Genomic DNA, 57,671 nt, shown 5'->3' on the forward strand with positions numbered 1-57,671 from the left:
ATCCAAAATCAAATTGTAAGAGTTTTAGATAAATTTTCAGAGTTAGCTGAAGATACTAAAGGGCTTTTGCCAAAAGAAATTGAACAAAGACAAAAGCAATATGAATATTATCGTGAAAAACTACTTTCATTTGCCAATGAAAATAATATAGGAAGAGAGAGAGAGAGAGAGAGAGAGAGAGAGATAAGTAATGGCTTTTTCTTGATTCTTCAAGAAGCAATGCGTATCCTTGGTCTAAATCTTTCTTCTGGATTAGAATATAAAAAACTTGAAGAAATATGTGAAATCAAAAGAGGCAGAGTAATATCTAAAAAATACCTTGAAAAAAATAAAGGAAATTATCCAGTATATTCTTCACAAACATTGAATAAAGGTGAAATTGGTAGAATTAAAACTTATGATTTTGATGGTGAATATATTACTTGAACAACTGATGGAGCCTATGCTGGAACCATTTTTTATCGTAATGAAAAGTTTTCAGCAACCAATATTTGTGGAATCCTAAAACCTTTAGATAATCAACAAATTGTTCCTAAATTCTTAAGTTATTTCCTAGAAATAGAGACCAAAAAACATGTTACAGGGGGGTCAGGTAATCCTAAATTAATGAGTAATGTAATAAGTAAAATTAAAGTGCCAATTCCTTCTTTAAAAATTCAACAAAATATTGTAAAAATCCTTGATCAATTTCAAGAATTAATTGAAAATACTAATGGACTACTAACAAAAGAAATTAAAGCTCGTCAAAAGCAATATAATTATTATCGTAAACTACTTTTAGAATTCAAAAAGAGGTAAAGAATGATTGACAAGACCAAAGACTCAAATAATAACCAAGTTTCAGCTATTGCTGAAATGAATAATGGAATTATTTTAACTAAATTTAAAAAAGAAAATATGGTTAATAATGGTTATCAAAGTGAAGCCGATTTAGAAGCTCAATTAATTGAGCAGTTACAAAAACAAGGTTATCAAAAATTAGAAGTTTCTTCTTTAGAACAATTACAAACAAATTTAAGAATTCAAATTGAAAGGTTAAATCAAATTCATTTTAGTGATGATGAATGAAATAGATTTAATTTAGAATATTTAAATACTCCTAATGATGGAGTTATTGAAAAAACAAGAAAAGTTCAAGAAGATTATGTTTATAACTTTGTGTTTGATGACAATACAATGAAAAATATCAAGATTATTGATAAAACCGATATCAATAATAATTTTCTTCAAGTAGCCAATCAAATCCAACAACAGGGTTTACATTTAAATCGCTATGATGTAACTATTTTAGTTAATGGTCTGCCTTTAGTCCACATTGAATTAAAAAAACGTGGTATCAATATTAAAGAAGCTTTTAACCAAATCCAAAGATATAGTAAAGAAAGCTTTAATATCAATAATTCCTTATATAAATATGTACAAATTTTTGTTATTTCCAATGGAACTTCAACTCGTTATTTTGCCAATACTACTGCTAAAAACAAAAATAGTTATGAATTTACAAGCGAATGAGCTGATGCTAGAAATGAAGCAATTAATGATTTAGATGACTTTACTAAAACATTTTTTGAAAAAAGAGTTTTATTAGAAATCCTAACTAAATATTGTGTTTTTGATACTCAAAATAATTTATTAATAATGCGACCTTATCAAATTGCTGCAACTGAAAGAATTTTATGAAAAATAAATTCAAGTTATGCAAATAATATGTATGGCAAAAGAGAAGCTGGTGGTTTTATTTGACATGCTACTGGTTCAGGAAAAACACTTACTTCTTTTAAAACAGCAAAATTGGCTTCATCATTAAGTTTTATTGATAAAGTGTTTTTCATTGTCGATCGTAAAGACCTTGATTATCAAACAATGAAGGAATATCAAAAATTTGATCCAGATAGTGTTACTTCAACTAAAAATACTTCAGCATTAAAAAAGAGTATTGAGGAAAATGATAATCGAATCATAGTAACTACTATTCAAAAACTAAACAAATTTGTTAGTCATAATCCAACTCATCCAATTTATAACAAACATTGTGTGTTAATTTATGATGAATGTCATCGTTCTCAATTTGGAGTGGCACAAAGAAATATTCAACGAAAATTTAAAAAATACTACCAATTTGGTTTTACTGGAACTCCTATTTTTGTTGAGAATTCTTTGGGTGGAGAAACTACTTCAGGTATTTTTGGTGCCCAATTACATTCATATGTAATTACAAATGCTATTAAAGATAAAAAAGTTTTGAAATTTAAAGTTGATTACATTAATTTAAACCCTGAATTTAAAGATAGTGAGCAAGAATTAGATATTGAAAAACTAATCAAATTAGATAAAGACATTTTAATTCATCCCAAACGGATTGAAGAAATTTGTAAGCACATTTTAAAGGTTTTTGATACTAAAACTCACCGTAATGTTTATTACGATTTAAACAAAAGAAGAATTAATGGGTTTAATGCAATGTTTGCTGTTGAAAATATTAAGGCAGCCAAAATTTATTATGAAACTTTAGAAAAATTGCAATCAGAACTACCAGAAGAACAAAGATTAAGAATTGCCACTATCTTTACTTTTAACCCTAATGAAAACCAAATTTTTAGTGGTGAAATTGGTGAAGAAAATTTTGATCCCGAAACTTTGGATATTACTTCAAGAGAGTTTTTAGAAAATGTGATTGCTAACTATAATCATAATTTCAACACCAATTTTTCAACTGATGAAAAAAAATTTGAAAACTATTACAAAGACATTTCTTTAAAAATGAAAAACAAAGAAATTGATTTGCTAATTGTTGTTGGCATGTTTTTAACTGGTTTTGATGCGCCGATGCTAAATACTTTGTTTGTGGACAAAAACCTAAGATATCATGGCTTAATCCAAGCTTTTTCAAGAACTAACCGGATTTTAAATGCAATTAAAGCCTTTGGTAATGTCGTTTGTTTTAGAGATTTAGAAACTGCTACTAAAGATGCTATTAAAACTTTTGGCGATAAAAATAGTTTAAATGTTATCTTAGAAAAAAGTTACCAAGATTACATGAATGGATTCAAAGATGAAGCTACTGGTGAATTTAACGAAGGCTATAAAAGTGTATGTAATAAATTATTAACTAACTTCCCCGATCCAACTCAAATTCAATTAGATACTGATAAAAAAATATTTATTAAAACCTTTGGAGATTTTTTAAAATTGGAAAATATTTTAAGAAACTTTGATGACTTTAAAGAATCAAATTTATCAGAAAGACAAATTCAAGATTATCGAAGTATTTATTTACAAATAAAAGAAGAAGTTAATAAAAAAAGAGAATCTGATAATTTTGAAAAGAAACACTTGGATTTTGCCAATTTAGAATTTCATTTAGAATTGATGAAAACAGATGAAATTAATCTAGATTTCATCTTACAATTAATTTTAGAAAAAACACAAGGCAAGAATTTTTGCAATAATAAAAACTTATTAAAAGAAGAGATTAGAAGAATTTTGAAATCGAGTTTAGGAACAAGAGCGAAAGAAGAGATTGTCATTGAATTTATCGAAATAACTGATTTTAGTGAGATTAAAACTAAGGACGAAATTCTTGAGAGATTCTATTTATTTGCAAAAAATAAAAAAGAAGATAAAATTGCTGAAGTTGTAAAAGAAGAAAGATTAAAAAATGATCTATCTCAAGCGACGGATTTTATTAAAAAATCTATTAATAAGGGTTATGTTGTTCAAAATGGTGAAGATTTTGATAAGATTCTTCCACCTATTTCAAGAATTAAGGGTGAAAGAGAACGAAAAAAAGAAGCTATTTTTAAGAAATTACAAAAAATTGTTGAAGAATTTTTTGAAATATAATTTTAAGTATCAATTAATTTGATACTTTTTTTATTAAACAAAAAAAGACCAATATTGGTCTTTGGCAAATTTATATATGGTGCTCCAGACTGGACTTGAACCAGCACGGGATTAACCGGTTGATTTTGAGTCAACTGCGTCTGCCATTCCGCCACTGGAGCAAAAATACACTATTAATTATAACAATTTTATTTTTGTTTTATAATAATGTAATGAATTTATCAGATATATTTAAAACTCAAATTGACTTAGATCGAGCAATTTGAGAAAATGTTGTTGAAGAAGAAAAAGAAAATCATCATATTAAAGCAACTATTGCTTTAATTGTTGAACTAAGTGAATTTGCAAATGAAGTAAAAGCTTTTAAATATTGAAAAAAAGATAAGCACATTAATCGAACTTTAATGCTTGAAGAATTTGCTGATGGCATTCATTTTCTAACTAGTTTTGCAAATGATTTTCAAATTGATCCAGAAATCCAATTAATCTTCCAAGATCATAATTTTTGTTTGCAATTAGCATACACTTATATTTGTTTTACTAAGTTATTAAATGATTATACCAAACAAAATGTTATTGAAGCTTATGGGGCATATTTAGCTTTAGGAGCATTGGTTGATATAACATATGATGATATTTTAAAAGCTTATCGAAATAAAAATCAAATCAATTATCAAAGAATAAAAGATAATTATTAGTAATTTAAAATTGAATTAGAGATTTGAAAATAATTACTTACTTTTATAGTAATGATTTTTTGTCCAAATTTCAATAAGTGAGATTATATAAATGAAAAATGACATAAAAAATACCATTAGTTTCCTTAATTTTAAACTTATTTATATTATTAATGTTTTTTTGTTTGTTTCCTCTTATATTTAATTTCAATAACCGCAAATCAAGAAATTCCATTGTCAAAATTCATATTGCTTTGTGTATAGTCATTTTACTTTGAATTATTATAGACGTTTTTAAACATTTATTAGCAATCAAAATGCATAAAATAGACGCACAATCCTTATTAATTCTTGGAATATTTTTTTATAATACCTTCATTAATTATCTTATCAAGAATTATGAATAATTATGAATTAATAAAGCCTTCAGCCTTAAAAGCTAATGAAGATCTAAAAACACTTTTAAGAGATGAATTAAAAAATAAAAATGAAACAAAAGCAAATGATCAAATCATAAATGAATTATTGAATAATAATAATAATATCAACAGCTATTTTGATTCAAATGCAAATGAAAAAAACAAATTTAAAAATTAAAGTTTAAAAAAATAGAAGAAATTAATACTTCTATTTTTTGTTATTTTTTTTATTTATCATTTGAGCTATTTAAAAATAAATTTTGATTAGATGTAATCTTTGGTTGTTGTTTATTATTATCTTTATTAAATGAACTAGTATTATCTTTATTTATATCCTTATTAAAAACAATAATCATAATCAAACCAACAAAAGCTAAGATTGGTAATATGAATACACCAACAATAGTTAGAGTCTTTGCGGTGGTGTTTTCTGTTTTAACTGCAGCAATAATTGATAGCACAAAATAGGCGATAAAAACAATAGAAATTAAAATTACTAATGCTAATGAAACTAATCCATTAAATAATAGTGCCACAAATTGTTCTTCAGGTTTATCCACATATTTTAAGCCAACAAAATAAAAAGATACACCTATCCCAATTGTAAGTATTATTGCAATAATTAACATTACCAAACCAGAAATAGCTAATTTTCTTGAAATACTTTGTTTTTTCATTCTCCTCCAAATTAATATTTTATTATTAAATTTTAGTATTATTTTTTATTTTTTTCATAAGCTAATCTTGCAATCATCATAGCATTATCGGTCGTATATTTTAGATCTGGTAAATAAACATTCTCATGTAATTTTAAAAACATTTCTCGAATTCCTAAATTAGCACTAACTCCACCAACTAAACATATGCTTTTTGGTTTATATAATTCAATGGCTTTTTGCATATGTTCTTTTAAATATAAAATAATAGTGTTTTGAAATTCAGTTGCAAATTTTTGATAATTAATTTCTTCATGACGATTAATTCGATTATTAATTAAATTAATTACATGAGTTTTTATACCACTAAATGAAAAATTAAGTTCTTTTTCAGTCTGAGGAATTGTAAAATGTTGTTGATAAGTTTCTTTATAATCAGCTCAAAGTTGATCAATGATTGGGCCTCCAGGAAAACCTAGATTTAATTTCCTTGCAACTTTATCATAAACTTCACCAACAGCATCATCTTGAGTTTCTCCCAAAATTTCATAATGATTTGCATCTTGATAATACATTAATTGTGAATGTCCCCCAGATACTAGTAATCCTAAAACAGGATATTCGACATCTTTAGCAATAAAAGCTGAAAGAAAATGACCTTCTAAATGATTAAAACCTTGAATTGGTTTATTAAGAATTTGACTCATTGCATTAGCAACAACATAACCGACATGTAAAGAGCCAATTAAGCCTGGTTCCTTAGTGTAAGCAATAAAATCGATAGAATTAGGATCAATAACAGTTTTTAATTCTTCAATTAATAAACCAATATTTCTTACATGTAAACGTGAAGCAATTTCAGGCACTGTACCACCATATTGTTTATGAACTTCAATTTGACTAATAGTTTTCATTCAAATAGGTTGGTTATCTTTTAATAAAGCAAAAGAAGTATCGTCATGTGAAGATTCAATAGCAAATATTAACATTAAAGACCTCCAATTTGTGGATCATGTAAATAACATAATTCAATTCCCATTAAATCACTTATTTCTTGAAAACAAGTTTCAAATTTTTCAAAATTTGTTTCTAAAAAGTCGTAATCTAATTCATGATATTGGTTTTGTTCATCAATAATTTCACTACTTAAAAATTTGTTTGTTAATTTATCAAAATGAATTAAATAAGTATTATAACGATTGGCTTTGATTTTGATGTATCCTTCAAATTGATTTTTTAGTTCCAATTGTTTTTTAATTAATTCATAAGTTGTAGTTATTGCTAGTTTAATATTACTTAGTTGGCAAATACTACGAGCATATAATAAAGCAATTCTTGCTCCAGAAAAACTACCCGGACCAATTGTGATTTTAATTTTTTTAATATCATTAATTGACACATTATTTCTAACAAACAGCAAATTAATTTGTTCAAATAAAGCATCAGTTTTCTTAACTAAGGCTTTGAGTTCAATTTTATCAATTATTTTTTGATTATTAATTAAAGCTAAATATAAAGAAGATAAACTTGTTTCTAAAAATAATTCCATTTAAACCTCCTTTATTATTTCAAATACATGATTTTGATTTTCATCAAAATATACTTCAATTTCAATATATTTTCGAAAATTATGTGCAATATTTCTTGCTCATTCAATAATTACTAATTTGTCTTCAAAATAATCTTCATAAGCAAATAAATCTCCTTTTAGTTTATAAGCATCAATATGAACTAAATGATCATAAACTAAAATTGTATTAAAAGTAGGTGAAATAATTGTTTTAGTTTCACCTAAGGATTTGGCTAGTTGGCTTGTAAAGGTTGTTTTACCAGCTCCTAATTCACCATTTAATAAAATTGCTTCAAGTTCCATTGATTTAGCTAAAACATAATCAATTAATGGTTTTAAAGATTCATTTTTCTTAAAGATTCATTTCTTATTCATAATTTAAAATATTATAATACAAAAATCAAGCAATATTTTAATCAATATCGCCTGATTCTCTTAACATTTTTTCTAATCCATCAACTAATTTTTTAGAAAAAACACCATTTTTAGTTTTATGTTGTTCATATAAGAAATCTAATTCATCATACATGCGATAAATTAGTTCTAAGGGGTATTTATATAAATTAATAGAATTTTTAAAATCTGGTCAATCAATTACATTGAATTCTTTATCTAAATAACTTTTAATATCAATATCAAAATCAATATATTTGATGATACCTTTATCAATATAAAAAGGGCTTGCTAGATTAATATAAATATAATTATCTTTTTCTTTATTTAAAGTAATGCTTGCATTATAAAATTTGTTTTTAGCAAAGAAAAATAAAATTGGATCAGATACTACTCAATTAATACTTCTTTCCATAACTTTAGTCTTAACTAATAATAGAACAACAAAATCATCTAAATTAGCAATGATTTTAGCACCTTCGTATTGACGATATAATGTCCCATCGTATTTAAAAGCCTGAATAGTAGTGATTTGTCCCATATCAAATAAATGTCGGGGTGTTTTTTTTGATTGCGCTTCCTTTAATTCTTCTGGCATTAAAAGATCATTAAAAGAAGAAATTGAATTTTCTAATTGTTCTTCTTTTTTCATAAAATTCCTTTAAGAGAATGCTTTTTTTAAAAAAATGAAATAAATAAACGTGAAAAAACGCATTTTTTTATTGTTTTATTAATAAAAATATTTTCTTATTTCATTTTAGAATTATAATATATATGTGAAATTAAAAATGATAAAATTGAAAATTAATTTAGCAAGTTAAAGCAGCACTTTTTTTGTGTTGCTTTTTTTATTGAAAGGAAACCAATGAAAAAATTTGTAAAACTATTATTAGGTGGTGCTAGTTTAAGTGCTGCTGTTGCTGCACCTTTAGCAATGATTAGCTGTCAAAATTTAGGAGATTGTGAAGTTTCATTATCAGAAAAATCAAATGCTTCTTTTGAAGACATTAGTCAAAATGATTTAAAATTCACATTTACTGTTAAAACAAACTATGTTGACGTTTCAACAATCGTTATAACAAAAGATGCTAAGGAAAGAAAAGTTACTGTTAAATTTGATATTAAAGATGAACGTGGAAATGTTAAAACATTGACAAAATCATTTATTGTTCCTAAACCTGCTGCATCAGAAAAATTAACTCAATATGAAGAATGAGCAAACAATGCTTCAAACTTTACATTAACAGTTGTTGAAGAACAAAAACAAGCATTTATTGATGCAATTAATGCAAATAATGATTTCTATTATGACAGAAATAACTTTGGATTAATTACAGTTGCAAAAGGTAAACACCCAGATTGAAAATCTAAACCTGCAATTATTGTTAAATTAGCAACAACCCCTTCAAACAAAGACTTCCAATTAGCAAATGGCACTGAACCAACATATCCTGGAACCGATAAATCAGGTAAACCAATTAAGAAAATTTCAGGGATTATTGGTTGAAGAAAAGATAATAATAACATTATATTTACTTTAAAACCTGTTGTGTTTAACCATGATGGAAAATATTCACTAGGTGGTCTAGATCATGCAAACCATGAAATCACTGTAGCAATGCCAACTGCTTCAACTTCTGCTACTGGAACTACAACTGAAAACACAGGAACTGCTGCTTAATTAAATTAAAAATGACTGGTTAAAAACCAGCATTTTTTGTGCTTTTAATTTTGATTTATTTTGATTAAAAATAAATCAGGTAAAATTGTATCTATGAGACTAAGACATAATAAAGAAGCAATTCATATTTTAAAAGAATCAAAATACACCATCAACCATTTTCCTTTTAAATTAGATCATAACACTATTTTAGAAATTGGAATGGGGAAGGGTAAAATGATTAATGAGTTGGCTAAAAACCATCCTGAATTAACTTACATTGGTTTAGAAAAATATTCAACACCCGCTTTAAGCAGTTTAAAAAAACTAAATCAAAATAATTTGGAAAATTTATTTTTATTAATTGGCGATGCTAAAGATTTATTAACTTATTTTGAAGGAAAATGCCAAAATATTTGATTAACATTTTCTGATCCTTGACCGAAAAAAAGACATTTTAAAAGAAGACTGGTTTATCGTGATTTTTTAAAACTGTATGAAGAAATTTTAGAAGAAGACGGAATAATTTATTTTAAGTCAGATAATGATGGTCTATATCAATTTGCTTTAGAAGAATTAACCAATTACAAAGCCAACATTATTTATCACACTTCAAATTTACATCATTGTAATTATCCGATTGAAAATTATTTCACCGATTATGAACAAAAATTCTATGAATTAAATAAAAATATTAATTTTATTGCCTTCAATTTTAAAAAATAATACCGACTTTTACATCGGTATTTTTTTCTTAACGTCTATTGTAGTATTCAACGATTAATGATTCGTTAATATCTTTAGCGAATTCATGTCTTTCTGGAAGGCGAGTAAATGTAACTTTGAAGTTTTCTTTTGTTAATCATGAACTTGTAGTCATTACTTCTAAAGCATCTTTAACTTGAGCATTGTTTTGGAATGCTGGTTTCATTTCAATAACTGATCCAACTTTAATTCTCATTGAAGGAATATCAGCTTTATGACCATCAACAGTAAAATGACCATGATTTACAAATTGTCTTGCTTGTGCTCTAGTTCTTGCAAATCCTGCTCTAAATACTAAGTTATCTAATCTTGATTCAATCATTTGTAATAAATTAACCCCAGTAACTCCTTCAGTTTTAGCAGCTAATGTATATAAATGTTTGAATTGTCTTTCATTTAGACCATACATATATCTAACTTTTTGTTTTTCATATAAGTGTAATTGGTAATCTGATGGTTTAGCTCTTTTAGCGCCATGTTGACCTGGAGCTGTAGTTCTTTTTTTACCTTTTGTGAATTCTTTATTGTTTTCTAAAAGTGAAACGCCATAACGTCTACTTCTTTTAAACATTGATTTTAAATATCTTGACATGTTGTTCCTTTCTTGCAAAGGACAAATAACTCTAATGTATGTTTTTTGTTCTAATGATTTCAGTGATACAGCTTACTTACTTTCAAATCTATATCCAAAACAAAAAATTTTTACAATATGTTATCGTGCTGAGCCTTTTGCGTATTCTATTTTATCAAAATTATGAAAAAATTCTTGATTTTAATAAAAAACCCAAGCCAAAGGCTTGAGATTTTTTTGATAAATAATTAATTTAAAGTAACTTTTGTTCCAGTTTCTTCATTGATAATTGCTTCTAAATCTTTTAAATCACCAATGAATGCTGCTTTTCCGCCTTCTTCAACGAATTTAATTGCAGCTTGAACTTTAGGAAGCATACTTCCTGGAGCAAATTGGTTTTCTTTAATGTATTGTTCTAATTCTGCTTTTGTAGCGTGTTTTAAAGCTTTTTGGTTAGGTTGTTTGTAGTTAACCATAACATTATCAATAGCAGTTAAAACAACAAAGTAGTCGGCTTTTGCTAATGATGCCATTTTTGCTAAAGCAAAGTCTTTGTCAATAACACCATCAACACCTGAAATATAACCTTTTTCATCAGTTACAGTTGGAATTCCTCCACCACCACCGACAATAACAGTTGCTCCTGCTTCGATAGCGTTTTTGATTTGGTTAATTCCAACAAAGTTAATTGGCTTTGGAGATGCAACAACTTTTCTGTATCCACGTCCAGCATCTTCAACAATAACGCTATTTGGGTTAGATGCTTCTGCATCTTCTCTTGTTGCAAAAAATGGGCCAATTGGTTTAGTTGGGTTTTGGAATGCTGGATCTTTAGCATCAACTAAAGTTTGGGTTAAAATGTACAATACTTCTTGTTCTTTTAAGCCTTCTTCAAGAAATGCGTTTGTAATTGCGTTTACCATGTGGTATCCAATGTATCCTTGGCTCATTCCACCAGCTTCTGGTAAAGGAACTAAAGGACTTTTTGGGTTGGTTTCATGTGCACTTACAAATCCATTAAAAATCATTCCAACTTGTGGTCCATTACCATGGCCAACAATAACTTGGTGTCCAGCTTTAACTAATTCAGCGATTTTTTTGGCAGGTAATTTAACTAATTCTTTTTGTTCTTCAGGATTATTTCCTAAAGCGTTTCCACCTAATGCGATAACGATTCTACTCATAATTAGTATCCTAATGTAGCTAGAATAACTGCTTTAATTGAGTGCATACGGTTTCCAGCTTGTTCAATTGATTTGTTGTATTTTGATTGGAATACTTCGTCAGTTACTTCCATTGCACCAGTTGCAACAACTGGGTATTTTTCACCAAATTGTTTTTTGATTTCACTTGAGAATAAAGTGTGGTCGTCGTGGAATGCTGGTAAGCAGTGTAAGAAGATAACATCTTCATTAGCAGCTTTGATCATATCCATGTCAACTTGGAATGCACCTAATTCTTGAATACGAGGTTCAAATAGTGAGAAGTCTTCTCCTAATGATACTCATACGTCGGTGTAGATAACACTTGCGCCTTTAGCTGCTTCTAATTTGTTATCTGAGAATGAAACTGATCCACCATTTCTTTCAAATAGTTTTAAACATGCATCGTAAACTGGTTTGTGGCTTGGAGCATTTTTAACAATTTCGTGTTGTGCTTTAGGTCCACATAATACAACATGCATTCCTGTAAATGCTGCACCAATCATGATTGAACGAGCAACGTTGTTTTTAATGTCACCAGCAAAAACAACTTTTTTACCTTTAACATCTCCTAAGAATTCAATCATTGTCATGTAGTCGGCTAACATTTGTGTTGGGTGTTCTGCATCTGTTAAACCGTTTCATACAGGAACTCCTGAATATTTAACTAATGCATCAACATCAGCTTGTGCAAATCCACGGAATTCAATTCCATCATAGAATTGTCCTAAAACCATAGCGGTGTCTTCGATTGATTCTTTTTTACCGAAGTTTGATCCGGCTGGTCCGATGTATGTACAGCTTGCACCTAAGTCAGCTGCAGCAACTTCGAATGCACAACGTGTTCTAGTTGAGTCTTTTTGGAACATAATAGCAATGTTTTTTCCAACTAGAGGACGGTTATTTGTGTGTAGACCTTGGTATTTAGCTTTTTTAAGGTTAATTGATAGGTCTAATAAGTATTTAATTTCATCGGTTGTAAAGTTTAAAGCTGAGTCTAAACTACGACCTTTTAAATTCATTGGCATTTAAGCTCTCCTTTTTTTTACATATATAATATCGATATTTTCAGTGTATTAAAACACGTTTTAATTATACCCCAAAAAAATAATGTGAAGAAAAAAACTAAACCAGATTTTAAATCCTGGTTTAGCCTTATTTTTTTATTTTCCTTCCACCATATGTGATGAGTTTTTAGCCAATTGTTCATTCATTTTTTTCAATTCAGCTAAAATCAATTCTTCGTTAGTTGGTACTGGAGTAGGTTCTGGTGTAATAGGATCGTTTTTATGTTTTCTATAGTCATGAATATTTTTGATTGCATAAATTAAGAATAAAGTTACAAATACGAAAATTGCTACAACAAGGAAATTAATTAAAGCAGCTAGAAATTTTCCGATTTTCATATTATGAACAATTCATTTATCTAAATCAGCATTACCTCCATATATTGATGATATAGCTTGCATAATAACGTCATTTGCTAAAGAGTTAACAACTGCACCAAATGCCCCACCTAATAAAATACCAATAGCAAGCATGAACATATTTCCTCTAGAAATAACTTTCTTTGCATCGCTAGCAGCATTTTTAAAATAATGTTTTTTGTGTTCTAATTCTTTTTTAGTCATGTTGAATATTATATATAATTTTTTTCTAAAAAATGAAAGAATTTATGAATAATAATGTAAAATAAAAAAGCCAAATTAAATACTTGAATTTCACATTAATAATAAAAAGGAGGAAATAATGAAACCAACCAAAATTTTTGGGTTAGGCGGAATGCAAGAAATTGGAAAAAGTACTTTAGTAATTGAACATGACAAACATATTTTTATCATTGATACAGGAATTAAATTTTGTGATACTTTCACAACCGGAGTAAATGGAAGTATTCCTGATTATACTTATTTAAAAGAAAACCAAAAAAGAATTGAAGGACTATTTATAACACATGGTCATGAAGATCACATTGGTGGTGTTCCTTATTTAGTAAAAGAAGTTAATATTAAAAGAATTTATGCTCCAAGAATTGCTATTCAATATTTGAAATTAAAATTTGATAACATGAAAATTAAAACTCATGTAGAATTCATTGAAATAGAAAAGGATTTAGTAGCGGATTTTGGTGATTGTAAAGTTGATTTTTGAACAGCGCAACACTCAATTCCTGATGCTTTTGGAATTCGTGTTTCAACCCCAAATGGAAAATTAATGATGACTGGGGATTTCCGTTTCGATTACACACCTATTGGTAACTTAACTGATTTTAGCCGTTTAAAACAAATTGGTGATGAAGGTTTAGATGTTTTATTTTCTGATTCAACAAATGCCATGCGTCCAAACCACTCACCTTCTGAAAAAGATATTTTAACTGATATTCATAAATACATGCAAGAAGCTAAAAATAAAATTATTATCACTGTTTTTGCTTCAAATTTAACAAGAATTAAAGCAATTATTGAATTAGCTGAAAAAATGAATAAGAAGGTGGTTGCCTTCGGTCGATCAATGGTGGATGGAATTGAAATCGGAACTAAATTAGGCTATATCAATATCGCTCCAGACACTTTGATTGATAAAAAATCACTAAGTAAATATGGTGAAAATGAAGTAGTTATTTTAACAACCGGATCACAAGGTGAAGAATTAGCTGGGCTTGCTAAAATGTCTTTTGGTAAACATCCTTATGTAACAATTAAAAATAATGATACTATTATCTTTTCTTCTTCGCCAATTCCTGGTAACCGTTCTAAAATTGAATTACTAGTTAATCGTTTATACAAATTAGGAGCAATTATTAAGGAAAATGGAGTTGATGGTTATCTCCACACTTCAGGGCATGCTTATAAAGAAGAACATAAGAAAATTTTTGAATTAACAAAACCAAAATATTTCATGCCTTATCATGGTGAATACCGGATGAGTGTTGTTCATGGATATACTGCTTCTGAAAGTGGAGTGAATCCAAAAAACATTGTAATTGCTAAATTAGGAGAAGTTTATTATTTAGAAAATCATGAACTAAGATTATCTGATGAAAAAGTATATTTTGGTCCAGTTTTCATTGATGGAAATGTTCTTTCTAAAACTAATGCTAATATCATTAAAGAAAGAATGGAATTAGCCCAAAATGGTTTTTTACATGTTATTATTGCCATTAACAAGGAAAAAAACATTATTTTAGGTAAACCAAGAATTGTTTCAAGAGGAGCTTTTTATGTAAAGAATTCTTTACATTTAATTGAAGAAGCAAAACGAATTGTTCATGGTGCAATTTTATATGTAATTAAAAATACCTGTGATTGAACAGTCCCGCAATTAAAACAATTAATGATTGATAGATTAGCTCCTTTCTTTTATAAACATAAAAGAAGAAATGTGGTTATTTTACCAACTATATTATTCACTGATCATCATAAAGCTAAAATTGAGGATAATCCTGAATTAGATGAGTTTGGTGATTTAATGCTTGAATACAATTTAGAACAAGAGTTAAAAAATCATCCTGAAAAGAAAAAAGAAATTCTTGTGAAATTAAAAGAAATGAAAAGCAAAAAAAGTAAAAAAGCTTCTTCAAAAAAATCTGTTAAAAAAGAAAGAAAATCATCTGACAAAGAAGATTCAGTTACATTAGAAAATGAACCAGAAGTAAAAAAAGAAAAAGAAGAAAACTCATAAAACATTTAATGTAAATGAAGATAAATAATACAAATTCTGCATAAGTATTTATTCATGTTTTGAAAAAAGACATTCTACTACCCCAGTATGAGTGTCTTTTTTCTTATTGAATCTAATAAAATATTTTAAAATGAACTTATATTAATAAATAAAATGAAAAACAATTATTTGAATTGTTTTTCATAATTTTTATAATACTTAAAAAATGAATTAGTCTAAATTAATATCTTTAAACAATTTAATAATTTCTTCTTTGCTCAATGATGAATTAAATTCTAATTTGTTATTTTCAATAGCATCCAACATTATTCTTTCTTTTTCAGTTAACTTATCATAAATTCTATGCATCAAATTATCATTAAGTAAAATATTGCTATATGTTTGAGATATAAAATGATACTGGGTGTAATCTTCTTTGGTTAAACCAAGACGATTAATTCTATTTTTTGATTGTAAAAAATGAACCAAGTTATAACCTAAATCATAATATATTGCATCGTGGCAAACTTTATGAAAACTTACCGATTCAGCTAATGTATGAGGATTTGTAATTATAACATCAATTTTTTTATCATTAAAGCTATTTATTATTTTTTTGCGTTCGATTTCCTTCGTTGATCCATATATTTTGCAAGATATAATTCCACGATGTAATAATATATCATTAATATGGTCAATAGTTTTTGTAAAAATACACCAAATAATTACTTGTTTCTTTTGACTAATAAGATCTATAACTAAATTTAATAATCGTTCACATTTACTACTATTAGAAATTTGATTAACCATTTTTATAATTTCAGAAAATCCTTGTGTTTCTTCTTGAAGATTTAAATCATTAATTTGATCGCAATCTTCAATAATTGAATATAAATCATCTTCATTTATATTATCAACAAGCATTTTTGGATAAGATTCCAATTGCATTAATCTTATTATGAAAAGTAGAAAATTATTTTTATAATATTGTTTTAATAAAGACACTAATTTTTCTTCATCGGAAGATGATTTTGCTTCATATCATTTATCAATCAATGGTTCCGGTACATTCAATTCTTTTTTAGAAGCACGAACATAGAATGGAAATAATTGGGCATTAATATAATTAATTTGACTAACATTCCCAGTTCTAGTGATATTTCTTAAAAAAATGGGCTCATAATTAAAAAAATGGTTTCTTTCATCTCCATAAATCAATTTTGAACTATTATAAATATCTTCATAACTATTAGGGATTGGTGTTCCTGATAATTGAATCGTTCCTCATACTTTGGTATTCTCAATTAATTTAATACAAGCAGTTGCATATATTCCTTTAGGATTTTTAATTTTATGAACTTCATCAAAAACAACTAAAGTCTTTTCATTAATTATATTATGTAAACTATTTATATTACTTTTTACTTTTTCATAATTAACGATAACTAAATTTGCAATATATGCCTGCATAATAGTTTTTTTATTGTTGAAAATATGAAAATTGAGAGACAATTTGTTTCCGAATGTAAATTTTCACTCATTAATTCATGAATTAAAAGCATTCTTTGGGCATATAACCAATATTTTATCTACAAGATTTTTGTGATATAAATATGCATAAGTTGCTAATATTGAAGCCGTTTTACCAGCTCCTGGAACAGAAAAATTTGCAGAATTTTTCATTAACATTGCAAAAAAGGCATGATGATATTGTGTTTCAGTTAAATTTCTAATTGTATATTTATTTACAATATTTTTGAATTCAATGAAAAAACTATTAAATTTTTTATCATTTATAAACTCTTTAGACTTAATGCTTGTACCTAAGTTGATTTTGTCTTCTATTAAATTATTAATTTTATTAATTTTGCTTTTCAGTTCTTCGCTTACATGTAATATTATTTTTGGGTCGAAACAATTAATAATATCATTAATTGAATTTAATATATTCTTAATAACTCTTATAGATAAATTCTTTTTAAAAAATGTTAGATTTTGAGAAATTTTAGATTTTTCATTATCAACATAATTATCGATGCCTGATATTTTATATTCTAAACTTTTGACGACATCATTTTTACTATTTCCTCAATCTATAACTAATGTACAATTATTTTCAATATCTATATGAATTTCTTCCACACTAAATTTTTTCCTTTAAATCAAATAACTTTTCAATCACATTGGTTATTAATGATTTCATTTTTTGTTGTTCGTCGACTGACAAAACCCTAAACATCTCACTATCGAGATTTTCTATTTTTCTTTGTACTTGCTCAATATTTTCTATCATCTTATTAGATGAATTTAATATTTCAAATTTTTCTATCATTGCGTTTCGAACATGAGTCACTTTATCATTAAGTTCATTATCAAGAATGATAGATTTAAAAAATTCCTTAACATCAAGAGTATTTGTTTCATCACTATGTATATTAGCTTTTTCATTTATTTTCTTTACAATATCATCGGATTTTTGGATAAAAGAGCATATCATTTCAGGAGTTTGAATTATTTTTTTATATGAATTACGAAAAATTCTGGTTTTATCACCATTAGATGTTACAACTAAAGAAGCGAATAATGAATATTTCAGCATTGTTAATTCCTGATTAGATATATTTAAAGATTGAGCCTTCTTTAAAAGCGAGTTTATTTCCACAATTGGAAAAAGTCAATCGTTTTCCCTTGCAATATGATATTGTTTTTTAGCATTAATGAAAAACAAAAGTTCATTTATTAATTTAGCATTTTCAATATTTTCATTAATTTGTTTTTCTGAAAGACCTGTTCATTTTGCGACTTCTGATATACTAAATTCTCTCTCACAAACTAATTCATAAATACTAATTAGTACATCAATAGCCTTATAAGGAAGCTTCTCATCTTTACCAATTTGAATTTCTAACTCTAATTGTTTAATTAATTTAAAATTTGTTTCATAATCGAAATCCAAAATAATTGCCTGAAATCCCCTCTTTGCTCTTCCTTCTTTTGATAATTGTCTTAAAGCGGTATATCTTCTGTTTCCGTCAATAATTCGACCGTCTTTTAAAACAACACCAACTTCAAGCTGACCAACAATATCAATATTATTTTTTGTTTTTTTCATTGCTGGAATATTAGTGTTTGTTATTACTTCTTCAAATAAATCATTATATTTTTCTTTATTCTCAAGTCTCATTTTTTGCAATTCTTCTTTAGAATAATTTGATATATATGTTATAACACGATCATTAAATTCATTATAGAATAATAAATCTAATGGTATTTCATATACATCATATTCAGCAGTCATTCCATCTGCGTAAATTTTTTTAACTAAATTTGTTTTAATAACTCTAGGTTCATTTTTTAAATTCATTTATTTAATCTCCTATTATATTTTTCTTTATATTTATCCAATTTATATAGTTTTCTTTCGAATCATAAACCATCAATGCGTTTTTTGTAACGTAGCATCCAATTTGTTCTAATGCTTTAATTAATTTCGAACTATTAATTTCTATACAATATTTATCATTTAAAAATTCGACAATATTTTCTATAAATATAGGTTGATTCATATTTTGACTATTATTAGATTCCTTTCAAATGTCATTAAACATTATGTGATATATAAATTCATTAAAAGAAGTTATTTCTTTTGAAGGAAACCTTATATATATTGATGGTTTTCTCATAACTATAAATTTACTATCTAAACCATAATTTAAAATAGAATTATAAAAATAGTTATTAAATCCTAAATCTAATATTTTATGTTTAAAACCTCTTTTTAATAAACTCTCAAATGTGAAAAACATTTCGTTTTTTTCATACAACAAGGCATCTTCAATAAAATTATATAAATCATTTAAATTAATATTTGTGTCGCTATTTAATAGCGATTCTAGCGTAATACATTTATCTGATGATATTTTAAGTAGCTTAAACTCTTTAAGCAAGACATAAAACATATTATAAGTTCAACCACTAATTCCGTCTTTAATAAACTTAAAAGAATCATATAAACTAACAACTTTTTGCCCCTCAATTACTCCTTTATATAATGCATCAGATAAATTTAAATATTTATCTTGATATGATAGTTCCGAGTTTCTTATATAACCTATTTGTTTAAAATGCGCCTTATTAACTAAGAAAATGTCAATTTCAAGAATATTTGCAATTATTTTTTCGATATCAGATGTTACTTCGATTGGCTCTACTATTTTTGTTTTAATCTCTTGAACTTGCTCTTCATTCAACAAAATAGTATTATAGTTATATACGTCATTATTATCCAGTAAACTTTTTAATTCTAAAAAATTATTCATTTTATTTGGTATATAAAATTTTTCAAATCCATATTCGTCTGCATATTTTTGATATAACTCTTCTTTATGAATAGGTGCAACAGATTTAATAAAATTTAATAATTGTTGATCTTCATTCACATTTCCATTGACTAATGTTGGCATTTTTTTAAATAATCACGAACCAACTAATATTTTATAATTGAATAATTTTCTTAAAATGCAATGTAATTCATGTTCATTACGAATATCATATTCTTTCATTGTATCAATATTCTTGTTATAAATTATTCTAGTTGTAAAAATCATATTTTTATAATTAAAAATTTCTATTTTTTCCAAAAAATCATCATAATTATATTTATCAAATTCCCTTCATCTTCATTTGCGGTTATTTCCGCAAATTAAAAAGTTTGAATAACGCGCTAACAAAGCTTCAAATGCACGAATATGTCATTTTTTAAAACTAAATATTCATTTATTTGATAAGTTGTTTTCTACTCAATTTAATAAATTTTGAAAAATTATATTTAATTCAGTCTCATTTAATACATAATTTTTAAAATATTCTTCAATAATTGATAACATTGACATTGAATTTCTTTTAATATGAATTATCAATTGTTCAAAATCTTTAAATAATTTTGAATTAACTATTTTTACATAATCTTTATTTAAAAAATAAGCAGATAAATTAATTTGTAAATCATTGAACGTTAATAAATTTTGATTTTCATATTTATAATCAATACCGTTAAGCTTTTTCTTAAATAATTCTTCATAGACATTTAAAATATTCGTTGCTAAAAAATGTTTAATAAAAATTGGTATATCATAATCAAATAATAGAAATTCCTCAAGATTAAAATTCAAAATATTATTTTTGTTTTCTTTATACCGAGCTTTGTATAATTTATGAATTATCTTATTATTTACGCCGAAAATTAATAATGATAATTTAGGGGGTAATTTATATTTATTTACTAATATATCCACCAAATCTTCGCTAAAAAAATATGACATATATTCTATAAATGAAATTCAATAATAATCATCATTTAAGATAATATTGGTTTTTCCATGAACAATGTTGCGATATTTAGTAAATAAAACTCCTTTATTAAATATTGAAGGAATAATTTTATTAATTAAATGTTCGTATTGCAATAAATAATCATTGCTTTTAAATTGATTTTTTTTATCAGCAATTCATTTATCATAAGTAAATTCATCATTATTTTTGCCATTGCATATTGTTTCTATTGAAGGTTTTCTAAAAAAATAATATATTCCATTAGTGTAAATATCCATATGATTCTTAATCATTTTTAAGGCATTAAATTTATTTTTTTGGAATTCATTCGAAACAGAAGAAAACAATTTTTCTTCTGAAAGAAATATCTTATTATTCAATAACTTGAAATAAAAATGTTCAAAAATTATTTCATCTAAAATGTCGTTAATTTCATCATTAAATAATATTGTATTATTTAAATTATCATATTGTGCATTATCTATGTATTTAGCTAATGTGTTGTTTAATATTATGGGACCATTTGTGAAGATTTTTCTATATCATTTAATATATTCATAATATTTTGCTTTTTGTTCAGAAAATTGTTGTTTTGTTATATATGTATCATTAACAAACAAAATATTATTTAAATCATTTAATTTATTTTTTAATTTATTTTTTCCTTGAAAAGAATATACATAATATGATTTATATATGTCTTCACAACTCATAATAGCTAAATATTCGTTTATAAAACTATTCATTGAAAAACCAAATGAAATGGCCATATATTTTAAATATAAAGTCTTTAATTCTAGCATTTCCGTCTTTGTATCAACTACATAAAAATATTTTTCTTCATCAATAAACGCAAAAGGAGTTTGTTTAATAAAATTTACAAAATCAATAACACATTCAACAGTATAATCAACAAAATTAGAGCCCATCTCTATCAACTCTTCATTAGTGAATTGAATAATATCTCCTATTGTTGTAAGACCTTTCGTTTTAACTAAATGAAATATATAATCGCAATAGGGTATAACTTCATTTATCTTATAAAATTTTATTTTTCAATCTATCATTTATTCCTCACTTATTTTTTACAATTTCATAAATCTATTTAAAAACAAAAATTTTGAAACTACATATCATTTATGGCTGACATTGCCTTAAATATATTTTAGTTTTTTTTTGCTAGAAATGATGAAAATTTATCATCTAATAGATATGCATTAAAATAAAAGTCACTATAAAGTGACTTTTATTTATAAATTAATGTTAGTTGTAATATCGTTTTTCTTTCTTTTAATACTGAATACATAAAATTTAATAAGAAAAATATATATTTATATTAATTCAGTTAAATATTCAGTTATTAATTTCAAAATTGTTTTATTATCTTCATGGCTGACATTAGAAGCATACAATTCAAAAGTTTTATCTAAATAAAAAAGGCTTTTCAATATATTGACATTCATAATAGATTGATTAATTGTATGTTTCCGACACAAATAACCACCTTTATAAAAAGCAAAATCCACAATTTGTTTAGTATTTCCGCATTCAACACATCCATCTAAACGGGGATTTATGCCTTCAATTTGAAGAATTTTAAATAATAAAAAAGTAATAATTTTATTGTCCTTATTTTGATTAAATAGTTTTGCTAATTCTAAATATCACTCAATTAGAATTTGACAATTTTTACTTCTTATTCTTTTAAAAAAATACAATAGTTTTTCTTGAATTTTTGCCATATTGACATCAATTGGAAAGGCAGTTATTAAACTTGCTCTTTTTAATCTTTTGTTTAAGTTTGGGTATTTAGATATAATTAATTCTAAATTAGCAATGCTTAAAATGTTTAAAGCATTGCTATTTTTGGAAGTGATTTTCCTTACTCCTTTACAAAAAATTCATTCAATTCCCTCATTTGTTAATACACAAATATTTTCATCATAGTCATTGATAGATTTTTTTGATAAAATGATTCCAATCGTTTCGATTTCATTATTCATATTTATTAATTATATAAAAAAACAAGCAAACGCTTGTTTAATCTTCATAATAGGGAATAATGTGAATATGAGTTCTAAAAATTTCTTGACCAGCTGAAGAATTGTTATTAACAATTAATTTAAAACCGGTTGCATTTAATTTTTTCATTGTTTCCAAAGCTAATTCACGAGCTTTTAATATTAAATAAGAAAGTTCTTCATCTTCAATATCATAAAGATTTTCTGAAAAAACTTTAGGCACTACTAAAAAATGACCTTTATTTACTGGTTTAATATCATTAAAAGCAATAACTTCTTTATCTTCATAAATAATTGTGGCTGGTATTTCTCTATCAATTATTCTCTGGAATATATCCTTTTCCATAACTCTATAATAATCCCTCTAATTTTAATTTTTTAGCAATGGTTTCATTGATTGCTTTATCATCAATCTTAAAGCCAAGTTCTTGATAATATTTATTTGCTTGTTTGAAAATCTCTTTTTGATCCATAAAAATAATATTGTTAGCAATGATTTTTTGTTGTTCATTACTTTCTCATGGAGTTTGTCTAAAACTAAAACTTTTTGTTTCTTTAGTTTCTTTATCATTTGAATTTGTTGTTTGTGGTTTAGCTGTAAATAAAGGAACAATTTTAACAATGTATTTTGGGCTAAATGATTTAGTATTGGCATTAAATGAATTAACATTGGTTCTTAATAAGTTTAAGTTATATTCTTTAGATTCAGTTTCTGGATTTAAATTAATCAATTTAGTACGGTAAGTCAAAAATTGACGTTTTTCTAATTCTTTAACTGTTACTTTAACTTCAATTTCAATATCTTTGGTTTTCTTTAATTGACTAGTTACTGAAACTACTTCAAATCTTAAATGATACTGATTATCATCTAAAGTAACTTCTTTTTCATAATAAGTTTTATTATTTTCTACAACTTTCGTTAGATCTTTAAATTCAATATCACTAATTGCTACTTCTTTTTTATTGTCCTCTTTAATTAATTCAGCCTTATTTGCTTCAATAATTTGAGCAAGTGGAGTGGTTCTTTCTTGAATAATTAATTTAGCAAATTTAAATGCATCTTGTGAATAGACTTTATTGTTTGTTGGTGATACAAACCCAAAGATTGGAGAAAGTTGTTCTTTCAAATAGAAAATATCATTTGATAATTCGCCAGTATAACTTTCGGATTTGCTAATACCACGATAAGCCCTTAATTTAGTTAAATCAAAATGTTCATTTTCACCAATAGCAATCAATAATTCTGGCCGTTTTGCTACTTCATTAACCTTATATAGTGGTTTATTAGCTGGGTTATATTCAGCTAATTTATTAAATTCTTCTAAAGTAGCAATTTCACCTTGTCTTCAACGTAAATTCATATCACGATTATCATCAAATGATCAAGATTGAACCAATGGTGTATTTAATAAGTATTTAATTAAATATAATGAATTTTCGGTTAAATCAAGATTTTCGTGAATAATCCGTTCTTTAACTGGGGTTTTGTCTTTGTCAATTTTGACTTTTGATTCAATTTTATCTTTGCCAGTTTCATCATTAGCTAAAGCGCGTAATTCTTTTCGATCTTTTAATAAATAATTTCTAGAAAGGATTAAACTTTGAATTTCGTATCTAATATTTTCACTTAATTTATCTGAATGTTGCATTAAAAATTTAAATTCAGTTTCATTAGGCATAGCATAAGGAGCTGGTTGATATGAAGTAGTATCAATTTCGGCTTGAATAAAGGTGTTGATTAAATTTGAGAAATATTGTGGATTTGAATCAAGCTTTTTGAAAGCAAAAATTTTAAAAATTTCATAAGCATCTTTATAAAATTCAGATGAATTTTCATTCTTGTTAGTTAATAATTCCAAAATGACATCATTGGTTGAAGAAAATGATAAACCATTTTTTGTTAAATCGTCTTGATAAAAAGTTGCTAAATAACTATTTGTTAAAGTAATTAATACTTTATTAAATGCTAATTGTTCATTCAAAATCTTATTTTGTCTTGCTCTTTCTTCAACATCTTTATTGTCATGTGAACAAGCAGCAGCGATTGGCAAAATTGAAATAGGAAGAATTAATGATGCTGATAATGCTAATCATTTTTTATTTAATTTTCTCATTTCTTTCCTCCTATGCTTGTTTTAAAAAGTTTTCAATTTGCTCAAATAAATATGAAATCATTTCTTTGTTTTCATGACCTCTAATGCTAAATTGTTTGGTATTTTGATCATAAATGAAATCAGCACTAATATTAGTTGAAATAGTTTTTGAAACGTATTCTTCAATTTGTTTTGCTTTATTTCTTAATTCTTCACCAATATTTGCTTGTTCGACAGAATTTAAATATTTCAATGCCTTGTTAATATCTTCATCATTAAATTTATGAGTTTCATCTTTTTGATATGATTTTAATTCTTTTTCTTTAATATAAGCTTTAAATGAATCTTGTTTTAATAAATCGTTTAATTGATAATTCTTGGTTAAAATTTCATTAAACATAGTTTCTAAATCAAAAATAGTTTCATTAATTCCATCTGAGTAATTAGCTTTAGATTTGATTGCTAAATCTCTTCTAATAACTCGATTAACAACTTCTTCAGAATTTAATTGTAAAACGTTCTTAATAATAATGCCATTTAAAGAAACTAAAACAAAATTATTGTTAACTTTAATTATAGTTGAGACTTTATTTTTTTCATTATCATTAGTTGAAGTAGCAAAGGCAAAAGTATCTCTAAATGCTTCACCAGCAATTTTATTAAAGTCTTTTTCTTCCATTTCGTTAATGTATTTAGCTACTTTTTCATTTAATTCAGAATATTTATAAGTGTAATCACCATTATTTGCTGAAATTATTTCTTCAGATTTTGATAATTCGGTTTTTAAATCAACATTATTATCAAACAAAACTAAAAGTTTGGTTTTTAAATCAGAAAATAGTGTTGGTTTTTCTTCATATTTAAAGATTCCAGTATCAGCAGTTGCATCACCTTGTAAAATTGAAATTAATGGTAAAAAACTTTGTGGATCGCTATTTTTAATTAAAGATTTAACATTCTTAAATCCTTCTGAACCATATTTATTAGCATTGGTTGATGAAGAAGAAGCATTTATTAAAGCCATTTTATCATTTTTTGCTTTAATTTGATTTTCTTTTGATAATCCATCTTCTTTAAGAATTGAACTTAAACCTTGGAATTTGTTTAAACGATCAATACCTAATTCAATTGATACATTATCCTCGTCTTTTTCATATGTTGAATATTTAAATAGCTTAATAACATCATCTTTAGAAATAATTCAAGGATTATCCTTAGATTTTTCATCAGGTTTAATGTTTAAATTAAAATCAGAAGCGATAAATTGTTTTTTCTTAATTCATTCTTTAATATAAGCTTCAGGGCTTTTTTGATCAAAGACAAATGATTTAGTTACATAAAGTGGCACTTTAAATTCATCTGGTTTATTGATTTTTAATTCCGGATCAGTTTCACTTGGTAAAACAAAGTTAAAGTTTTCTTTAGCAAAAGGTAAAGCAATTTTGTCGCCTTTTTTAGCAATTTCCACTTTTTTACCATCAATGGTGTAGTAAACATCATCATTTGCTAAAACATAACCTTGTTTTAATTCGGTGTATGTTCAATCTTGATTCATTTCCATTTCATATCTTAAATATGCTTTGGATTCTAAACGTTTGGTTACTTTATAATTGATTGCTTCTTCTTTATTTTTAGCTCTACCATATTCATCTTTTGCTAATTCATTAATAAATTTTTCTTCTCATTTTTTATCAAAACCAAATTGTTCTTTAAATTTATTTTCTAAATCGTCAATTTTTTGGGTTTCTTCATTTCTAATTGATTCAATTGAAGGTAAGGCAATTGATCTAGTATCATTAATTTTATCTGCCTTATAAATAGCTTCATATTTTAAAGAAGCTTCATATTCTTGTTTATATAAAAATTCAGTAATATGATTTTGAATTTCTTCAGCAATATATTTATTTTCATTAACATTTTTATCTAAAACGTCAATTGTTTCATAATTAATAGAAACTGTTTTTCCATTAGGCAATTTGATTTCAAAAACATTATCTGTTTTGTTAATTGGTTTATCAATAACTGGTAATTTATTTTTAGCTTGAACTAAAGGAATAGTAATTCCTGCAACAACACCAGCACCTAAAACAGTACCTCAAAATGCACCTCATAATATTTTTTTTCTACGTGATTGTTGTTCAGTAGTCTTTATTTTTTTATTGCTCATTTTATTCCTTTCTAAATATTTATATATTTTAACATTTTTTAAGGTTTTTGTGTATATTGTTAATATTCATAGAATATTCTCTATATAATTATTGGTATTATGGATGAACAAAGATTAGAATTGAAATGAACATTATTAAAAGAATTTGTAGAAATTTGTGACAATAATCACATTTGATATAGCCTTGATAAAAAACTTTTATTGTATGCCATTAACAATGTTGAAGAAGAAATAGAAGATGATTTTGAGGTCATGATGACTTTTGAATCTTACGAGAAATTAAAGACCTTACATTCCAAATTTGTATTAGATAATTGTAAGCACAATCTTTATCATTCACAACAAATTAAATTTCAAAAAGATTGTGAAAACATTGAAGAAGAGCAACCTTTTATTAAAATTAATTTACTATTGCCAACAAAAGCGGTTAATGTTAAAAAACTATTCACTACAAAGTATAAAATGAAGAATTGGGCTTGTAATTTAAAACTAAATAGCACCGTTTCACACCTTATTTGAAATATACCTTTTTTTAGATGAAATTATAAACAACTAATTAATTTAATTCATGAAGAGATTTTTGAAGGTTTTATTGTTATTGGAGGAACAATTGATAAAGCAATTAAAAAGACTTGAATTCCAAATGTTAATTATCAAACTAAAAAAGTTTTTTATAAAAATCTTTATTTAAAAGTATTTAATGAAGCAAATGTATATTTAGCTAACATTTATGATGAATTGTTAACAAAAACAAGTGAAGAAGATAATTAAATTTCCTCACTTGTTTTTTTATTCATTAAATTTAAGTAATTATATTTTTCTAATGAAATTTTTTTATTTTTTCAGAAATAAACTCTTTTGATTTCAATTCCTTGTTCATTATAAGTAATTTGTGGCCCTTGTTTTTTATCATTTTCAAAAAAAGTAGTTTGTTCTAAAGCACCGTTTTCATAATAAATATTGTCAGGTCCATTTTTTAAATCAAATTGATAATATGTTTCAGAATATAAATTACCGTTTAAATAATAAATTTTTAGATTGCCATGACGATAATTATCTAAATAAGGAATTTCGGAATGTAGATTACCGTTTTTATAATAATGTTTTTCTAAAAAAGTTGTTTTGTTTATTTTCTTTAAAGTTTCTAACCGATCCTTTTTGATCTTTTTTAAAAGAAAAATTGAATATATAAAATAGCCAACAAATAAGCCTAAAACAATTGAAAATACAATATAAAATAACGATTTATTGGCAATTTGCTCTTTTTTGGCTAATAAAGCAACAAAAATAATTGAAATCACACTAATAATAAAGCCTAAAAAGACAATAGAATCACAAATAATCATTATAATTCTAATCTTTTTAGTCAATTTAATTTTGTTTTTAAAATGAATTAATATGCCATAAACAAGATTAAAAACCATAGCAATAACACTTAAAAGAGCAATAAAAACTAATAGAAATTCTAAACGATGCATATTCTAAATTTTAACACATTCATACTTGATTTAAGATGAATAAAAGTATCGCAAAATGCGATACTTAAATTATGCTTAATTTGAAGGTTCTTTTTCAATTAATCATTTTCTTTCTTGTTTAATAATTTCTTTGATTCTACCATCTTCTAAATAAATTACTTTGTCAGCCATTTCAGCAACATCAGGATCATGAGAAACAATAATTACGGTTGATTTATAATCACGGTTGATTTGTTGTAGAATTTTCAAAACAATTTTAGAAGTTTTTTCATCTAAAGCGCCAGTTGGTTCATCAGCTACTAAAATTTCTGAGTTTTTAGCAATGGCTCTTAAAATCGATACCCGTTGTTGTTGCCCACCAGACATTTGTGATGGATATTTATACATACATTCTTCTAAATCAAAGTTTTTAAATAGTTCTTTGATATTTAAGTGTTTTGATTTATCAGATTGCAAATAAGAACCAGTTTCAACATTATCATAACTATTTAAGTTTTGTAATAAGTTATAACTTTGGAAGATAAAAGAGGTGTTTTTTCTTCTAAATAAAGTTTGATGACGATCAGATAAATAAGGCAAATTAATATTATTAACTATAACTTTTCCACTAGTTGGTCGATCCAAAGCACTAATAATGTTTAATAAAGTTGATTTACCTGAACCAGATTTACCATATAGAATTGCAATTTCACCTCTTTCAATTTGAAAAGTAATTCCTTTTAAAACTTCAGTGGCAATATTACCTGATAAATAAGTTTTTCTTAAATCTTCAACTTCAACAATGAAATTTTCTTGGTTAATTTCTTTTTCTTTGCCATCTTTTTTCCGGGGTTTATCATTAGCTTTTTTAAATTCTTTTAAGGTTTTAGCATCCAGTATTTTAATAGCAACACCATCATCATCAATTTCAAAACTCTCCTTAGAATGAGTTAATTTTTCATATGATAATGCTTCTAACCCTTTTTTTTCTTTTTTGTTTTTACGCATTTTATTTTCCTTTCAAGGCATCAATTGCTTTAGTTTTGTTTAAACTATTTCAAGTAATCATTGAAGTAATTGTAAAGACTGAAATACACATAGTAGCAGATAAAATAATGGTTGAAATATTTAAGGTTAACGGTAATACAATTTGACTTGTTGCCATCATAAATTGATTAAATAAGAAGATTAATCCAAAAGTAACTGGAATCATTAAAGCACAAGCAAATAGAATAACAGGAACAAAATTGAAGAAGAATAAGAAGATCTTTTCAAAGTTACTGTATCCTAACACTGAGAAGGTTGCGATAGCTCTTTGGTTTGAACTAATCATAATGTTAGTAATAACAATTAAAATAACAATTGAAATAATGAATGATACAACAATAAAGGCAACTAAAACTGTATTAATAGTTTCAGAAATTCCGGTAATAAAACCAATTTCAATATCTTTACTATTAACATCAAATGAAGCACCAAACATAATATCTTTACCATAAATTGCATTGGTATCAGTTCCATACATACGATTTAAAGCATCTCTTGCTAATTTGACGTAATTGTATAATGTATCCCGTTTATGTTCAAGAATGTAATTGTAATCATATTCACTTAATTTAGTAAATTCATATAACTTATCTTTGTATGAGTAATTGGTTTCTCTTGATTCATTTACACTATTTACTAAATGTTCAAACACAGAAACAAAGTTTACACTCGGATCAGAAATGAAAATCCGTTTAAAGAATGCTCAAATTGATTCATCTGAAGAATTAGCAACGTCATAAGTACTTGCGGCTCCTCAGAATCCTGAAGATGAATAAGTTGTTAAGGTGTCAATGGTTTGTACAGGAGTTTTATCAACTGATAATATTCCATTGAATGCCTCGTATTTTTTATTAAAGATTTTAATATATTCTTCTTTTAATTGAGGGTTTTTAGCAATTAAATTATTCAATTCATATTGTCTTGCATCTTTTAATCGCTTAGTTAAATTATCTAAACCTAAAATCTTATCAATAATATCTTTTCTAGTAACAAATTCATTATTGATATAAGTACTTGAAATACCAACCACTTTGAAAGAATAATCTGTTCTTGGGGCTTCTAGATTTAAGACACGGTAGTTATAACGATCAATGTGATTTAAAACTTTGGCTTCAAAAGTCTCACCAACTTTAATTTTTAAATTTTTAGAAGTTACTTTATTTAAAACAACTGGTATTGCATCTTGGGGGTCCCATTGATAATTATTTAACAATTCACTTAAATTGTTGTTCTTTTCATCATAAATTTGAACATATTTTGAATCATTTGCATAACCATAAATACGGTATTCTTTGCCCTTAATTTGGGTTTTTGCATAAGAATATTTCTCATTGGTATTTTCGTTTCAATAAACACCTGCAAATCCAACAAAGAAATCAATACTATCAATCTTTTTATACGCATTAATTAAAAAATCTCTGTATTCTTGTCTATGACGAGCTGTTGAAATTTTAATTGGTTTTAAATAAGTTTCATTAACTGGATCTCATTCAACAAATTTAAATTGCATATCATTTGGATTGCTTGATTTGTCAGAATCATAATTTTCAATTCCTCTAAAGGTGAAATAACTTCTTCGATTACTCATATCTTCTGGTAAACCGGCTTTTTGGTCAGCATAATATTTATTGATATCAGCAACACAAATAACTTCATATCATCCAGCATCATTAGGAATTTTAACTAAGTTTTGAGATTCTTCAATTTCTTTTGAAACCCGGTTAAAAATTTGTACAACTCTAGCTCTTTGAGTTTCTGGCATACTTGCATAAGTTATATCTCAAGGAGATAATTCAACATTTAAATCCATTAATAAATCCAATGATGATTTAGTAATAACAACTGGATCAAATTTTCTTATTATTGTATCAGTATTTAATGAAAAACCTGGTCTTAAGAAGTTGGGATTATCATAATCTAATTGTGTTCCATTTGAAGAAGTTGAACCAGATAAATCGTTAGGCATATATAATAAATTTTCAACAATGTTTTTATTATAAGTTACATATGGCCCACCTTCGGTAGTTGGTGTTTCTAGATCCAATTTGAATTTATATAATCGATTTTTGTAAGTTTGACTAATTGAACGATCAAAAACATTATTTGAAGATAAGAAGAACATTGATATTAATGAAGTTGTTGAAAATGCTAAGAATAATGAAAGCATTTTTCAGAAATTATTTAAGGCCATAGAAGCAATAAATTTCATTTTAATGCCAAATCTTCTAAATATAGAAGAAACTTTTGAAGCAACGTTTCCAATATTTAAATCCACTAATCCACTCATCATTTCAGTTGGTTTAGTTTTAACTGAAACCTTTGTAATAATAAAAATCAGAATACTTGAAGCTATGATTGGTAAAATTGTTGTAATAAACATTGAAAGCCAGTTAAATGGAATTGTATTATTTTCTAGTGTTCAATAACTGCTGAATATTTGCATTGTTTTTAATTGTAATAACAATCCAGTAATATATCCTGCTAAGCCCCCAATTCCTGAAGGAATTCATCCAAAAGCACAGAATGAGAAAGCAATTTCACCAGTAGTATAACCTTGTGCCCTTAGAATACCTATAACCTTATTTCTTGCTTCAATATATCTTTTAATAATGAAATAAACAATAAATGCAACTAAAACAATTAATAAAATTACTGAATAAATTGAAGTTTGTTCAATAACTTTAACAATTGATCTAACAGTTTTATATCTAATTGCTCTTTCTGGGTTTAAAAAATCAGTTTCATCAGCTAAATAAACTTTTTTCATCCCATTAGTTGAATATTGATCAACTACTTTTTGTAATTCAATTTGTAATTCTTCAGGTGATTTATTAGCTAAATATTTACCTTTTGCATCTTTAGGAGCAGCTACTAAAACACTTTTCTTAATTGCAAATGTTGGGTAAGCTGAATACATTCTATCAAACCCTTTTTGGTTTACATAAACTAGTGCTTGAGATTTAGTGTCTACTTGCAAGTTTTCTTCATTAATAACTGGATATAGATAATCTGCAGTAGTATCAACACCAATAATAATATATTCAATGGTGTTAACAGTAATTTTGTTTTTAGCAGGTAAAGATTTAATCAATCTCTCCATTTCAATTGGATTTTTTAAGGCTTCAGTTAAATCACCAGTATAAATTTCTTTTTTATTTTTATTGAAATAACCGTAATTTACTTTGGCTAAATATGATCCAGAATCTGAATATACAATGGTGTTTCAGATGGTCATTGGTTGAATGATTTTATAAATTGAATCATTGGCTGTCTTAGTAATATTAATTCCAAAAAATTCAATATCTTTGCCGTCAGCAGTTTTTAAACCTTGATCAAAAGTATAGGCAAATGAACTTAAGTCTAAGTTAACATTTTCATTATCTTTTGAAGGGACAATTCATTTTCTTGTTTTAAATGAATCAAATAAAGTAATTAATGAGTCTTTAATTTCAGTTAAAGAAATGCCTTCTAGATTTTTCATAATTTTTTTAACAATGAAGGCTAAATTACCGTCTTGTTCATTATTAGTTAATACATAATATAAAAGAATTTGTGGGAAATTTAAAGCTAATAATGGGTTTAGAATTGGTCTTGGAACATTAATAATTGCTAAACCATTTGATAATTTTGAATATTCTAAAACTAATTTATAAATAACATCAAATTCATAATCACTAGGAATTAATGAATTATCATCACCAATAAAACTATTTAAAAATTGTTTTAATGAAGCAAGATAGAAAGTTGGCATTTGATCAGCTGCTGAAATATAACCAAAGTTATATGTTAATTCATTGATATGTCTTAGTAAAATGTTTTTAACTTTATTAGCAATATCAGGGTTATTTGACATTTCTTTCACTTTATTAAATAAAGTTTGGAAAACAGTTGCATTTTCAATTTGGTCTTTTAGGGTTTTAATTGCTAAATTTGGTTCAACATGAGCTCTTGATAATTTAAATAATTTAGATTTATAAATATTATCACTTCCTAAAATTCCCATACTTGGTAATGCATATTTAACATCATTATAAGCATTCATTAAAGCTTTTATTTCAGGACTATTTGCAATATTGAAAATATCCATCATAATTTCTTTAACTTGGACTAGACTTAAAAGATTATCTTTAATAATTTCTGAAACAGTTAGACCCGTTTCTGGATCTAATTTAGTTTTAACAGTATCATTTGATAAATCTCTTAGTTCATAAGCGATCTTGATTCACAATGAATTCAGATTTAATTCTTTATTAATAAATTCAGCTTGTGAAGAACCTAACATATTACCAAATAATTTTTGAGCTAAAAAGGCATGTAAAGTAGTTAGAATTTTGCCATCTTCTTCATGTTTTGGATCATTTGGATTAATTAAAGCAGAACGATAAGCTAAATCACCAAATGTTTTAATTTCTTTATTAATATCATCTTTAAAATCATAATTTCAATTGCCTTTTTCTTTTAAAGGCCCATAATTTGATAAAGATAATTTTTCAACAAGAGCTTTATATTTTTCTAGTTTTTCAATAACATCATCTAAATCATTTAAGTCATCATCATTAACTAAAACAATATTTTTTAAAAAGCTCAATTCATTTTGAGTAATTTGGAAACGTTGATGATTAATCTTTAAATTATTAGTTTTTGCAATTAAATTGTTGATGTGATTTAAATTAAATGCATCAAATGAAGGATTAGTTTCATCAGGGGTTGCTATGTGGTTATTTGGATTTGGCATTGCTAATGCTGGAATAACAAATAAGTCTAAAGCAGAAAGCTTTTCTTCATCCTCAGCTGGAATAATAATATTCAATTTATCAACTAAATTCTTAGTTTTGCTTGATAAGTTAAACAATTTAATAATTGAATTTTGTAATTTACCAATTTTTCCGGTAACTTTTGGATCAACTGAAGAATTTAGCCCAGAAATAAAAGCACTTAAATAATCAACTGTGTCTAAAACTTCGGTATTTCAATTATCATAAATTTTCTTATTAGCAATAATTGAAGATTTTATATGTCTAATTAAAATATCTAATGAATTATTGAATTTTTCTAAACTGAATAAATCAATAATTTCACCAATTCCTTCATTAATATTTAAATAAGCTTTAGCAGGGTCTTTATAACCATTAAATTTAATAAATAAATTTTTGATTTTATTTTTTTCTTCTTCAGAAAGAATTTCATTATTAGCTTCTTTAGCTTTGATTAATTTAGCATAATAACTATCGTTACTATTTGGATTTAGTAAACGATTGAAATCAATTTGATTAACTAAGCCCTTTAAAGCGGTTTTAATTTTGTATTCATCTAATGATTTAAGGACACTAATAATAATTCGATCTTTTGATAATGATCAATATTCATCATCAGTAGTTGAATATTGTTTTAAATTGTGATTTGGTAAGTTATATCATTCATCAATAATTTTTGATAATTTAGCAAAATCAAAGGCATCAATGATTTGTTTTAAAATATCAAAAACAGCTTCCTTATTTTTTACATAAATCAATAAATCCTTAATACTCATGTTTAAATAAGGAACAACAATTTTTGAACCTAAACCTAAAATTGGGGCAATGGTTTCAATTTGTTTTTCAAAATAAGCATTTCTTTCAATTTCAGTTGAACCAGAAAGCATATATTGTTCTTTAAAATAATCAATAGCGTAGTTTAAAATTCCTTTTAAGAAAGCATTTCCATTCATGTTTGCATGAGAAGAATTTGGGGCTGTTTTAGAAACTGATTGATTTAAGATTTTAATTACATCGAAAATTGTTTTAATAACGATTTCATTATTAACCTTTGCCACACTTAATAAAATGTGAAGATTATTTTGTTCAATAGCTTGTTGTACAGCATCAAAGATCTTATTCAGGTCATCTCTTCGGATTATTTTCTTTAAATCTGTTTCAGAAAGAATTTTTTTAATTGCACCAATTAATAAATCAGTGGTTTTTTTGTTAATAATTTCAACAGCAAATTCAGAATTAATTGCTCCAAAAGCAATTGGCAATGACATTGAATTACGATATGTTGAATTGACTGCTAGTCAACCATTTTTTCCAATAATTCCATCAATTGTTCAATTTTGTTCTTTTAAGATTTTATGTAATTCATCTAATGTAAAGTTTTCTTTATTATTGAAAATAACAGTTTTTCAAACTTTTTCTTGTTGGAAACCATCAATAGTATCTTTAACAACGATTGAATATTTTCCATTTTTATAAATAACTCCAGCAATAATAGTATGACCTTTTTCACTATAAGGTTCATCATCGGCAATAGTTAACATAATAATTTTACTATTAGGATTTGCTCTTGGAATTTGAGTATTTGGATAATAATCATAATAGGTATCAAAAATAATATTAGTTTTGAAATAGTATGGATCAGGGGTATATTGTTTTGAAACCATTTCAATGATTGTTGTTGCATAATCACTTGGAATTTTTCTAAAGGTTTTATCGCCTGGTTTTGGTTTTAAAATAAAATCATCAGTATTTTTATTAGTAATTGAACTATTTAAGATGGTTGGATTATATTGTTCATTATAAAGTTTTCCAATGTTTTGGGTTAATCCTTGAATTTTAAAGTCCTTATCTCCAGTATTAATAAAGTGGAAAACATTTTTCTTAGTAGTTATTTCATCAACAGTTTCAACAGTAATTGATTCTCTTAATCCTAAGTTTTCTTCTCCAACTTGTTTTTTTAATTCATCAATAATTGCTAATCTAGCTAAATTATTAGCTCCACTTCTAATTAATTCTGAATTTTCATTCAATTTGGTTGATTTGCTAATTTTAGCAATTTCTACATCATCAATTGGTTCATAAGCAATAGTATTAGGAAATTCAATTTGTCTAATTGTGTAATATGATTTTCTATTTTCTGTGGAATTTAATTCATTAGGATTATAAATATTAAATTCTCCACCATCTCAAGGGTTTTTAAATGTTACATCTAAATCATTAATTGTAATTGGAATAACTTCATTGTATGATTTTTGTTTATTTGAACCAATTTGATATGTAATAATCTTGTTTTTTGTTCAATATGAAAAATATTTTAAGTCGTGGTATTTTGTTGGATCATTCGCTTTTAAAAGTTTAATATATTTTAAAAATGATCCTTTTCAATTTGAATTTTCTTCATCTTCAATTTCATTTCAGTTCAAAGTATATCTATTTCAAACATAAGAAGAAGATTCTGATTTTGTTCTAATATAACTTTGAGGTAATTCATAAACAATATTTGGTTTTAAGGTGATTTCTTGTTTAATTTCAGCCTCAATTTTATTTGTTTTTAAGAAATTATTAAGAACAAATTCATTTTTTAAGGCATCTAAATCAAAAAGTGTGTTATTAGTAGTTTTAAATTCGTCTTCAAATTTTATATCAGCATTTTCATATAAAGCATTATTAAAATATCATTGATTTCCATTTTTTAATTCAAAGCCAAGGTTTTTCATTAATTCTTCACCGGAAATTACAAATAAAGTACCTTGATTTTTTCATTCTTGATAATCACTTGATAATAAAGAAACTTGTCTAGTTTCAACATTAATAAATAATGAAGTTGGATTAATTATGTATTCAGGAATTTCATTTTTTCCATTTGGTCCAATTGGCGAATGAACTATTTCACCTAAATCTTTTAAATAAATTTTATTAGTTCAATTAAATGTATCACCAATTTGGTTTGAAATTTTTTTTCCTAGAGGAACAAATAAATTATTTTTCTTAGTATATAAAGTGAATTTTCAAGGAGAAATTAAGCTAAATTCTTTAATTCTTGATTCATCAGGATTTGATTTTGTTAACTCAAAATTTACTGATGAATTAGGTTTTTTTGAAGTTCAATAAAAAGAAGCAAAATCTTCGGTGCTAATATATAAATTAGCATCATCTATATTTAAGTTCTTAAATTTATTTTTTAATTGAATAAAGTTTTGATCTTCATCTGGCATATTTAAACTAAATTCTTTTTTAGATTCAACATCAGCAACCTCAAAAACAATTCCATCTTGTCTTTTAGTTTTGTTATCTAAATCGATTTGATTAAAACCTGAATTAGGAACCAATCCACTTGGATTAACATCTAAATCAACAGTTAAATCATGAATTCTTGAAACGCGGTCATAATCATTAATTGTTGATGAATAACTTTTTTTAACATCAAAAAGTAAGGTAAAAATACCAGAGGTTAGAAATATTAAAATAGTTAAACAGATTAAAGTAATCTTATTTCTAGCCAGAGATTTAAATACTTCTTTAAATAATCTATGCATAATTTTCTCCAATTTGTATTCAAAATAAATATTAGAAATTATATATTATTAAATATTTTTAATAATATTTGCTTTTGGTGAATATAAAATTACAAAAATTTAACACTTTCGAGTTAAATAAAAATGAAAAAAGTGGCTAAATATTTGATTTAACCACTTCTTTCTCAATTGTTTGCATTGGTTCTATTTCACGAGTTAATAATTTTTTATATGTTAAATCCATTAATAAAGCACCTAAAGGAGCTGTAAAAATAATGCATATTACCGAAACTAAAATAATAGTTTGGTTTGGATCAACCCCTTCTTGAAAGGCGACTGCACCAATGGATGCTTGAACAGTTGCTTTTGGTAAATAAGCAAAAACGGCAAATAATCTTTCTTTTTGAGTTGCTTTAGATTTCAAAAAGCATGAATAAGTCCCCAATGATCTAAAAATAATTGTAATTGCAATTAGTCCTAGTGCTTTTAAATTTGTAATATCTTTAAAGTTAATGTAAGTTATTGCTCCTACTAAAATAAATAATAATGACTCAAAAGTTGTTCATAAATTGCCATACCCTTCTGAAAATTTCGTGGCATTTTCTTTATTAAAAGTAGCAAATAAAACAGCGATTGTAAATACAGACAATAATGAAGCATATTCAACCCCAATATTTAAAAGAAGTTCTTCAATGCCATAAACAAACATTGCAAAGAAAATTAAGATTGTTAATTGAACAGTTGGTTTAGTTTTTAAATTTTTAAAAATTCAAATTAAAGCAAATCCAAAAATAATACCTCCACCAATTCCTAATAAAATAGAACCAGGAATATTTAGGATCATGCCAACTGAAATTTTTACTGTTTCTGCTTTTAATAATGATTTTTTAACTCCTAATAAAATTGTAAATAAAATAATTACAAAAATATCATCTAATGAACTACCAGCCATAACAGTTTGTGGAATAGCATGTTTTTGAGCATATTTTTGTTCTTTAAGTTTTAACATTCGAGGCACAACAATCGCTGGACTTACTGCTGCAATTACACACCCCATAATAGCTGCTGTTAAATAATCAACATGTAATACTAATGGAGCAAAAATAATGGTGGCTATAATTTCAATTGAAGCTGGAACAAAACTTAATAAAAATCCTCTAATTCCAATTTTTTTAAGCTCTCCAAAATCTAAAGCTAAGCCCGATCTCATTAAAATAATTATTAATGCAATTCTTCTTAAATGAGAACCAACTAATAATAATGTTGGATTCATAGCATTAAATAATGTAGGGCCAAAAATTAGACCAACAACTAAATAACCAATAATTTTAGGAATTTTTATTAATTCTAAAACTTTACCTAAAGCAAATCCTAATAATACTATTAGTGATAAATTCAGGAAAAAGATTTCTTTCAAATTACCTCCTTTTAAAAAAGCGCGAATAAATAATTATATGCCTAATAATGAAAAAACATTTCACTTTTTGTGAAACATTTTTCTATTTCTTAATAATCTGTGATCACTTTCTTGGAAATTTCTTGGGTGTTTTTTTGGTCTTTGAATAAAAAACTAAAACATTGTGAATTTCAAAAAAAGTATTCAAATCAAGAACGCTTTCTTGAATATCTAATTCTTTCATTATTCATTTAGCATTAGCAATTTCAATTTGATACGAATTAGATTTCAAAAAACATGCAATGCCATTTATTTTTAATAAATGATGTGATATTTCTATTAAATTTTTTAATTCAGAAACAGCCCTTGCTGAAATAAAATCAAATTTTTCTAATTCCAAAGAGTCTTCTGCTCTGATTTTTTTTATAACAACATTTTTTAAATCTAATTGTTTTATTACAAGATTTAAAAAATCAACACGTTTTTTTAATGGTTCATAAATAGTAAGATTGAAATCTTGTTGATAAATAAAATAAGGAATAATTGGAAAACCTGCACCACTACCTATATCTAGAATTTCTTTAGATGACAAATTACAGATTCTGGCTTGGATTTCTTTAAAAATTTTAATTGATTCAATAATTCCATTTAGAAATAATTTCTCATTATAAAAACCTGTTAAATTATATTTTTGGTTTTCTTGCTCAATCAATTGATAATACTCAAATAATTTAGCTTTAATTGATTCTGGAGTATTTGGTAAATATTGATCAATTAAATTATATGTTGCCTTGGCCGTAATCATCATATACTTCTGTTACAGATTTTCTTTGAATATTAGCTTCAATAACTAATCCTAAAAATTGGGCAATTGAAAGGATTTTTAATTTCTTAAAACCTTTTAAATCATCATGATTAATTGAATTAGTAATAATTACTTCATCAACAATTTCTTCATTTTCAAACATTTCAAAACCTTTTGAAAATAAACCGTGAGTAGCAGCAATAATAATTTTTTTTGCGCCTTGTTTTTTTAATACTCTTGAAGCATTTAGGATTGTTCCGCCAGTATCAATAATGTCATCATAGATAACAACATTTTTACCTTTAACATTACCCAAAACACCCATAATTTCACTTTTATTAGGTGCTGGTCTTCTTTTATCAATAATTGCAATCTCTTCTTCATTTTTTAATAATTCAGATAATTGTCTTGCTCTTACTGCTCCACCATGATCTGGAGAAACAATCACAAATTTTTCTTTTCTATTTCTTAATTCATTTGAAAAAATAAATTGCCCCCTTAAATCATCAACTGGGATATTGAAAAAACCTTGAATTGAAGGATTATGTAAATCAATTGTAATAATCTTAGTTGCCCCAGCCACTGTTAATAAATCAGCAACCAATTTAGCTGAAATAGGTTGTCTACCCGAAACCTTTCTGTCTTGTCTTGCATAACCAAAATAAGTTAAAACAACGTTAATTCTTTTAGCACTAGCTCTTTTTAAAGAATCAATAAAAATTAATAATGACATTAAATTATCATTAACGGGTTTTGATGTATTACAAATAATAAACACTGCCTTGTTTCTTACTGTTAAATCAGAATACAATAATTGCTCACCATCTGCAAAAACTATTTTTTGAACAGGGGTAATTTCTCTTTTTATTGCTTCGCCAATTTCTTTGGTCAATTCAAAAGAGTTATCCATTCCAAATATAACTACATTTTCTTCATTTTCATTCATTATAAACCATTCCTTTCACATAAATTTTAATATATTTTAATATATTTTTGTGAATATAAAAAAACCGAATAATTCGGTTTTCAAATTTTATTATTTTAAGAATCTTGGTTCAATTTTCTTTTTAAAGAAGTTTGATCTTTGGAAGTAATGAACGAATAGCGTTTGACCAATTGTTCAAATTCCACTAATAATTCAATAAATTTGCAATCCAGCACTAAATAATACCCCAAAGAAAATAAACACTAACGAAATAATATTACTTTTTCTATTTTCTTTTTTCATTGCTTGTTTTTGATAAGCATCCATCCGTAATGCTTTATTTTTCTTTATCGCCAAAATCTTAGGCAGATATTGTGCTAATGCTTGGATACCACAAGCGAAAATAATTAACGGTAAATAAATATATTCTTTTCCTTGGATTACCCTACTAATTGAAGAAGCTGATAATTGAATCCCATATCAATCAGCTGATTTAATATCTGGAGAAGCAGAAATAATTCTAAATACAACAATTAAGATTGGGAAAGTAATTAACATAGTGACAAATTGGCCAAATGGAGAAATCTTTGCTTTTTTATACATATCTGAAATTTCCATTTGTTTTCTTTGTTGCATTTTCTTATCGTCTTTATAATCAGCATATTTTGCTTCAATTTTTGCTTTTTGTTTATTTAATTCTTCCATTTTTGATTGTCTGAATAATGACTTAAATGAAATGAAGAAGGTGATTAAACGAACTAAAATAACTGTTATTATTAATGCTAAAATTATTGATCAACCAGTTGTTCCTAGTCCATAGAATATTGCATGCATAAATTGGTAAATAGGATATACAAACATTCCATAAAATGGCCCTTGTTTTCAATAATCGCCATATGAAACAATTGGTTTTTGAGGAATGATTTCTTGATCTTTAATAAAACCTTTTAGGCTGTTGTCTGAATAATAATTACCTAAAGATGAAATTTTAGTCATTTGATATAATTCACCATCTTTGTAAGTCTTAGAAGTTGAAGCAATATTAAATAGATTATTATAGTTCATAATCATACGGCTAAGACTAAAAACAAAATTATTATAATCAGTGCCTAAAATAGCATCTTTTGGAATATTAACAGTTACTTTGCCATCAGGCGAAACAACTTTGTAATCGTCTGAACTCTTAATACCTTTATCATCATTAATATCAGCACTTATTTTGGTTTTTAAATCAGCAATAAATGCATCAATCTTTTCTAAGACATTGGCTCCAGTATATGGTTTTAGAATATCATTAATTCTATAGGTATTGTTTTCTTCTCATTTCTTTAGAGTTTCATTTATTAATATTTGATAAACATCTCTAGCAAATAAGTCTTTTAAATCATAGCCAGCAACTAAATCTTTGGCAACATAATTAACATTAACAGCTTTAATTCTATTATTTAAAGTTCTTGTTTCAGAATTATCCTCATTGGTTGCTTGAAAGAATTCAATACTTGGCATAGCAATATAACTAAATTCTGTAACTGGTTTGTAAACAGTTGTTGCATGATTTCCATCTTTATCACCAAGGTTGAAAAAGACATAATCGGTGCCATTATTATATACATAGCCTTTATCAGTAGCTCTTGAATCATTAACATTTACTTCAGTTTTTGTTGTCTCATTATTTGAATTGGTTGTTGTTTTATCAGCAACAAGTTGTAAAGCAAAACTTCCACCATTGTAATTTAAATAATTTCCTTTGGCTTCTTCATTTAATGATTTTAATTTTTCAATGGTTTCTGGTGAATCTTTACCTAAAAATGTATTTGTTCTAATGTTTTTGTTGTCGTTATTTGATGAAAAAGTATTAGTAGTTTCATCATATTTCAATGTGTAAACATTAGGTGATAATTGGGTATCTTTTACATATAATTCATAACCAGCACCAACTTTGTTACTAGTCTTGATTGTAAAAGATTGAACACACCCAACCAAACCAACAGTAGCAAAAATTACAATAAGAACGATCTTCAATCATTTTCAAACTTTTAATCAAACACTTTTAGGGGTTTTTTCAGCTTCATATTTGGTTGCTTTAAAATCATTATAGTGAATTGATTTTTTATTTTTTGCCATCCGCTATCCTTTCATAAAGTTTAAATACTTCTTTTTTCTTATGATCAAATTCTAAATCAAGAAAACTCTTTCTAGCTATGATCACAGTTTCATAGTTAATTTTATTTATATCAATTTCTCTTAAAATTGCTCTAATTTGGTTTTTATAATGATTTCTATATACGGCGTTTGCAAATTGTTTTGGGATTGAAATACCGACTTTAAAATGCTCATTTTTTTTGAAATAAATAATCAAATGCTTTGAGACAACTTGGTTGCGAGATTTTAAAATTTCTTGGAACTCTCAATTTTTCTTAACAATATTTATTTTTTGCATTTCTATATAATAAAAATAAAAAAGTCGCATCAAACTATTTTGAGTCTGATACTGTTAATCTTTGTCTTCCTTTAGCACGTCTAGCAGCTAAAACTTTTCTACCATTTTTGGTTGACATTCTAGCCATAAATCCATGAACTTTAATGTGTTTACGTTTTTTAGGTTGATATGTTCTTTTCATACTTACTCCTTTTTACTATTTTTGCTATAAATAAAATAACTTAATGTATTTTACCAAAAAATAATTTTAATTGAATTAAATTTATATGCTTAATTACAAAAGTACAATACGCTTAGTTTAAAAAAGGTAAAAATATTTAAGCAAAAAAGAATCTATTTTTCAAAGTTATTAACATTGTAATTTATATTGATTAAATATTAACAATTTCAATAAAAAATATTCTTATAATGATATTTTTTTAAAAAATCATTGTTAATAATAATGTTAATAAAGTTAGTTTATTAACTATTTTTTGATAATAATGTAATGAGAAATTAATTATTTAAATATAATTAACAACATGGAAGAAGAACAAATAGAATTATATACCCTTAATAAGGCGTATCACGAAGATGTCAGAAATAACATAGATGAATTTACATATAGTAGTTTTTTTTCATTAACAAATGTTGTTCACAAGGAAAATAAAACCATTTACATTGAGGTTCACCCTGTTGTTTATAACTTTGTAAAACAAGATTATTTTAGTTTTATTGAAAGGACAATTAAAAATATTACTGATAACTCATATAGTATTGTTTTAATTAATAACAAAGAACAAATTACCAAATTAAATGTAAAAACGACTATTACAACTAAAGAAAACAATGTGAAAAAAGATTTAACTTTTGCAAATTATGCTGTAGGGAGATTCAATTCTTTAGCTTTAAAAGCTGCTAAAACAATTTATGAAAGCGATAAAGTAGAATTTTCACCCCTTTTTATTTATGCGTCTAGTGGTTTGGGTAAAACACATTTATTGCATGCAATTGGAAATGAATTTATTAAGAAAAATAAATCTTGTTTATATATAAATCCTGATGTTTTAACAAGAAGATTAGTTGAGAATTTAAAAAACAAAAACCAAGAAGAAATCAATAAAATTGTCGATGAATTAACAGCTTATGATTGTTTAATGTTTGATGATGTACAACAATATGGCAACAAAGAAAGTACCTTGATTGTTTTGTTTAACATTATTAATACAATGATTAACAATAATAAGCAAATCATTATTAGTGCTGATAAAAAACCAGAAGAATTAGGCGGATTTGAAGAACGATTTATAACAAGATTTAGCGGAGGGCTTACAATCCAAATTTCAAGGCCTGATATAAATGATGTGATTGATATTTTAAACTTTAAATTAAAAGAAAATAATATTAATCCTGAGCTTTGAGAAGAAGAAAGTTTGAAATTTATTGCTCGAAATTTTTCAAATTCTATTCGAAACTTAGAAGGAGCAATTAATAGAATTAAATTGTTTAGCCAAGGAGATGATTATTTTACTTATGACTTAACTACAATGAAAATGATCTTTAAAAATGTGAGTCAAGTAAAAGATAATATTACCCCTGAACGAATTATTGAAGTAGTTGCCAAATATTATAAGATCGATAAGAAAAAAATTACTGCCAATACAAGAAAAGAAGATATTGTGATTGCAAGAAGAATTTCAATGTGATTAATTAAGAACAATTTTGATTACTCTTTACAAAATATTGGCAAAATGTTTGGCAATCAATCACATAGCACTGTTATTGTTTCTTTAAATTGAATTGATAGTAATATTCAAAGCAATTCATCATTAAAATTAGCAATTGAAAAAATTAAAGAAAATTTAAATAGGATCTTATAGGAGTTTTTATGGAAATTAAAATTAATAAATTATTATTAGATAATGCCATCGAAAGGGTCAATCGAGCAATTGATCCTAATCCATTTTTACCAATTATGAAAGGAATTTTAATTGAAGCAGAAGATAATCAAATTACTTTAATTGGTTCAAATGGAGAATTAAGCATTAAACATGTTATTAAGGTTAGTGCTGATGCTGAAATTATTACCCCAGGAAAAGCTGTGGTTGAACTAAGTATTTTTAGAAATATAATTAAAAAATTAGATAATGATTTAAGTATTTCTTCTGATGATAAGACTATGTTAATTGCCACTGATTATGATCGTTATACTTTAAATTTGTATCAAACTTCTGAATTTCCCGAAATCGATTTTTCTATTTTTGGAGATACTTTAAAAATTAGCTGAGATGAACTTAAAAAAATGACTCGAAATGTGTTGTTTGCTGCATCTAATAATGAAATTAATTTAGTATTATGCTGTGTTAATATTTCATGTTCAAACAATGTATTAAAATTTATAGCAACTGATCGTTATAGATTTGCTCAAGAAACAAAACAAGTTGAAAATTTAAATGATTTTAATGTTTCAATTGTTGCTAAAAACTTAAAAGATATTTTTACATTTGATTTTAATGGTGAAGTTACTTTATTTATTTCAAGATACAAAGTTGCCTTTGAATTAGAAGGTACAATTATTCAAACCAAAGTTATTGATCAAGTTTATCAAGATGTATCAAGAGTAATTCCAAAGGAATTTGCAACAAAGCTTGTGATTGAAAAAAGAGAATTAAGTAATTTATTGAATAAAGCGAGTGTCATTACTTCAGAAAGTTATAACAAAATGAGATTACACGTTGATCATGATACTTTAATTTTTTCTTCAACAAGAGATGAAATTGCTAATGCTGAAATTAAGACAAAGAATTTCCAATATAATGAAGATGAATTAAAATTATCTATTAACTCTAAATATTTAAAAGATGCTATTTCAGTATTTGATGATATTATTAACTTAAACATTACTAAAGATAAATTAAGAATCGTGGTAACAAGTGATTCTAATCCAAATAACTTACAATTATTTACCCCAAATAAAGGATTTTAATTATGGAAATTGAAATTTATGGTGAGTTTATTAAATTAAGTCAATTTCTTAAAAAAATTGATTTAACTTCAACTGGGGGAATGACAAAATTCTTTATTAAAGCGCATATCATTAAAATTAATGGGAAAATTGCTGAGGGTAGAAATACTAAGATTAAAATTGGTGATACCGTTTGAATTGATGATAACGTGTATAAAATTGTTGCTAAAAAAGATTAGATTTGTAAACAAAAAAAATAAAAATATTGTAGAATATTAAGTATAAAATTTAAAACAGGAGAGTAATATGCCAGGTAGAGATCAATTAACAGGTCAAAAATCACTAAGCGGAAACAAAAGATCACATGCTTTGAATACTTCAAAAAGAACATTTGATCTAAACCTTCAAAAAGTTACTGTTTTACAAGAAAACGGAACTAAGAAAACAGTTCGTGTTACCGCAAAAACAGCAAGAACCTTAAAAAAATATGGTTTAGTTGCTTAATAAAAAATTATTAAAAAACTTCAAGTGAGCTTGAGGTTTTTTATTAACTAAGGAAAATAATAAAAAAGTTCCTTTAAGAGGAACTCTTTTTTTAAATAAGATTTAAATAATTATTTTGATAATCTTGAAGTATCAACATCAGCCATTTCTTCTTTTGTTGCTTTAAATAAAGGTTGATTATAAATTCCTAATTTTTCAGCCACAATAACAGTATAGAAAGTGTAGATTTCACGGTTAAATGAAGTTGCTTTGTAATTGTAATTTCTAATGGTTGCATAAATTTCTTCTTCTTGCATAACAATTTCTGAAGAGAATTGTAGATACATAGTATCAGCTTTTAATTCTGGATATCTTTCGATTTGAACATTAATTGCTCTAGTTGCTTCTGCTAAATTATTATTAAATTCATTTAAGTCTTTATCAGCATTAGCTTCACTAATTTTTGAACGATATTTAGTTACTTGTTCTAAAGTTTCTTTTTCATGTTTTGCATAACCTTCTAAAGAATCCATCATTTTTAATAAAATTGCTCTTCTTTTCTTTTGAGCAGCTTGAATTAATGAGGAAGCTTCTTGAATTTCATTCATTCTTCTTAGTAATTCATTTTTCTTTGGAAAATGAGTTGCAAAGAAATATATTCCCAAAGTAATAATACTTAAAAAAATGTATAAAGCTTTTTCACCTTTTGTGGCTTTTGCTTCTTTAATTGAATTGTCTACTTCTGGTTGAAAACCTTCATTGTTATCAGTTTTACGGGTATCAAATAACATAATTCCTTCCTTTTTTAGAATCTATTATTAATTTCAGATTCAATAAAATTATATAAATAAGTTGCGATTTGTATAAAAACATTGTAATTTTCTAAATCACTTTTTCTAGTCTCGGAATAATTTGTTCTTGAATTAAAGAATAAATATACTCCAGTATCATCAATTACAGCATATACATTACCTAAAGTCAAAAATTGTTGAATCTCGCGGATATTATTTAATTTTTCTAATCCTTCATAAATTTTTGGAATTATTCAATTAGATTTTTTTAAGTCAGCCATACTTGTATATACTAATTGTTTTTTACTAAAAATGGCACCAGTATTACCGACAATATCTTCAGGATCAATTAAATTCTTCAAATGCAATACATATTTTTCTTCAGAAATTGGATAATATCTTTTATAAGGCACCGGGACTTGTCCTGAATAATCAACTTGTTCTTCAAAGTAATATGATTTATTTTGAATTACATATAAATCAACATTGCTATTAATAGGATAAATTTTATTTAATTCAAATCAACTTAATTTATCCATATTCTTGTGATTGATATCAAAGAACATTCTTTCATAAATACGATTTAAAATTATGAAATGAATAGACTTGGTTGTATCAACTTTTTCTTGGTCTTTATAAGTGGCAATAAATGAATTAGCATTTGTTTCATAGTTTTCAATAGCTAAATTCTTTTGTAAATAAACCTTAGAAATATTTAAAATTGTTGTTACTAATGAAGAATAAATTTGATTATACATATAATCAGCTATTTGGTTAAAAGTTATTCTTGGGTTATTATTAGTTAAAGATAGAATATGAAAAGGAATATAGGTATCATTTGTTAAATAATTATTACTTAAAATAAGACTACCTAAAAGCTTAGAAATTTTTGATTCCTTTAATTTGTTTTCGGTGATATAACTTTTATAATCAAGAAATCTTTGTTGAGTTGAAGTACTAAAATAATTAATAAATTCAATTTCTTTGTTATATCTAAATCAATATGATTTACAAAATTCTTCATTTTCTAAAACATATTCACCGCGTTTTTTCATTTTAGCAATTTGTCTTGAAGTTAAAGCATCAGTTTCTTCGAAATTCAAGCCTGGTAAATAATTAGTCGGAATAACATTGAATCCAGCATATTCAATAAAAGGGGTTGGTTCATCATGAACAGAAGTAACAACATAAGATTCACCTTTGGAATTATAACGAGTTTCACTTGCTGAAGTTCTTATATTTTGAATATATTGATAAACTAAAACTAAGTCATAAAAAACTGAATTTCGGATATCATATTTTGAAATCGAAGCAATTCCTTTAACGTCTTTATTAAAAAGATTGATGGCCGTTTCAATTTCTTGATATTTGTAATTTTTAATTTCATTAACGTTAAAGCGTTTTCAAATCGCTGCTTTAATATCGTTTTCACTATGATTAGCGAAAATACTTAATAAATGATTGTTTTTTTGGTCAATCATACTATTTTGTTCATTTAAATAGTTAGATTCAATTTCTCGATATTTTTTAAGAATACGATTATTTTTTACTAAAAATGACATGAAAAACAAACCAATAATTAAAACTGAAAAAATAATAATAAATACATTGGCAGTTGTTCTTGCCCCAACCTTATGTGCTTTTCTTTCTTGCGCTAAATGCTGATCAATATTTGTAATCTTTTGTTCTAAAGCAATCATTTCATCGAATTGTTCACGAGAAGGGTTAATCAATTCTTGATTCACAAATTCTTTATAGACATTAAAAAGATTGGCTAATATTGGTTTAGTAAAGTTATTAATTGGGTTTTCTACAAGTTTATTTAAGTCAATTCTTTTTTCCATTTTTCCTCACTTTAATACTATTTTACAATTATTTAAGTTAGTTCTAACTTAAATATTAAAAAACTGCCAAATTAATTTAGCAGTTTCGTTTTTTTTAGTTTAAGGCTAATTGAATTAAGGTTTTTACCATGGCAAACATTGGTTTTTCATCAATATCATTGGTTCCGGCAATATCGCAGTGAATAAATTCAACTTCATTGGTAAATTCTTTTAAGAACATGGCTGCTGAACAAGAACCAGCTAAACCAGATAAATCAGTGTTTTTCAAATCGGCAACAACTGAATTTTTGATATTAACAGCATAATCATCATCAAAAGGCATTCTTCATACTAATTCATGTTGCATATCAGCAGCTTTTTTAAGTTCTTTTCAAGCTGTTTCGCTTGTTGCTCAAATTCCAGTGTAAGTGCTTCCTAAAGCTGAAACCATTGCCCCAGTTAAAGTAGCAACGTCAATTAATCTAGTTGCTTCTAAAACGGTTGCTCCATAATAAAGTCCATCAGCCATAACTAATCTACCTTCAGCGTCAGTGTTGTTAATTTCAACAGTTTTTCCTGACATTGAGGTTCATACAGAATCAGGTAATGAGGCATCACCATTAATTCTATTATCAGTAATACACATAATTGCTGAAACATTCTTTTTAGGTTCTAATTGAGCAATTGCTTTCATAGTTGCCGCAACAATGGCTGAACCTGACATATCATATTTCATACCTAACATATATCTTGAAGGTTTTAATGAATAACCACCTGAATCGAAAGTAATTCCTTTTCCAATCATAACGGTTTTTTCATTAGTAGTAGGATCACCATTATATTCAATTACCACCACTCTTGGTTCATAAACTGAACCACGGTTAACTGATAATAATAAACCCATTCCTAATTTTTCAATATCTCTTCTTTTTAAAACCTTAACTTTTAAATTTTGATATTGTTTAAAATCCTTAACAATATAATCAGCTAGTTGTTCAGAATTTAAGTCATTAGGGGCTGTTACTCCTAAATTTCTTGCAAAGTTTTGGGCTTCAATTAAGATTAAGGCCTTTTTAAATACTTCAATTACTTCTTCTGATGGTTTTTCAATTAATAAAGTAATCTGACTAGAATTTACTTTCTTTGTAAATGTTTTTTTGTTATATAAGTTTGCATTAGTGAAGTTTAAACCTTTAACAAAAGCATCAACCACACCCTTGATACATAGTTTTGGGCCTACAAATGAAGCTAATTCAATTTGATAATTTCTTGGTGTTTGATTTGGTAAATTAACTGCTAAATCATAAAGAGTTTCATAATCTAAATCGGCTTTTTTGCCTAAATATATATAAGCTAAATTATCTTTTAAATATTCAGTAATTGCACCTTGTTTTTTTACTAAATGTTCAGGTAGTTGGTCTTCTTCAAAAATTGCTTTTAATAAAACATCATTGTTTCTTTTAAATTCTAATGATTTAATTAATTCCATTTTTTCTCCTTATTTTTGGTTTTTAGCAAATTCAACTAATGTTGAAACTAAAACTCCAAAACCAATTCCTTTAGCATCAGCTGTTCCAGCAACATCACAATGGATATAAGGAACATTATTAGTAAATTCTTTTAAAAACATAGCAGCGGTATTACAGTCAGATAATTCAGTGGTTGAATAATTGTTTAAATCAGCCACTTTACTTAATTTATTTGGTTTATGAAAATCTTCATGTAAAGGCATTCTTCAAACTCTTTCATGTGCAGTTTTAGCAGCACTTTCAAATTGTTCTCAGTTTTTATCACAAGTTGAATAAATTCCTGAATAAGTTTTGCCTAATGCTCTGGTCATAGTTCCAGTTAATGTTGCTACATCAACTAATAAAGAAGCATTTAATTTAGTTGCACCATAAAATAATCCATCGGCTAATACTAATCTGCCTTCAGCATCAGTATCTGTAATTTCTACAGTCTTACCTGACATCGATTTAATAACAGATTCAGGAACTGTGGCATGAGTATCAATTGCATTGTCAGTAAGCATCATTATTGCTGATACATTAACTTTTGCTTTTAATTCAGCCAATGCTTTAACAGCATAAGCACAAATTACTGAACCTGACATATCAAATTTCATGCCATCCATGTGATATCCCTTAGTGTTATATCCACCAGTATCAAAACAAATTCCTTTTCCTACATAAACATATTTTTCTTTACTTTCTGGGTTTCCGTTGTATTCAACAATAACACATCTTGGTTCATATGAACTTCCAGAGTTAACAGCTAATAGCAAGTTCATTTGTTCTTTCTCAATTTCTTTTCTTTTTAAAACCGTTACTTTTAAAGCGGGATTTTGTGAAAATTCTTCTTCAATTTTGGCTGCAATTTTTTCACTAGTTGCAATATTAGGAGGAGTAATTTGTAAATCTCTTGCTCCTTTAATAGCATTAGCAAGAATTACATATTCTTCAGCAAATAAATGGTATTTTTCATCTGCTAAATATAATGAAATAGTATTTTTTTCTTCCTTTTTAGAAGCTGTTTTCATACTAAAAATTTCTTCATTATGAAATGCTTCTTGTAAAATAAATGCTCTTAAAACTTCTTCAACGCTTAAAAAGAAACTAGCAAATGATAAAATATCAATTTGGTAATTTCTTCTTTGTGAAAGAATAATACTATCTACAACTTTTAAAAAACTATAGTAGTTTTTAACATCTTTTGAAATATAAATATAAGCTTCGTTTTTATCAAAATATTCAGTTATATGATTAGCGGTTTTGGCAACAGTTGTACAACAATCTTGGCCCTCAAAAACAGCTTTTAATAACATATCTTGATTACGTTTTGTGTCGTATTTTAATATCATATTTTCCTTTCATTTTACTTTTAAATACTATTAAAATAGTATGCTTATAATTATAAAACATAATAAATAAAATAAACTTAATATATTTACTTTAAAATTTAATTAGCCAAAGGAGAGATAATGCTGTTATTTATTTTTGCAGAAAAACAAGAATCTGAATTTATTTTAAGTCATGTTGAAATTAAAAAAGAATACCTATTTAATTCACAATTTAAAGAATTTCAAAATGTTTTATTATGTAAAAAAAATGAGCAATTGTTTTATATTGCTCATTGCGGGGTTGGCAAGGTTAATGCAAGTGTATTTTTAACCAAAGTTTTAAATGAATTTAAAAAAATTAATAAGGTTATTAATTTAGGACCAGCTGGGTGTATTCAAAAAGCTGAAATTGGGACTCCTTTTTTAATTGATAAATTATTTTATTATGATGTTGATTTAACTATGTTGCCTAATTATAAATTAGGTCAATTGCCAAACCAGATTTATGAATTTAAAACTAATTCTAAATTGAATGAAATGATTCAAAGAAAACTAAAAACAATTGCTAAAACTAATGCTGTTTCAGCTGATCATTTTGCAACAATTAAAGATTTAGAACTAATAAAAAATAACTTTAATCAAGTTAATATCGTTGATATGGAATCAACTAGTTTGATTCATTGTGCCATTATTAATAATGTTGCTTTAAGCATTATTAAAATAGTAAGTGATTGTCTATCTTTTTCTAATCCTAACGATTATCAGCAAAACAAAATCATTTGACAAGTCAAGATTCTAGAAATTTTTAATTTATTAATGGAGGAAAAATAATGAAATTTATCGACATTCATACTCATCCATTTAAAGAATATTATGAAAATCCTCATGAAATTGTAAAAGATTGGTATAACCAAAATATGGAAAAAATGTTTCTTGTTGGAACAAATATTGAAGACTCAAAAGAAGTAATTGAATTAGCAAATAAAGAATCATATTTATATCCAATTATTGGTGTTCATCCAACTTTGGCAACCGGCAAAAATGACGCTAAATTATTAGAAGAAATTATGAATGATCAAGTAATTGGGATTGGTGAATTTGGTTTAGATTATCATTATGAAGATTCGCCTTCAAAAGCAATTCAAAAAGAATCCATGTTAGCCCAATTAAGATTGGCAAAGAAGCATCAAATTGTAGCAATGTTACATATTAGAGATGCTTTAGAAGATGCTTTTGAAATAGTTAGCCAAAAAGAATTTAGGGATTTAAAAATTGTTATGCATTCTTTTAGTGGAGATGCCCAATTAGTAAAAAGATATTTAGAATTTCCTAATATTTATTTTTCAATCTCAGGAGTAGTTACTTTTAAAAATGGTAAATCTACTCAAGAAGCTGTTAAAGCAATTCCAATTGATCGTTTATTTTGTGAAACCGATACCCCTTATTTAGCACCAATGCCAATGCGAGGTAAACCAAATATAAGTCCTTATATTGAATATACCTATAAATATATTGCCGGATTAAAAAATATGTCTTTAAATGCTTTTGTAGAACAAATTAAAAAAAATGTTAAGAAAGTGTTTGGTGTGTAATGAAAATCAGAGCAAAAAAATGTTTTGGGCAAAACTTTTTAAATAACAAAAGTGTTATTTTAAACATCATAAAAGTAGCAGATATTGAAAATAAAAATGTAATTGAAATTGGACCAGGGCATGGGGCATTAACTTTTGAATTATTAAATAAAATTAAAACCTTAAAGGCGTTTGAAATTGATAACGAGCTTTATAATGAATTGACAAATAAAATTAAACAAGAAAATGTTGTTATTAAAAACCAAGATTTTTTAGAATATGATTTCAATGAAGAACAAAACGTTGTTGTTATTGGAAACATCCCTTATAACATCACTAGTGATATTCTTTTTCATTTAATTAAATATAATCATAAAATTAAAAAAGCAACTTTGATGGTGCAAAAAGAAGTAGCTGAAAGAATCATTGCCAAACCAAGCACTAAAGCATATTCAAAATTAACTTTATCAATGAATTTTGTTGCTGATTGTCAATTAGCTTTTTATGTAAAAGCTAATAATTTTAATCCCAAACCCAAGGTTGATTCAGCTATTATAACTTTAGATTTTTATAAAAAATTAGAGTTAGAAAAAAATGAATTTTTAAATTTTATTAAATTGTTGTTTCAATTTAAAAGAAAAACGTTGGTCAATAACTTAAAAAATATATATAATCCAGAAAAAATTATTAAAGCTTTAGAAATTCTTGGTTTTGATGAAAAAATAAGAAGTGAATCTTTATCATTAGAAGATACCAAAAACCTTTATATTTTATTAAACCAATATGAATAATATTTATCATTGAATTGGCAAAATTGTTGAAGAATCTCAATATATTCAACACAATATAGCTCTTATTATTTGTTATCATTCAATCAATCAAAAAATAAAATCAAAGGTTTTAAAAGAAAACGAATTAGTTGAAATCTCAAAAAAAGCTTGAATTTTGAATAAAGAAATGTCATTAATGACAATGGGGCAAGTTATAAAATCATGCCAAGATTCAAATGCTTTTGATTCAAAAGAGATACAACTACTTTATAAATTCTTAAAGATTCGAAATGAAGTTGTTCATAAGTTTTTTATTGCTAATAACAAGTTTTTCAATGATGCAAAAAACATTGAAAAGCTATTGAAAATTCTTTCTTCAACTTTGGCTGAATTTAAATTAACTAATGAAAAATTTGTTGAAAAAGTCAATAGTGAAAAGGCATTTTATAAGAAATATTTTTCAAGAGGAGACCATTAATTTCTAATGATCTTTTTTATTTACCATTATATTAATTAAATTCAACATTTTTTAATAACATATAAGTTTAATTTTTTTGTTAATTTTAAAGAATATAACAAGTTTTTTTAATTAATATATTCATTTTTGTATAATATTCATGAAAATTATAATTTTACAATTCGAAAGGAAAATATATGGCTGAAAAGAAGCAAAAGAAGGACCGTAAAGGTTTATACATTTTCTTAGGAGCTATTGGTGGAACAGCTGCTGTTGCTACTATTGCTGCAGTTAGTGCATTTGCTGCCAAAAAATATTTAGTTGAAAAACCAGCTGAAAAGAAAACAGAAACAATTGATGAATGAATGAAAGACTATATTGCTAAAAATGAACTTCGTCAAGCTGCTATTGAAAAATTAGAAAGTGAAATTGCTGAATTATCAAAAACCGAAGAAGACAAAAAAACAAACAAGGCTGAAATTGATAAAAAAACATCAACAATTAACAATATCAAAGATGATATCGAATATACAAATACCTATATTCGTAAAGCATATGAAAAGTACTATGACGAAACCAGCAAGGAAATTGTTCCTGAAAAATCAGTTATAGAAAATAGTGCTAAACAACTTAAAGATGATGATAAAGTGGCTAAAGAAAATGCTGATCACCTAGAAGCAATTGAAAAAGCTAAAGAACTTGTTGAAAAATATACAGCTTTAAATGAAGGCAAAGAAGAAAAAGACAAACTATATGTTGAATTAGTTAAAACTTTAAAAGCTTCAGTTGAAGCTGCAAAAGATGAAAAAGATTCAACAGAAGTAAAAACCAAATTATCAACAGATTTAAAAGCTTTAGAAGATGCTATTAAAGCTGATGAAGAAAAAGCTGCTAAAACTGCTGAAGCAGAAAGAGAAAAAGACATCAACACAATCATCACTGATGCTACTCCAAAAGCTTAATAAGCTATATATAAAAAAATAGCCATTAATAATGTGGCTATTTTTTTATTTTTCATATTGAAACTCAATAATATTTTCAAAATGACAATCGACAATGTTTTTATTTACTTCATCAACATTTATATAAGCAGAAATGATGGATTTAGTAATTTTAAAATCTAAGATGTCTTTAATATCAGGATTTTTTTCAGCATATTCCCTAGCATTTTCAATTGTCTTTTTAAAAAAAGTTCTAATAGCAATTTCTCCTTTTAAATCACTATAATAATATTGATTGTCGTTTTCAATAACAATTGTAAAAAAAGTTTTAAATAAATCTAATTGCTTTAATAAATTTAAAGATACAACTGGTTCTTTATCAATATTATTATTTGTGTTTTCGGATTTTTGATAATCCTTTAAGAAATTCAAAATATCAAATGAAAAAATAAGATTTTTTTGATTAGAAGTAATTGTTGTTAACGAATCAATTTTGTTTTCTGGTTTTTGAATCCATTCATTAAAATGAATCTTAATTTTATTTGTTTTATCATTAATAAAAAGTGGTTCTAAGCTAAACGAAACAAGTGGTAATTGACCCTTTTTAAAAGACTTCTGAGTAGTCAATTTATTTTTAAAACCTTGATTAAAAAAACTAGCAATATTTTTTTGTTCTTGTTCGCTAATAAAAGTGGTTTTATTAGTATCTGGAGTTTCATTTGGTTTTATTACTAAAGGTTTGGTTTCTAATTTTAAATCTAAAAAATCATCCAAAGTATTTTTAGCATGTAAACGTTTTTGCTTAAAAACTAAAGGAACAACAATTAAAGCTAAAAAGCATGTACTTAAACCACCAAAAACTAAGGAGGTTAATAAAACATTCTTTTTGTTTTTCTTTGGTTTTTGAGTATTATTTTGAACTTCTTGTTCTTGATTTAGTTGCTTTAAATCCTTTTGTTCTTCCATTTTTAACCTCGATTGTTATAAATTTCTTTAATCTTTTTAATATTAATTCCTGTTTGAGTATAATCTCCATCTAAAACTTTATTGTATAAATAGGCAGCAAAATAAGCAATAATCCGGTATTTATAAAAATCTTTAGGTTCAAACATATCATAGCTTCTTCAAAACACTTGTTCTAAGTATTTAGAAGCATTAATATGCTCAAACAAAATTGCGATATCAATAAAGCGATTACTATAATAAGCCCTTGATCAATTAATAATGTATATATTAATGTTATTTGTAAAATATATGTTATTTAAATTCAAATAATTATGACAATTTGCATCAGGTTTTACATTCTTAATTCAACTAAATATATCATCTAGTAATTCTTGATTATTTTCAAAATCTGAATTTAATTCATCTTTAGGAATTTGGTTAAAATAATAATCGATTTTTTCTTTTAAAATGAATTTTGGAAACTTGGCATCTGAATCATGTAAGTTTCTTAAGGCTCTTGCTAAAACTTTCATTTGTCGACTATTAATCATGGTTGTTGGACTACAATTTAATCATCGTCAAATAATACGATCTCTATCTTCATATACACAACAAGGAACAAAGTAAAATTTTTCAATCTCTTTAATTTCTAATTGATTGTCAAACTGATTGTAATATTTTTGGGCAATAAAGCGATTAGAGATTGAATAATCTCGGTTTTCTCATTCTAATAAAGAATC

The 57,671-nt window shown here is 25.7% G+C and carries 48 protein-coding genes and 1 tRNA gene (1 of these 49 running past the window's edge); 17 read left to right on the forward strand and 32 right to left on the reverse strand.

The annotated features are described in order from the left end of the window. Positions 1-798, forward strand: a 798-nt coding sequence (locus T401_RS0100605) for a restriction endonuclease subunit S (RefSeq protein WP_033178569.1), incomplete at its 5' end; no start/stop codon positions are given. Between the two features lie 3 nt (positions 799-801). Next, positions 802-3,843 (forward strand): type I restriction endonuclease subunit R, encoded by a 3,042-nt coding sequence (locus T401_RS0100610; RefSeq protein WP_052169629.1) that lies wholly within the window; start codon positions 802-804, stop codon positions 3,841-3,843. Between the two features lie 77 nt (positions 3,844-3,920). On the opposite strand, the gene T401_RS0100615 is transcribed toward T401_RS0100610, so the two are convergent. Next, positions 3,921-4,004: transfer RNA gene (locus tag T401_RS0100615), tRNA-Leu, on the reverse strand. A 51-nt stretch (positions 4,005-4,055) separates the two neighbouring features. On the opposite strand from T401_RS0100615, the gene T401_RS0100620 reads away from it, so the two are divergent. Then, the gene (locus T401_RS0100620) at positions 4,056-4,541 is read left to right on the forward strand and encodes a dUTP diphosphatase (protein ID WP_033178616.1); all 486 of its coding nucleotides are present in this window, start codon (positions 4,056-4,058) and stop codon (positions 4,539-4,541) included. Positions 4,542-4,919: 378 nt separating this feature from the next. Further along, positions 4,920-5,117, forward strand: a complete 198-nt coding sequence (locus T401_RS0100625) for a hypothetical protein (protein WP_033178570.1) — start codon at positions 4,920-4,922, stop codon at positions 5,115-5,117. Between the two features lie 49 nt (positions 5,118-5,166). Here the strand turns inward: T401_RS0100625 and T401_RS0100630 are convergent, their stop codons facing one another. From T401_RS0100630 to T401_RS06405, 5 genes are read right to left on the reverse strand one after another with little or no spacing between them, the layout of a single operon-like run. Then, positions 5,167-5,616 carry a hypothetical protein gene (locus tag T401_RS0100630; RefSeq protein WP_033178571.1) on the reverse strand — a complete coding sequence of 150 codons (450 nt, stop codon included), beginning with the start codon at positions 5,614-5,616 and terminating at the stop codon, positions 5,167-5,169. 38 nt (positions 5,617-5,654) lie between these two features. Next, entirely contained in the window at positions 5,655-6,584 is a 930-nt protein-coding gene (gene tsaD / locus T401_RS0100635; RefSeq protein ID WP_033178572.1) for a tRNA (adenosine(37)-N6)-threonylcarbamoyltransferase complex transferase subunit TsaD, read from the reverse strand. Further along, a complete protein-coding gene (gene tsaB, locus T401_RS0100640) occupies positions 6,584-7,144 on the reverse strand; it encodes a tRNA (adenosine(37)-N6)-threonylcarbamoyltransferase complex dimerization subunit type 1 TsaB (protein WP_033178573.1) in 561 nt (186 codons plus the stop codon). The genes tsaD and tsaB overlap by 1 nt, the downstream gene beginning before the upstream one ends. Next, positions 7,145-7,540 (reverse strand): tRNA (adenosine(37)-N6)-threonylcarbamoyltransferase complex ATPase subunit type 1 TsaE, encoded by a 396-nt coding sequence (gene tsaE, locus T401_RS0100645; RefSeq protein WP_211246852.1) that lies wholly within the window; start codon positions 7,538-7,540, stop codon positions 7,145-7,147. Between the two features lie 37 nt (positions 7,541-7,577). After that, the gene (locus tag T401_RS06405; protein ID WP_084274527.1) at positions 7,578-8,210 is read right to left on the reverse strand and encodes a DUF402 domain-containing protein; all 633 of its coding nucleotides are present in this window, start codon (positions 8,208-8,210) and stop codon (positions 7,578-7,580) included. 213 nt (positions 8,211-8,423) lie between these two features. Between T401_RS06405 and T401_RS06410 the strand changes: the two genes are divergently transcribed. Both T401_RS06410 and trmB read left to right on the forward strand, forming a co-directional pair. After that, entirely contained in the window at positions 8,424-9,239 is an 816-nt protein-coding gene (locus T401_RS06410; RefSeq protein WP_033178575.1) for a hypothetical protein, read from the forward strand. Positions 9,240-9,332: 93 nt separating this feature from the next. Further along, positions 9,333-9,944, forward strand: coding sequence for a tRNA (guanosine(46)-N7)-methyltransferase TrmB (gene trmB / locus T401_RS0100660; protein WP_033178576.1), 612 nt, complete (start codon positions 9,333-9,335; stop codon positions 9,942-9,944). A 28-nt stretch (positions 9,945-9,972) separates the two neighbouring features. Here trmB and rpsD read toward each other — a convergent pair whose 3' ends face one another. The 4 genes from rpsD to T401_RS0100685 all read right to left on the reverse strand — a co-directional run bounded on the left by rpsD (position 9,973) and on the right by T401_RS0100685 (position 13,387). Then, the gene (gene rpsD, locus T401_RS0100665) at positions 9,973-10,575 is read right to left on the reverse strand and encodes a 30S ribosomal protein S4 (protein ID WP_033178577.1); all 603 of its coding nucleotides are present in this window, start codon (positions 10,573-10,575) and stop codon (positions 9,973-9,975) included. Positions 10,576-10,802: 227 nt separating this feature from the next. After that, the gene (gene arcC / locus T401_RS0100675) at positions 10,803-11,738 is read right to left on the reverse strand and encodes a carbamate kinase (protein ID WP_033178579.1); all 936 of its coding nucleotides are present in this window, start codon (positions 11,736-11,738) and stop codon (positions 10,803-10,805) included. Positions 11,739-11,740: 2 nt separating this feature from the next. After that, entirely contained in the window at positions 11,741-12,784 is a 1,044-nt protein-coding gene (gene argF, locus T401_RS0100680; protein ID WP_033178580.1) for an ornithine carbamoyltransferase, read from the reverse strand. A gap of 135 nt (positions 12,785-12,919) precedes the next feature. Further along, a complete protein-coding gene (locus T401_RS0100685; RefSeq protein ID WP_052169630.1) occupies positions 12,920-13,387 on the reverse strand; it encodes a large conductance mechanosensitive channel protein MscL in 468 nt (155 codons plus the stop codon). 118 nt (positions 13,388-13,505) lie between these two features. Here T401_RS0100685 and T401_RS0100690 point away from each other — a divergent pair, with 118 nt between their 5' ends. Continuing rightward, a complete protein-coding gene (locus T401_RS0100690) occupies positions 13,506-15,437 on the forward strand; it encodes a ribonuclease J (RefSeq protein WP_052169631.1) in 1,932 nt (643 codons plus the stop codon). Positions 15,438-15,647: 210 nt separating this feature from the next. Here the strand turns inward: T401_RS0100690 and T401_RS0100695 are convergent, their stop codons facing one another. The 7 genes from T401_RS0100695 to T401_RS06435 all read right to left on the reverse strand — a co-directional run bounded on the left by T401_RS0100695 (position 15,648) and on the right by T401_RS06435 (position 27,028). Continuing rightward, entirely contained in the window at positions 15,648-17,558 is a 1,911-nt protein-coding gene (locus tag T401_RS0100695; RefSeq protein ID WP_052169632.1) for an SNF2-related protein, read from the reverse strand. 1 nt (position 17,559) lies between these two features. Further along, positions 17,560-18,780, reverse strand: coding sequence for a ParB/RepB/Spo0J family partition protein (locus tag T401_RS06415; protein ID WP_033178581.1), 1,221 nt, complete (start codon positions 18,778-18,780; stop codon positions 17,560-17,562). Between the two features lie 4 nt (positions 18,781-18,784). Further along, a complete protein-coding gene (locus T401_RS06420) occupies positions 18,785-21,676 on the reverse strand; it encodes a hypothetical protein (protein WP_033178582.1) in 2,892 nt (963 codons plus the stop codon). Between the two features lie 402 nt (positions 21,677-22,078). Next, complete coding sequence (gene recO / locus T401_RS06425) at positions 22,079-22,750, reverse strand: DNA repair protein RecO (RefSeq protein ID WP_033178583.1); 672 nt, start codon at positions 22,748-22,750, stop codon at positions 22,079-22,081. 37 nt (positions 22,751-22,787) lie between these two features. Next, positions 22,788-23,114, reverse strand: a complete 327-nt coding sequence (hinT, locus tag T401_RS0100715) for a histidine triad protein HinT (RefSeq protein WP_033178584.1) — start codon at positions 23,112-23,114, stop codon at positions 22,788-22,790. Positions 23,115-23,118: 4 nt separating this feature from the next. Then, positions 23,119-24,882, reverse strand: a complete 1,764-nt coding sequence (locus T401_RS06430; protein WP_033178585.1) for a HinT-interacting membrane complex lipoprotein P60 — start codon at positions 24,880-24,882, stop codon at positions 23,119-23,121. A 10-nt stretch (positions 24,883-24,892) separates the two neighbouring features. After that, a complete protein-coding gene (locus T401_RS06435; protein WP_033178586.1) occupies positions 24,893-27,028 on the reverse strand; it encodes a HinT-interacting membrane complex protein P80 in 2,136 nt (711 codons plus the stop codon). 99 nt (positions 27,029-27,127) lie between these two features. Between T401_RS06435 and T401_RS06440 the strand changes: the two genes are divergently transcribed. Next, the gene (locus T401_RS06440; protein WP_033178587.1) at positions 27,128-27,799 is read left to right on the forward strand and encodes a hypothetical protein; all 672 of its coding nucleotides are present in this window, start codon (positions 27,128-27,130) and stop codon (positions 27,797-27,799) included. Here T401_RS06440 and T401_RS03325 read toward each other — a convergent pair. From T401_RS03325 to rpmH, 9 genes are all read right to left on the reverse strand, one after another. After that, positions 27,796-28,506 (reverse strand): toxin-antitoxin system YwqK family antitoxin, encoded by a 711-nt coding sequence (locus tag T401_RS03325; protein WP_052169633.1) that lies wholly within the window; start codon positions 28,504-28,506, stop codon positions 27,796-27,798. The two genes, T401_RS06440 and T401_RS03325, sit on opposite strands and share 4 nt — an antisense overlap. Before the next feature lie 75 nt (positions 28,507-28,581). Continuing rightward, a complete protein-coding gene (locus T401_RS0100740; protein ID WP_274541127.1) occupies positions 28,582-29,493 on the reverse strand; it encodes an ABC transporter ATP-binding protein in 912 nt (303 codons plus the stop codon). Position 29,494: 1 nt separating this feature from the next. Then, positions 29,495-37,822: an ABC transporter permease gene (locus T401_RS06445; protein WP_033178589.1), complete on the reverse strand. Its 8,328-nt coding sequence runs from the start codon at positions 37,820-37,822 to the stop codon at positions 29,495-29,497. 136 nt (positions 37,823-37,958) lie between these two features. Then, positions 37,959-39,218: a cation:proton antiporter domain-containing protein gene (locus T401_RS0100750; RefSeq protein WP_052169635.1), complete on the reverse strand. Its 1,260-nt coding sequence runs from the start codon at positions 39,216-39,218 to the stop codon at positions 37,959-37,961. An 82-nt stretch (positions 39,219-39,300) separates the two neighbouring features. After that, positions 39,301-40,002: a 16S rRNA (guanine(527)-N(7))-methyltransferase RsmG gene (gene rsmG, locus T401_RS0100755; protein WP_033178590.1), complete on the reverse strand. Its 702-nt coding sequence runs from the start codon at positions 40,000-40,002 to the stop codon at positions 39,301-39,303. Next, positions 39,977-40,948, reverse strand: coding sequence for a ribose-phosphate pyrophosphokinase (locus T401_RS0100760; RefSeq protein ID WP_033178591.1), 972 nt, complete (start codon positions 40,946-40,948; stop codon positions 39,977-39,979). Before T401_RS0100760 ends, rsmG begins: the two co-directional genes overlap by 26 nt. A 90-nt stretch (positions 40,949-41,038) precedes the next feature. Next, positions 41,039-43,051 (reverse strand): membrane protein insertase YidC, encoded by a 2,013-nt coding sequence (yidC, locus tag T401_RS06450; RefSeq protein WP_033178592.1) that lies wholly within the window; start codon positions 43,049-43,051, stop codon positions 41,039-41,041. Then, positions 43,038-43,367 carry a ribonuclease P protein component gene (rnpA, locus tag T401_RS0100770; RefSeq protein WP_033178623.1) on the reverse strand — a complete coding sequence of 110 codons (330 nt, stop codon included), beginning with the start codon at positions 43,365-43,367 and terminating at the stop codon, positions 43,038-43,040. The genes yidC and rnpA overlap by 14 nt, the downstream gene beginning before the upstream one ends. Positions 43,368-43,401: 34 nt before the next feature. Continuing rightward, complete coding sequence (gene rpmH / locus T401_RS0100775) at positions 43,402-43,548, reverse strand: 50S ribosomal protein L34 (protein ID WP_033178593.1); 147 nt, start codon at positions 43,546-43,548, stop codon at positions 43,402-43,404. Between the two features lie 340 nt (positions 43,549-43,888). Between rpmH and dnaA the strand changes: the two genes are divergently transcribed. From dnaA to rpmB, 4 genes are all read left to right on the forward strand, one after another. Then, a complete protein-coding gene (dnaA, locus tag T401_RS0100780) occupies positions 43,889-45,226 on the forward strand; it encodes a chromosomal replication initiator protein DnaA (RefSeq protein WP_033178594.1) in 1,338 nt (445 codons plus the stop codon). An 8-nt stretch (positions 45,227-45,234) separates the two neighbouring features. After that, positions 45,235-46,332 carry a DNA polymerase III subunit beta gene (gene dnaN, locus T401_RS06455; protein WP_033178595.1) on the forward strand — a complete coding sequence of 366 codons (1,098 nt, stop codon included), beginning with the start codon at positions 45,235-45,237 and terminating at the stop codon, positions 46,330-46,332. 2 nt (positions 46,333-46,334) lie between these two features. After that, positions 46,335-46,550 (forward strand): RNA-binding S4 domain-containing protein, encoded by a 216-nt coding sequence (locus tag T401_RS0100790; RefSeq protein WP_033178596.1) that lies wholly within the window; start codon positions 46,335-46,337, stop codon positions 46,548-46,550. Between the two features lie 67 nt (positions 46,551-46,617). Next, positions 46,618-46,815 (forward strand): 50S ribosomal protein L28, encoded by a 198-nt coding sequence (gene rpmB / locus T401_RS0100795; protein WP_033178597.1) that lies wholly within the window; start codon positions 46,618-46,620, stop codon positions 46,813-46,815. A gap of 110 nt (positions 46,816-46,925) precedes the next feature. Here the strand turns inward: rpmB and T401_RS0100800 are convergent, their stop codons facing one another. The 4 genes from T401_RS0100800 to T401_RS0100815 all read right to left on the reverse strand — a co-directional run bounded on the left by T401_RS0100800 (position 46,926) and on the right by T401_RS0100815 (position 52,268). Continuing rightward, a complete protein-coding gene (locus T401_RS0100800; protein ID WP_033178598.1) occupies positions 46,926-47,585 on the reverse strand; it encodes a LemA family protein in 660 nt (219 codons plus the stop codon). A gap of 14 nt (positions 47,586-47,599) precedes the next feature. Beyond that, positions 47,600-49,429 carry a hypothetical protein gene (locus T401_RS06460; protein ID WP_033178599.1) on the reverse strand — a complete coding sequence of 610 codons (1,830 nt, stop codon included), beginning with the start codon at positions 49,427-49,429 and terminating at the stop codon, positions 47,600-47,602. Between the two features lie 94 nt (positions 49,430-49,523). Continuing rightward, the gene (locus T401_RS0100810; protein ID WP_033178600.1) at positions 49,524-50,897 is read right to left on the reverse strand and encodes a M17 family metallopeptidase; all 1,374 of its coding nucleotides are present in this window, start codon (positions 50,895-50,897) and stop codon (positions 49,524-49,526) included. Between the two features lie 9 nt (positions 50,898-50,906). Further along, positions 50,907-52,268, reverse strand: a complete 1,362-nt coding sequence (locus T401_RS0100815; protein WP_033178601.1) for a M17 family metallopeptidase — start codon at positions 52,266-52,268, stop codon at positions 50,907-50,909. A gap of 120 nt (positions 52,269-52,388) precedes the next feature. Here T401_RS0100815 and T401_RS0100820 point away from each other — a divergent pair, with 120 nt between their 5' ends. The 5 genes from T401_RS0100820 to T401_RS0100840 all read left to right on the forward strand — a co-directional run bounded on the left by T401_RS0100820 (position 52,389) and on the right by T401_RS0100840 (position 56,007). Next, positions 52,389-53,078, forward strand: coding sequence for a 5'-methylthioadenosine/S-adenosylhomocysteine nucleosidase family protein (locus tag T401_RS0100820; protein WP_033178602.1), 690 nt, complete (start codon positions 52,389-52,391; stop codon positions 53,076-53,078). Further along, positions 53,078-53,839 (forward strand): TatD family hydrolase, encoded by a 762-nt coding sequence (locus T401_RS0100825; protein WP_033178603.1) that lies wholly within the window; start codon positions 53,078-53,080, stop codon positions 53,837-53,839. The genes T401_RS0100820 and T401_RS0100825 overlap by 1 nt, the downstream gene beginning before the upstream one ends. Beyond that, the gene (gene rsmA / locus T401_RS0100830) at positions 53,839-54,609 is read left to right on the forward strand and encodes a 16S rRNA (adenine(1518)-N(6)/adenine(1519)-N(6))-dimethyltransferase RsmA (RefSeq protein ID WP_033178604.1); all 771 of its coding nucleotides are present in this window, start codon (positions 53,839-53,841) and stop codon (positions 54,607-54,609) included. The genes T401_RS0100825 and rsmA overlap by 1 nt, the downstream gene beginning before the upstream one ends. Further along, positions 54,602-55,066 (forward strand): hypothetical protein, encoded by a 465-nt coding sequence (locus tag T401_RS0100835; protein ID WP_033178605.1) that lies wholly within the window; start codon positions 54,602-54,604, stop codon positions 55,064-55,066. Before rsmA ends, T401_RS0100835 begins: the two co-directional genes overlap by 8 nt. A gap of 176 nt (positions 55,067-55,242) precedes the next feature. Beyond that, the gene (locus tag T401_RS0100840) at positions 55,243-56,007 is read left to right on the forward strand and encodes a coiled-coil domain-containing protein (RefSeq protein WP_033178606.1); all 765 of its coding nucleotides are present in this window, start codon (positions 55,243-55,245) and stop codon (positions 56,005-56,007) included. Positions 56,008-56,052: 45 nt separating this feature from the next. On the opposite strand, the gene T401_RS0100845 is transcribed toward T401_RS0100840, so the two are convergent. Both T401_RS0100845 and T401_RS06465 read right to left on the reverse strand, forming a co-directional pair. Further along, positions 56,053-56,952, reverse strand: a complete 900-nt coding sequence (locus tag T401_RS0100845) for a hypothetical protein (RefSeq protein ID WP_033178607.1) — start codon at positions 56,950-56,952, stop codon at positions 56,053-56,055. A 2-nt stretch (positions 56,953-56,954) separates the two neighbouring features. After that, positions 56,955-57,671, reverse strand: the 3' portion of a protein-coding gene (locus T401_RS06465; RefSeq protein WP_052169636.1) for a protein kinase family protein. 762 nt of this gene lie beyond the right edge of the window; the window shows 717 of its 1,479 coding nt (coding positions 763-1,479); its start codon lies beyond the right edge, outside the window; its stop codon occupies positions 56,955-56,957.

This window comes from Mycoplasma anseris ATCC 49234 (assembly GCF_000702805.1).
Taxonomy (GTDB): Bacteria; Bacillota_I; Bacilli_A; order Mycoplasmatales; family Metamycoplasmataceae; genus Metamycoplasma; species Metamycoplasma anseris.